Source organism: Streptomyces antnestii (assembly GCF_004005495.1).
GTDB lineage: Bacteria > Actinomycetota > Actinomycetes > Streptomycetales > Streptomycetaceae > Streptomyces > Streptomyces antnestii.
In genome coordinates this window covers 1-43152 of sequence record NZ_RZYA01000035.1, presented here as the reverse complement: position 1 = coordinate 43152, position 43152 = coordinate 1, and the positions used below count along the sequence as shown (strand labels likewise).

General features: G+C 68.4%; 34 protein-coding genes and 2 pseudogenes. 29 read left to right on the top strand and 7 right to left on the bottom strand.

The window, feature by feature from the left end; all coding sequences use genetic code 11:
• Positions 1–621 precede the first annotated feature (621 nt).
• The 26 genes from EOT10_RS39845 (at position 622) to cuyA (ending at position 28050) form a co-directional block, all read left to right on the top strand.
• Positions 622–1521, top strand: a complete 900-nt coding sequence (locus EOT10_RS39845) for a conjugal transfer protein (RefSeq protein ID WP_189492717.1) — start codon at positions 622–624, stop codon at positions 1519–1521.
• Positions 1518–1865, top strand: coding sequence for a hypothetical protein (locus EOT10_RS39840; RefSeq protein ID WP_189492714.1), 348 nt, complete (start codon positions 1518–1520; stop codon positions 1863–1865). Before EOT10_RS39845 ends, EOT10_RS39840 begins: the two co-directional genes overlap by 4 nt.
• Complete coding sequence (locus EOT10_RS39835; RefSeq protein ID WP_127833255.1) at positions 1862–2470, top strand: hypothetical protein; 609 nt, start codon at positions 1862–1864, stop codon at positions 2468–2470. The genes EOT10_RS39840 and EOT10_RS39835 overlap by 4 nt, the downstream gene beginning before the upstream one ends.
• Positions 2467–5139, top strand: a complete 2673-nt coding sequence (locus EOT10_RS39830; RefSeq protein WP_223281507.1) for an ATP-binding protein — start codon at positions 2467–2469, stop codon at positions 5137–5139. The genes EOT10_RS39835 and EOT10_RS39830 overlap by 4 nt, the downstream gene beginning before the upstream one ends.
• 187 nt (positions 5140–5326) lie before the next feature.
• Positions 5327–5683 carry a hypothetical protein gene (locus EOT10_RS39825; RefSeq protein WP_127833254.1) on the top strand — a complete coding sequence of 119 codons (357 nt, stop codon included), beginning with the start codon at positions 5327–5329 and terminating at the stop codon, positions 5681–5683.
• Positions 5680–7863, top strand: coding sequence for a hypothetical protein (locus tag EOT10_RS39820; protein ID WP_127833253.1), 2184 nt, complete (start codon positions 5680–5682; stop codon positions 7861–7863). The genes EOT10_RS39825 and EOT10_RS39820 overlap by 4 nt, the downstream gene beginning before the upstream one ends.
• A complete protein-coding gene (locus EOT10_RS39815; protein ID WP_223281506.1) occupies positions 7860–8948 on the top strand; it encodes a C40 family peptidase in 1089 nt (362 codons plus the stop codon). Before EOT10_RS39820 ends, EOT10_RS39815 begins: the two co-directional genes overlap by 4 nt.
• 317 nt (positions 8949–9265) lie before the next feature.
• The gene (locus EOT10_RS39810; RefSeq protein ID WP_127833252.1) at positions 9266–9556 is read left to right on the top strand and encodes a hypothetical protein; all 291 of its coding nucleotides are present in this window, start codon (positions 9266–9268) and stop codon (positions 9554–9556) included.
• 259 nt (positions 9557–9815) lie between these two features.
• Positions 9816–10439 carry a hypothetical protein gene (locus EOT10_RS39805; protein ID WP_223281505.1) on the top strand — a complete coding sequence of 208 codons (624 nt, stop codon included), beginning with the start codon at positions 9816–9818 and terminating at the stop codon, positions 10437–10439.
• Between the two features lie 101 nt (positions 10440–10540).
• Complete coding sequence (locus EOT10_RS39800; protein WP_223281504.1) at positions 10541–11290, top strand: ATP/GTP-binding protein; 750 nt, start codon at positions 10541–10543, stop codon at positions 11288–11290.
• A 21-nt stretch (positions 11291–11311) separates the two neighbouring features.
• Complete coding sequence (locus EOT10_RS39795; protein ID WP_223281503.1) at positions 11312–12013, top strand: SAF domain-containing protein; 702 nt, start codon at positions 11312–11314, stop codon at positions 12011–12013.
• The gene (locus EOT10_RS39790; RefSeq protein WP_127833249.1) at positions 12013–12843 is read left to right on the top strand and encodes a CpaE/TadZ family protein; all 831 of its coding nucleotides are present in this window, start codon (positions 12013–12015) and stop codon (positions 12841–12843) included. The genes EOT10_RS39795 and EOT10_RS39790 overlap by 1 nt, the downstream gene beginning before the upstream one ends.
• Positions 12833–14374: a TadA family conjugal transfer-associated ATPase gene (locus tag EOT10_RS39785; protein ID WP_127833248.1), complete on the top strand. Its 1542-nt coding sequence runs from the start codon at positions 12833–12835 to the stop codon at positions 14372–14374. Before EOT10_RS39790 ends, EOT10_RS39785 begins: the two co-directional genes overlap by 11 nt.
• On the top strand, positions 14371–15309 hold the full coding sequence (locus EOT10_RS39780; RefSeq protein ID WP_127833247.1) for a type II secretion system F family protein: 939 nt from the start codon (positions 14371–14373) through the stop codon (positions 15307–15309). Before EOT10_RS39785 ends, EOT10_RS39780 begins: the two co-directional genes overlap by 4 nt.
• Positions 15306–16190, top strand: coding sequence for a hypothetical protein (locus EOT10_RS39775; RefSeq protein ID WP_127833246.1), 885 nt, complete (start codon positions 15306–15308; stop codon positions 16188–16190). Before EOT10_RS39780 ends, EOT10_RS39775 begins: the two co-directional genes overlap by 4 nt.
• 20 nt (positions 16191–16210) lie before the next feature.
• The gene (locus tag EOT10_RS42785; RefSeq protein WP_262985480.1) at positions 16211–16345 is read left to right on the top strand and encodes a hypothetical protein; all 135 of its coding nucleotides are present in this window, start codon (positions 16211–16213) and stop codon (positions 16343–16345) included.
• Between the two features lie 5 nt (positions 16346–16350).
• A complete protein-coding gene (locus tag EOT10_RS39770; RefSeq protein WP_127833245.1) occupies positions 16351–16563 on the top strand; it encodes a hypothetical protein in 213 nt (70 codons plus the stop codon).
• Entirely contained in the window at positions 16563–16997 is a 435-nt protein-coding gene (locus EOT10_RS39765; RefSeq protein WP_431313372.1) for a TadE family protein, read from the top strand. Before EOT10_RS39770 ends, EOT10_RS39765 begins: the two co-directional genes overlap by 1 nt.
• Positions 16994–17446, top strand: a complete 453-nt coding sequence (locus EOT10_RS39760; RefSeq protein ID WP_223281502.1) for a TadE family protein — start codon at positions 16994–16996, stop codon at positions 17444–17446. The genes EOT10_RS39765 and EOT10_RS39760 overlap by 4 nt, the downstream gene beginning before the upstream one ends.
• A gap of 2 nt (positions 17447–17448) precedes the next feature.
• Complete coding sequence (locus tag EOT10_RS39755; RefSeq protein WP_127833243.1) at positions 17449–17904, top strand: pilus assembly protein TadG-related protein; 456 nt, start codon at positions 17449–17451, stop codon at positions 17902–17904.
• 1 nt (position 17905) lies between these two features.
• Positions 17906–21223 carry a LysM peptidoglycan-binding domain-containing protein gene (locus EOT10_RS39750; protein WP_127833242.1) on the top strand — a complete coding sequence of 1106 codons (3318 nt, stop codon included), beginning with the start codon at positions 17906–17908 and terminating at the stop codon, positions 21221–21223.
• 1166 nt (positions 21224–22389) lie between these two features.
• The gene (locus EOT10_RS39740) at positions 22390–23082 is read left to right on the top strand and encodes a helix-turn-helix transcriptional regulator (protein ID WP_127833241.1); all 693 of its coding nucleotides are present in this window, start codon (positions 22390–22392) and stop codon (positions 23080–23082) included.
• Positions 23079–24215 carry a PLP-dependent cysteine synthase family protein gene (locus EOT10_RS39735; RefSeq protein ID WP_127833240.1) on the top strand — a complete coding sequence of 379 codons (1137 nt, stop codon included), beginning with the start codon at positions 23079–23081 and terminating at the stop codon, positions 24213–24215. Before EOT10_RS39740 ends, EOT10_RS39735 begins: the two co-directional genes overlap by 4 nt.
• Before the next feature lie 112 nt (positions 24216–24327).
• On the top strand, positions 24328–24792 hold the full coding sequence (locus EOT10_RS39730; RefSeq protein ID WP_127833239.1) for a RidA family protein: 465 nt from the start codon (positions 24328–24330) through the stop codon (positions 24790–24792).
• Positions 24793–25346: 554 nt separating this feature from the next.
• On the top strand, positions 25347–26921 hold the full coding sequence (locus EOT10_RS39725) for an amino acid permease (RefSeq protein ID WP_223281501.1): 1575 nt from the start codon (positions 25347–25349) through the stop codon (positions 26919–26921).
• Between the two features lie 139 nt (positions 26922–27060).
• A complete protein-coding gene (gene cuyA, locus EOT10_RS39720; protein ID WP_127833238.1) occupies positions 27061–28050 on the top strand; it encodes a D-cysteate sulfo-lyase in 990 nt (329 codons plus the stop codon).
• A gap of 292 nt (positions 28051–28342) precedes the next feature.
• On the opposite strand, the gene EOT10_RS39715 is transcribed toward cuyA, so the two are convergent.
• Positions 28343–28654: a hypothetical protein gene (locus tag EOT10_RS39715; RefSeq protein WP_189492711.1), complete on the bottom strand. Its 312-nt coding sequence runs from the start codon at positions 28652–28654 to the stop codon at positions 28343–28345.
• Positions 28655–28747: 93 nt separating this feature from the next.
• On the opposite strand from EOT10_RS39715, the gene EOT10_RS39710 reads away from it, so the two are divergent.
• A complete protein-coding gene (locus EOT10_RS39710) occupies positions 28748–29275 on the top strand; it encodes a transposase (RefSeq protein WP_223281500.1) in 528 nt (175 codons plus the stop codon).
• Positions 29276–29550: 275 nt separating this feature from the next.
• Here the strand turns inward: EOT10_RS39710 and EOT10_RS39705 are convergent, their stop codons facing one another.
• On the bottom strand, positions 29551–29781 hold the full coding sequence (locus EOT10_RS39705; RefSeq protein WP_127833237.1) for a hypothetical protein: 231 nt from the start codon (positions 29779–29781) through the stop codon (positions 29551–29553).
• Positions 29782–30313: 532 nt separating this feature from the next.
• On the opposite strand from EOT10_RS39705, the gene EOT10_RS39700 reads away from it, so the two are divergent.
• Positions 30314–31027 carry a hypothetical protein gene (locus EOT10_RS39700; protein ID WP_127833236.1) on the top strand — a complete coding sequence of 238 codons (714 nt, stop codon included), beginning with the start codon at positions 30314–30316 and terminating at the stop codon, positions 31025–31027.
• On the opposite strand, the gene EOT10_RS39695 is transcribed toward EOT10_RS39700, so the two are convergent.
• From EOT10_RS39695 to EOT10_RS42780, 3 genes are all read right to left on the bottom strand, one after another.
• The gene (locus EOT10_RS39695; protein ID WP_223281499.1) at positions 30985–31431 is read right to left on the bottom strand and encodes an RHS repeat-associated core domain-containing protein; all 447 of its coding nucleotides are present in this window, start codon (positions 31429–31431) and stop codon (positions 30985–30987) included. The two genes, EOT10_RS39700 and EOT10_RS39695, sit on opposite strands and share 43 nt — an antisense overlap.
• 87 nt (positions 31432–31518) lie before the next feature.
• Entirely contained in the window at positions 31519–32079 is a 561-nt protein-coding gene (locus EOT10_RS39690) for a hypothetical protein (RefSeq protein WP_127833235.1), read from the bottom strand.
• A 52-nt stretch (positions 32080–32131) separates the two neighbouring features.
• Positions 32132–38359, bottom strand: coding sequence for an RHS repeat domain-containing protein (locus EOT10_RS42780; protein ID WP_127833234.1), 6228 nt, complete (start codon positions 38357–38359; stop codon positions 32132–32134).
• A gap of 422 nt (positions 38360–38781) precedes the next feature.
• On the opposite strand from EOT10_RS42780, the gene EOT10_RS39680 reads away from it, so the two are divergent.
• Complete coding sequence (locus tag EOT10_RS39680) at positions 38782–41859, top strand: FG-GAP-like repeat-containing protein (RefSeq protein WP_127833233.1); 3078 nt, start codon at positions 38782–38784, stop codon at positions 41857–41859.
• A 132-nt stretch (positions 41860–41991) separates the two neighbouring features.
• Here EOT10_RS39680 and EOT10_RS42470 read toward each other — a convergent pair.
• Positions 41992–42341: pseudogene (locus EOT10_RS42470) on the bottom strand (hypothetical protein); the annotation flags it as partial.
• Between the two features lie 116 nt (positions 42342–42457).
• Positions 42458–42835 (bottom strand): annotated as a pseudogene (locus EOT10_RS39670) (transposase); the annotation flags it as partial.
• Positions 42836–43152: the final 317 nt, after the last annotated feature.

The window sequence follows — 43152 nt, the reverse complement described above, 5'->3', positions numbered from 1 at the left end:
GACCGATTCAAGGGGCTCGGTCGCCGGCCACGGGAAGCCCGGTCACTGCTTGCTCGGCTCGAGGGTGCGTGATCTTCGAGCCCTCGGACTCTCGCCGGACCGGCCGCTGGCACTGACGCCTATGGCGGCCCGCCTGAGCGTCTGCCTACCCGGGGCGTCTAAGGGCGGAGCCGCCACTCGTGGCGGGGATCGCGGGCGGTCCCTCATCCGATGCTGGGGCCCTCGAAACCGGGTCTGACCTGGGGTGGTGAGTGTGCGCGGCTCGAACTCACCACGCCTGGGCCACTTACCACCACGCTTACCACCAGGCCCAGGGCCGCTCATCAGCCAAGGAGTTATGGCCTCGTGACGGCGTCGGGCCGGTGCTGGGAAGCGGGGCGGTGAGAGGGCGGGCGAAGAGTGACGGCACACCTCATTCCCCCTCTGGAGGAGCCGTCGATGTCCGCTTCCTTGCGCCGTGACCGGTGTGGCCCCACGAAAGATCAGCCCTTGGCGGGTTCGCCGCCGCGTGCCCGGTCATTGCCGGTGCGCCGGGCGGCAGTGTTGCGCACCGCGGTGTGGCTCGCGGTGGCTGCAGGTCCCCTCGCGTTGGTCTCCAGTTGCGCACGACCGGACACCGCGGTGCGCAACACTGCGGCACCGGTCACGCGGACTGCCGAGCTGCGCACCCCGTCGGTCACTCCGGCCGGATACGCAGAGCTGTTCCTCGGTCTGTGGCTGCGCGGCGGCAGTGAGGACGGTACGGCCGCTGACGAGTTGCACGCGATGGCTCCGTCCGTGCCGATGCCGACCTGGGGCGAGAAGGCTCCGGCCGTCGAGCGGCTGGCCACGGTGCGCACCGTCCGCCAGGCACGGGACGCGTGGTCGGTCATGCTCGCCGTCACGTTCAAGGAGCCGGTCCGTGACCGGTCCGAGCGCACGGGGGCAGCGCCGGGCGTGCGGTACTTCGCGTTGCCGGTGGTGGCCAAGGACGCGGGCACAACGCCGGCCTTCGCGGTGCCGGCCGCGCCGATGGAGGTCGCCGCCCCCAGCGTGATCGCCCAGAGCGCTACCCCCTACGGGGGCGAGGTGCCGGACGGCTCGGGCCTCGCGTCGACCGTGTCCGAGTTCCTGACTGCCTACCTTGGGGTCGAAGGCGGCGCGGAGCGGTATCTCGCCCCCGGCATCATGCTTCCCGCGCTGGCTGTGTCGTCGTTCGCCTCGGTTCAGGTCGACGAACTGCGGGCTGTCCAGGCCACGGACGGAAAGCCGGGCCGGGACGGCTTGGTCGTGCGCGTGCAGGCACAGGTCACCGCGACGGACGGGGCGGGCGGCCAGTGGCCGCTGTCGTACGCACTGGCCTTCACGGCGCGTGCCGGCCGGTGGGAAGTCACCGCGCTGCAGTCCGGCCTGGAGGGCAAGGACGCAAAGGTGAAGACAGCGAGCAGCCACACGGGCTCTGCGCTGAAGGGCACGGCCACGACGATGCAGATGGTCGCTGCGCGTCAGGGCGCTGTTGCGGTTGGGGGGATCACGCGATGAGCACCTTGCACTGCGTCGTCATGGCCGCCGAGTTCAAGGACATGGGAGACCACCTGCTGGGCCTGGGCAGCGGCTGGGCCGAGAAGACACTGAAGCTGTCCCTGATTGGGATCGTCGTCATCAAGGTCATCCAAAAGTTCAGCCTGAAGGCTGGCATCGGCGGGCTGCTCGGTCTGGTGGTCTGCCTCGGTATCTACTCCGCGCGGGGCGACTTGGCCGACTACTTCAAGAATGAACTGCTCAACAACGGCGCCCCGGCGTCTGTTGAGGCTCCGCTGGATCCCGGCCCCGGCTCGCACAAGGCGACGACGACGGTGCGCGGCGCGGGCGGTGAGCGCGTATGAGCACGCCCGCCTCGCTTCGTGTCGGCCGCTCGTACACGCGTGCCCGTCGGCACCCCTGGGTGTTGGGCAAGATCGGTGACTTCACCCTGCCGCTCGGGCCTTACACCCCGGCCCAGTTGGCCATTGCCGCTGCCGGGACCTTCTTGCTGATCAAGACGTTCTCCCTCTGGTCGCCCTTGGGACCCGTACCGGTGGTCGCCCTGGGCTTCGCCGTCTGGGCGGCGCGTGCCACCTCCATCGGCGGACGCTCCCCGCTGTGGGCCGCCTACGGCTGGGTGCAATTCGCCTTGCAGCCGCACGGCGGCCGGATCGGCGGGCGCACTGTACGCGATCCCAAGGTGAGTCGCTTGCACGGCAGTTTCCTCATCGAGGACACCACGGCGCCCGCCTCCCTCCCGGCCGCTGCGGCTCCGCTTGCGCGCCCCGCTCGGTCCTTCGCGCCCGGGCCGCGGCGCGGCCGGAACATCCGTGGTGCGCAGGGGTTGTCGACCCGGCCGCCCTGGGGGCGTCGCCGTTCGGGGACGCGTAGGCCCGCGCCGCGCCCGCGCCCGGCGCCCACGGCCCTGCAGCAGATGCTGCGTGAGCGGCAGGAGGCCCACCGGTGAAGCTCGCGATCCGGCACATCGTCGACAACGTGGTGTGGTCCACCTCCGGCGCCGTCTGGGCGATCTGGGCGGTGCCGGCCGAGGGATCGCGCTACATGGGCGAACGCACCCGCGAGGAACTCCTGAACCGCGTCACCTCGCTGGTCCGCTCGCTGCCCGGCGCCGCCCGCATCTACGGACTGTGCGCCCGGGTGGACCCGGGCGAGGTCGTGGCCCGCACCGTCGCCGGCGTCGACTACGTCAAGAACCCGCACTGGGCCGAGGTCGCTGACGCGCAGCTGCGCCTGCTCGCCGGCGACGACCTGGATGCACCGGTGGAGATGCACCGGCGCACCCTGTGGCTGGCCGTCCCGCTGGAGACGAGCGGTGCACGGGCCGAGCTGTCCGCCGCGTTCGCCACGGCGTGGGCCGAACTGTCGGCCACGCTCGGCCTGCCCCCGGCACCGGTGCCCGCCCATGAGGTGGCCGACGTCCAGCAGCGCGCCCGCCAGATGGCGGCGGAGTTCGGCGGCGGCCTGGAGCTGCACCCGGCCCGCCCGGCGGAGATCGTGTGGATGCACCAGCACGCCGTCGCCCGCGGCCTGGACGAGCCGCTGCTCGCTGAGTCCGAGCGGTCCGAGCTGCGCGGCAGCCGCCTCGTCAGCGGTGTCCTGCGTGCCCCCTCGCACGCCGACCTCGGGCACGTGCGGATCCTGGAGGGCGGCAGCGACGAACCCGAGCCCGAGCGCACAGCAGTCCGAGGCCGCAGCGCGCGCGGCAAGGGCAAGTCCGCGCAGCGGGTGGGGCGCCGGTGGCTGCAGGTCGAGTCCGAGGCGGGCAGCTCCTACCAGGCGCACCTGGCGCTGGCGGAGATGCCGCGCAAGTTCCTTGCCGCGGGCGGCGACTTCCTCGCCGATCTGGACCGTCTCCCCTTCGGCGTCGACTGGGTGAGCGACCTCAAGCTCGTGCCCACGCAGAAGGTCGCCGAGGAGATCAAGAGGAAGAAGCGGGATCTGGTCGACCAGGCCGAGCAGTACGCCGCGCAGCGTGAGACGGGCCTGCCCGAGGACATGCACGACGCCGCCGAGGACCTCGGCGACCTCGGAGCGCGGGCCGCCCGCAACAGCGTCGAGGTCGAAGTCCAGTCGGTCACTGTCATGACCGTGTGGGGCGAGAGCCCGGCCGAGTGCGAGCGACGGGCCGGCGCCCTGCACAGTCGGATGCGCGGCGCCAACTACCGCCTGGTGCGCCCGGTCGGCGGGCAGGAAGAGCTCTTTGCCCTCACGCTGCCTGCCACGGCGACACCGCCCGCGACCCGCCAGTACACCCAGCACCAGCTCGGTGAGGACTGGGCGATGCACGGCGCGTTCACCGGCCAGTCCTTCGGCGACCCGACCGGCGCGATGATCGGGTTCAGCCAGGACGTCGGCACGGTCACCCCCACCCTCCTCGACATCGCCAACGCCCCGATGCAGAACGCGTCCGCGTCCTTCGGGATCGCCGGCGACCTGGGCGGCGGCAAAAGCGTCCTGCTCAAGATGATCGCCTCCTCGATCGTCGACCGCGGCGGGCGCGTCATCGCGATCGACCGCACCAAGCGCCGCGAATGGGCAGCCTTCGCCCAGAGCGCCGCCCCCGGACGCTGCCAGGTCGTCGACGCGGCCAAGGCCGAACTGTCCATCGACCCCCTTCGCGTGTTCGCCGACCCGGCCGTGGGCGCGCGCTACGCACTCAGCTACCTGACGGTCCAGCTGGGGGTGGGCCCGATGACCGAGTACGGCGCCCTGCTCAAACGGGCCGTCGCGCAGGCCGGCACCACGTCGTTTCCCTGCATGGCCGAGGTCCTCGTCGCCCTGGAGGAGATGGCCACCGGCGAGGGAACCAGGGCCCACAACGCTGCCTCCCTGACGGAGTGGCTGAGGGTCGCCGCCGACGAGCCGCTCGCGGCCGCAGTGTTCGACCCCGAACTCCCGGTCCTCGATCTCGCCTGCGGCATGTCCAGCGACTTCGTCGTCATCACCACCGCCGGACTCACCCTCCCGCCCAGGGAGGCCGTCACCCATCCCGAACTGATGCGCAACCAGCCGCTCGAGGCGCTCATCGGCCGCGCCGTCCTCTACCTGATCGCCGCCATCGGCCGCGAAGTCGCCTTCGCCGACACCCGCTTCACCCTGATCCCCCTGGACGAGGCGTACTGGCTGACCTCCTCCGCCGAGGGCCAGGCCCTGGTCGACGAAATCGTCTACGACGGCCGCAAGCACGGCGCCGGCGTCGGCCTCGGCTGCCACGACGTCCGCGAACTCGGCTCCGACACCACACTCGGCCTGCTCGCCTACCGGTTCATCTCCCGTACCTGCGACCCGGTCCTGGCCGCCCGCGGCCTGGAATGGCTCGGCCTTCCCGGCGACGACCCGGACCTGCTGCGCACGGTCACCACCGACCTGTCGCCGTTCGGGAAGAAGGCACGCGCCGGTGAGATCCTCGGCCGCGATCCGCGGATGCAGATCGGCCGCTTCAAGGTCCTGGTGCCCGGCGTGGAGCGGCTCCTCGCGGACATCTTCACCCATCCCGAGGCCACCGCGTCCACTGACCAGATGGGCGACGGCGCATCGACCACCGGGGGCCTGTCCGCGGCGGTGAGCGCTTCGCTCACCTCGAGGGTTCCCGCTCACCAAGCACAGCAGGGCTGACTCACCACGCCTGGCTGAGGCAGGAGTTATGGCCCTGTGACGGCTGAGCCCCGCCGTCGGCAAGCGGGGCGGTGAGTGGCCGGGCCGACCGTAGCGGCACAGCCCCAAAGCCTCTCGTCGTGACGGCATCCGGGGCCCCACCCCTGCCCCCCTTTTTCCGTTTTCGCCGCCCCCATGGGAGTACGCGATGCGTGACACCTTTTCCCACCCGCACCCCGCACGCCGCGCCACCGTGACGCTGGTTGCAGTCCTGGTGCTCACCGCCGCCGTGCTGGCCGTGCTGTGGTTGGGCGTGCCGGACTGCTGGTGGCCGCAGACCGGAAAGGCCTTCGCCGCCGGGCACACCACGCTCCCGGCGCCGGCTTCCGCGGCGCCCGCGAACGATCCGTGCGACCTGATCGTGGGCCCCGCCAAGGCGTACTGCCTGCGCTCCTCCCACATCCCGCCCACCCAGGGCGCCTTGTGCAGGGCCGGCGCGCTCCTGGTCGCCCCTGCCCTGCTCGGCTTCGTCATCCTGCTGAACCGCCGGCGGAGGCAGTCATGAACCATGCCCGTCACTGCCGGTGGACGACCGTGACCACCGTCGCCGTCCTGACCGTGCTGATGATCGCCGCGAGCAGTGCCCCCTCGTTCGCCGCCGACGACGCATCCTCCGGCGGGCTGCTCGACCCGCTCAATGTGAAGACCCCCGAGGGCGTCCCGGTCAACCGCTACGAGCTGACCAGCAGCGACGACGGACCGATCGACATCGCGTTGCAGTTCTGCATGTCCGGGATCTTCACCCTGGCCCGCACCGTCGTCGGCTTCGCATGCTGGCTGATCGACTGGGCGTACCGGTTCCCGATCCTCGACAAGCTCGCCGGCCCCGCGCAGTCGATCTCCGACGCCTACCAGAACGACATCATCGGCCCGCTCGGGCTGGCCGGGATCTTCCTGGCGTGGGCGTTCGTCTTCGGTCTCGTCCTCGTCATACGGGGCCGGGTCGCCCGCGGCGCCGGTGAAATCCTCCTCACACTGCTGATCGCCGCGCTCGCCGCCACCACCTTCGTGCGCCCCGCCATGCTGCTCGGCTACGACGGGCCGATCCAGCAGACCCAGCGTGCCGCGCTGGAGGCCGCGTCCATCACCGCCAACGGCGGCAACAAGCACCCGAGCAACGACCCGTGCGACCTGATCACCGGGCCCGCCCAGAACACCTGCCGGCAGGAGGCCGCCACGACCCCCGCCGCCACGACAGACACCACCAACGACAAGAAGCACACGGCGAACTGCACTGCGGTCGCCGGGCCCGCCCACGATCCCTGCCTGAGCGGCGAGCGCCCGCTGGCCGCCTCTGACGTCTCCAGGCCGATCACCCGCACGCTCACCGACACACTCGTTGTGCAGCCCTACATGCTCCTGGAGTACGGACGGAGCATCGACAAGAACAGCCCGCTCTACAAAGTCCACAAGGAGATCATCGACCCGCAGCCCGCAAGTACGGACGGGCGCTGCACGAGCATTCACGGCCCGGCCAAGGACTACTGCCTGCGCCGCGGCGAGGACTTCCCTGCGAACAGATTCAACAAACTTGGGCCCGACGGCAAGGCCGCGGCCGCCTACATGGACCACGTCACCTGGGACCGCGTCATCGGAGCTCTGCTCGTCCTGATCGCCGTCCTCATCATCGCCATCGTCATTATGGCGATGGTTCTGGCGCTGATCGCCGCCCAGTTCGGCTGCGTCATCGCCGCCACCTGCGGCTGCTTCGTGTTCGCCTGGGCCATGCTGCCCGGCCCCAACCGGGCTGTGCTGTGGAAATGGGTCGGCCTCTTTGCCTCCGCCGTGGTCGTCCTGTTCACCGTCGCCGTGTTCATCCCGGCCTTCGGTGTGGCCGCCAAGGTCATGCTCGCCAACAACCAAACCCCCTTTATGGAGCGGCTGTTCCTCCTGGACGCGCTCGCCGTCACCGCGCTGGCCGGGCACCGCATCATGCTCCGCAAGGGCAACGCTCTGGGGCGCCGCTTCGCCGACCGCATGCGCTACGCCCGCATCGGCGGAAGCCACACCATGGGCGAAAACGCGGCCGCCACCGCGGCCGCCATGTCGTCCGTCGGCTACGGCCACTCGGGCAGCGGTGGTTCCTCGCCGGCGCACGTCTCGTTCATGGGGCGCCACGCGGGACTCACAGCCGGCTTGCGCGCCCTGGGCGATGCCGAGGGCATGGTCGGGCACCCCGGCGGCTTCCTCGCCGAGGCCCGCGCCGAAGGCCGCCGCGCCCTGGCCCCGCTCGCCCTCGGTGCGCGCGGCGCCCACGCCGCCCTGATCGGCCCACACCGTGAGCCGAGGCAGCTACAGCAGCTGGGCCCGGACGGACGTCCCTTGCCGGCGAAGGTCGTTGACGGCCGCACCGGAAAACTCATCAGCGGCGGCGAGCAGCAGGGCTACATTCCCGTCGGAGCCCGCCTCGAGGAACAGCTCAAGCGGACCCGGGGCGGCCGCATTCTGGTCGGCACCAGCAAGGTCGCCTTCCACACCACCGTCGGTCTGCCCGCCACCTGGACCCGGGTACGCCGGGCCAAGAGCGTCCTCACCCGCGACCTCACCCAGGAATTCGGCCGCCAGCGCCGGCACTACAGCAACGTCGCCGGCCAGTTCAACGCCGATACACGCTCCGGCCTGAACGACTGGCGGGGCACCTGGACCGACATGCACGGCCGGCCCGGCGCGCGGGAGGAGCAGTGAAGAAGCTCGGCTGCGCCACCGTCTTCGTCCTGGCCCTGCTGATGGCCGTGCCGGTTCTGTTCGTGGCGTTCGCCGCGGCCCGCGAGCCTGCCACCGCCCCGGCCATGGAAACCGTGGGCAAGGTCTCCGGCATCCCACAGCGCATGCTCGCCGCCTATCAGTCGGCCGCCGCCCAACTGCCCGGCCAGGTCCCCCAGTGCAAGGGGATGCGCTGGCCGATCCTCGCCGGAATCGCCAAGATCGAGTCCAACCATGCCGCCGGCCGGAAGATCGCCGACAACGGAGACATCACCCCCCACATCCTCGGCCCCCTCCTCGACGGCTCCGGCGTCGGCGGCAACACCACCGCCTACCCCGAAGGCAACAACCGCGCGATGGGCCCCTTCCAGTTCATGCCCTCCACCTGGACCGGCAGCGGCCGCGACGGCAACGGCGACGGCCGCAAGAACCCGCACAACGCGGACGACGCCGCGCTCGGCGCCGCCGTCTACCTGTGCGGCAACGGCCGCAACCTCACCGACCGCGCCCAACTCAAAGCCGCAATCTTCCAGTACAACCACAGCGACGCCTACGTCGCCGACGTCCTGTCCTGGATCGACCGCTACAGCCAGCTCGGCAACGGCACCATCCGCCTCGGCGCCCACGCGACCGGAGACGCCCGCACCGTCATCACCAGCGCCCTGGGCGAACAGGGCACCCCCTACTCCTGGGGCGGCGGCGGCCCGAAGGGCCCCACCAAAGGCACCTGCTGCTCCCCGAGCGGCAAATCAGGGGCGGGCATCGCCGGCTACGACTGCTCAGGCCTGACCACCTACGCCTACGCCCAGGTCGGCATCAGCCTCCCCCGCACCGCCGCCGCCCAGTCACAACACGGCAAACGCATCCCCGCCAGCCGTGGCGTCGGCGCCCTCAAGCCGGGCGACCTCGTCTTCTTCGCCTACGACCCCACCAGCGACACCACGATCTACCACGTCGGGATCTACCTCGGATACGGACAGATGATCAACGCCGCCAGGCCAGGCACCACAGTCCGCGCCGAAGCCATCTGGGATCACGGATTCGCCGGGGGTGCCCGCCTGCTATGAACACCAACACCCCGACCACACCGAGCCCTTCGGTGTTCAAGCCCCTCCTGGGCGCCGCCGTCTGCGTTCTGCTCGGCCTCCTCCTCCTGGTCCCTGTCGCACCCGACAGGCAGCAGCCAGCTGCTCGAGCTGCTGCACCCGCCACGACACACCCGGATCCGAGTTCCACACCCGCCTCCTCCCCCACGGCCACCAGCCGGCCCGAGCGGGCCTCGGCCAGGCTGTCCTCGACTGCGGCCGAGGTGCCAGTGGCGGGAGACGGCCCGGCCGGAGACCACGCCGTGCAACGCCTCATGGACAGCTCATCACCCGCGGACTTGCCCCGGGCTCAGGAGAAGCACCTCGTCGCGCTCGCCTCCCGCATCTGGAAGGCCGAAGTCACCGGCGCGGGCCGCCACGAGTGGCCCGCGTACTTCTCCGACCAGCAACTGCGCGCCGCCTACCGGGACATCCGGATCCAGGCCGGCACCGCTCGGACCGCCCCCAACCGCCGCGTCCGCGTTCGCCTCGTGTGGGCCGGCACTGATCCTGCAGGCAAGAACGAGGATGGCAGGACCGCCCAAATGCTCTTCACCCGGCACAACAACGCGTGGCATCCCCTCCATTGACCAGGCATCGCACGGGGAATTGCGCGAAGTCGCTTATGCAGAGAGCAACTTGTCGACTTCGAGTTTACCTTGTGACCAGATATGTACCGAGTTGTGAACGGTAACTTCCCCTTTCTGCTGAGAGTTTGACTGGCATATGCGTAACCTCATGACTACAGAAGCGAATCTCCGCAGCTCGACCGTGCTGCGCGCGAGGTCGCCCCACACGGCGCGACCGCAGCAGGAGCTCGATTCGCCGAACGCCGTACGGGGAGGAACAGTGGCTGACGCCGCACGACCGATGGGCCATTCCAGGCTTCGCAGGCGGAATCGAAACCGGATCCCTATTCTTTTTGTGGCGCTGGCTGTACTCGCTGCCGTATCGGGATGCAGTAGCGACGATGGGGCAAGCGGGGGTTCCAAGCAGCCGCCCTCCACGCCGGCATCGCACGCCAAGCCTGAACACTCGCCCAGCAGCGATCCCAACGCGTCACAGAAGAAGGCCGTCCTCGCGGTGTACGACGCGATGTCCGCCGAGCAGGCGAAGGCGTATCACCAAGCGTCCGCCAAGGGAACCGACCTGGAGAAGTACGCGAGCCTCGACGCGCTCAGCAAGATCGAGCTTGACCTGGGCAGGATGAAAGAGGCTGGGACTGTCGTCCGGGGCAAGCTCGGCCACGATCCGGACGTGAAGCTGGCCATGGATGCCAAGCCTCCAAAGGCCACCATCAAAGATTGCGTCGATCTGTCTGAGTACCGGATCTATGACACCAAGGCGAAGAAAGTAAAGCCGCTGCCACCCGAGCAGCCTGTGCGGTACGTCCTCACGGTGAAGGCGGAGCGCTGGGATGGCGGCCGCTGGATGGTGACCGACATCAACCCGCAGGGCGGGCCGGAATGCTGAGGCGCACGGCCTTAGCCGTGGCCGTCCTGGTAGCAGGGGCCGTCGCACCCGTCGCGTACGCCGACGGTAAGAAGGGCGGCGGACCGTGTGACGGGGCGTCGATGATGCTCAGTTTCTGTGCTGAAGACAGCCACCGAACACCTGGCGCGGTCAGTCGCCGCATGGGAAAGAGCGCGACGAAAGGCGGGACATCCGCCCCGAAGTGCACGTACGAGAAGGCCGTGCCGCAGCCCCCTGAGAGCAACCTGGCGATGAAGGACGGCAAGCGCAGAGGCGGCAAGGGTGCTGTCTATCGCGTGGTCTGCCCGGCCACGGGCCGCGTGGGCACCGTGTGGATTCCGACCGGTGGAACTCCGGCCGAGCCTGCCATGGACCCGGAAGTCGTAGCACAAAAGGCTGTCGACCAGATGAAACTTGCCGGTCCCGCCATCGCGAGTCCGCGGGCGGCCGGGAAATACACGGTGGGCGTACCGCTGTGGTTGTGGGTGAGCAAATCACCAACCACGTTCGGACCGAACACGGCGACGGCCACCGCAGGCGGCGTGACGGTCACGGCGACGGCGAAGGTGAAGCGGATCGTGTGGCGGGTGGGCGATGGCAGCACGGTGACGTGTGCCGGTGCTGGAACGCCGTACAAGGCCGCCTACGGGATGAAGGACTCTCCGAGCTGCGGGCACCGCTACACGAAGACCTCGGCTGATGAGCCGGGCGGGAAGTTTCGGCTGACCGCGACCTCGACGTGGACCGTCGACTGGCAGGTCGCGGGCGGCGGCGGGGAGGCAGGCCAGTTGAACGAGGTCCGGCAGACCCAGGCACAGGTGGCTGTCGGCGAAGTGCAGGTTGTCGGCTAGCCCCTTCCGAAAGGGATGAAAGTGAGCAAGACACAGCAGCGCGCCGTGCCTGTGGGCGGTATCCCTGCTCCGGGGCAGCCCTCCGGGCCGGTGGCTCCGCCGCGGGTCTCGGCGCGCCGGCGCCGGCCGGGGCTGATCGCCCTGTCTCTGGCGCTGATCGCCGCGGGAGGGGCCGGAGTTGTGGTGCTGGTCTTGCAGGCCGGGCATCGCACTCAGGTCGTCACCGTGACCCGCGACGTCCAGGTAGGTGACGTGGTCACGGAGGCCGATCTGGGGCGCGCCTCTGTCGCCCTGGATCCGGCGGTCAAGGCCGTGAGCGCGGACGACCTGGATTCGGTGGTCGGCAAGCGGGCCGCGGTGGAGCTGCGCCCGGGATCGCTGCTTGCCCCTTCGCAGGTGACGTCCCGCCAGCTGATCAGGCCCAACGAGCAGTTGGTTCCGGTCGGGCTCAAGCCCGAGCAGGTCCCGGCCACTGCCCTGGCTCCTGGGCAGAAGGTGCGCCTGGTGCATGTCCCCGCCCAGGGCGAGGACACGACTACGGGCGCTCGGGAGCAGACGCCGGAGTCGGTTGCGGCCCGGGTGGTGAAGGCTGGCGCTGCGGCCCCGGGAACGGGTGTGGTGGTGGTCGATGTCGCGACGGCGGCCTCCGACGGTCCTCGGGTGGCCTCATGGGTGTCGTCGGGCAATGTGCGGCTCGTGCTCGATGCGCCGGGTGGCAGCTGATGAGCGTGATTGCGCTGGCGGGCTGCAGTGGAGCGCCGGGAGTGACGACGAGCGCGCTCGCGCTGCTGCTGTCCTGGCCTTTGCAGCCTGGCCGGCGGATGGTGCTCGCGGAGTGCGATCCGGACGGCAGCGCCGTCCTGTACGGGTTGCTGCAGGGAAGTGTCGGGGATCGGTACGGGCTGCGGAATCTGTCGGTGGCCTCCCGTAAGGGCGAGCTGGTCGAGGCGTTCTGGCGTCAGTTGATCGATGTCAGCGGCGAGGAGGGCAAGGAGTCGCCGCACAACCGTCTTGTGCTGCCTGGCGTGACGGATCCGGCCCAGGCGGCCGGGCTCGGCCCGGCCTGGGACGCGATGTCGCAGTTGTTCACGGGGATCGGTGAGCAGCCGGTCGACGGTCACGACGTGCTGATCGACCTGGGCCGCAACGGCGCGTTCGGGTCGTCGGCGGTGCTGGCGCAGCGCGCGGACGCGCTGATCGTCGTCGTGCGCAACACGGTGCGGTCGCTTCAGGCGGCACAGGTGCGTATCGAGGCACTGGAGGAACGGATCGGCAACGTCGGGGTGTTGATGATCGACGAAGGCCCGTATCCGGCCGGGGAGGTGCAGCGGGTGCTGCGCGCCCCGGTCGTTGCGACCTTGCCGTTCGTTCCGCGTGAGGCGCGGGTCTTGTCGGACGGGGCGGAGCAGCCGCGTCACTTCACCAAGTCGCCGCTGATGAAGGCGGCCCGCTCGGCGTGCACGGTCTTGGAGCAGCGCGCCGCGATGCGCCGGGCACGGCTCGCTCCGCGCTCCGCCGGGCCGGCGGGTGGGGAGGTGGGTTATGCGGGGTAAGCCCGTCCACGCCGACCCGACGGTGCGCCCGGCGAGCGGGGGCGGCCCTTCCTTTGCGTCGCGTTGGCAGAACCAGGTGAACGGCACTGTCCCTACTCCCCCACCTGCACCCGCGTCCGTGTCGAGCGCATCGGCCCTGGGCGCCGAGCTGCCGCAGGTCACCGTCAATCACCAGGTGGCCCAGCACATCAAGTCCCAGGTCTCCAAGCGTCGCGAGGAGCTCCTGAAGTCCGAGCCGACCCTTGACCGGGCCAGCGAGGAACAGCGCTGCCTGGACTGGATCAACGAGGCCGTGGCCCTGTGGTCGAGCGCCGAAGCCGCCAACACCGGGGTGAGCCCCACCGCGGCCGAAGACGACGCTTTGCGTCGTGCGGTGTACGACCTGCTGTTCCGCGCCGGGCGCCTGCAGCCCTACCTGGACGATCCGCGAGTGGAGGACATCTTCATCAACGGGCCCGCCGACGTGTGGCTCGACTACGGCGACGGGCAGCGCCGCCGGGTCGGTCCGATCGCCGACTCGGAGGAGGAGCTCCTGGAGCTCCTGCGTGAGCTGGCCCGCGAGTCCGGGCACAGCGAGCGGACCATTTCCACGGCGAACCCGCTCCTCGCGCTGTCCATGGCCGACGGGTCCCGGCTGCAGGCGATCACGGCGGTGTCCCCGACCACGTATGCAGTGATCCGCCGGCACCGAGTCAAGAACGCGGACCTGGACGGCATGGTCGAGCTGGGCGCCATCGACCCGATCCTGGCCGAGTTCCTGCGCGCCTGTGTGAAGGCCGAGAAGAACGTGATCATCGCCGGGAAGCAGAAGGCCGGCAAGACGAGTCTGATGCGGGCGCTCCTCAAGGAATTCGGCCCCGACGAGCGGTTCGCCACCATCCAGACCGAGGACGAACTGTTCGCGCATTCCAACGGCTACCACACCCAGGCCCTGTCCCTGGTGGCCCGCGAGTCCAACGGTGAGACGGGCGCGAACGGGCGCGGGGCCGGCGAGGTCACCCTCCTCGACCTTCTACACCCCGCACTGCGCATGTCGCTGGAGCGGATGGTGGTCGGCGAGGTCCGCGGCTCCGAGGTCGTCGCGATGCTGCAGGCGATGTCGAACGGCGCCGGCGGCAACCTGTGCACCATCCACGCGCGTCGTCCCAACGTGGTCTTCGACCGGATCGCTGAGTTGTACGCGCTCGCGCAGAGCAACCTGTCCGAGGCCAACGCCTACCGGCAGATCGCCAACGGCCTCGACTTCATCGTGTTCGTCTCCATGATTGACGAGACGAAGATCGGTGGGCGGCGCCACCGGTTCGTCTCCCACATCGTGGAGATCACGGGTGTCGGCGAATCCGGCCGCCCCGCCACCAACGACATCTTCGCACCGGGGAAAGCCTTCGATGAGGAACGGGGCGTGCCCACGGGGACGCACCCGGAGTGCATCGACGACCTCCGCCGCGTCGGGTTCGACTCCGAGCTGCTCCTGCACACCTACGGCGCCTGGCAGCAGCCGCTGCCGCTGAAGGTGGTGAGCGGCACATGACGCTGCTGTGGGCGGTACTCAGCGGCATGGCCGTGATGGGCGGGCTGGCCGTCCTCACGGCCGGCATCGTCGGCACGACCGCGCCGAAGACAGCGCCGAAGCTGGCCGGCTGGCGACGGTGGCGGTCCGTACTCGGCGGACAGGCCGACTCCACCGAGCTGCGGATGCGGCGCCGTACCCGTGGCGCGGCCGCGGTGGTGCTGTGGCTGGGGATCTGGCTGGTCAGTGGAAACTTCGTGGCCGGTGGCCTGATCGGCGTGGCGGTGGTCGGGGTGCCCTGGCTGCTTTCGCCGGACGAGGCGACGAAGGTCCGCATCGGGCAGCTGGAGGCACTGAGCGAGTGGACCCAGCGCCTGGCCGGACTACTCAGGCTGGGCATGGGCCTGGAACAGGCAATGATCTCCAGCCGGAAGACGCCGCCGGAGGAAATCAGCGAGCAGGTCACGACGCTGTCCGACCGGCTGCGGATGGGCTGGCGGCCGGAAGAGGCGCTGCGCGCGTTCGGTGACGAACTCGACGATGTCACGGCCGACAAGATTGTCGCCGCGCTCATCCTGGCGGCCGCAGCCCGCGGCGACGGCCTGGCCGCAGCCCTCGAGGAACTCGCCGCGAGCGTGCGGGAAGAGGTCGCCAAGAAGCGCAACACCGAGGCCGACCGGGCCAAACCGCGCACCACCGTGCGCTGGATGACGCTCATCACCGTCGGCGTGATCGTGGCCGGGTTCTTCGTGCCGTCCTACACGGCCCCCTACGCGACGCTGGTCGGACAGCTGGTGCTGGCGCTGCTGACGGCCGGGTTCATCGCCACGCTCGTCCTGATGCGGCATCTGGCCCACTACCGGCGCATCCCGCGCTTCCTGGCTGTCAATCCCACCAGCACGGTCCGCCTGCCCTCCGTGGCTGCGGCACTCGAGCCCGAGAAGGCAATCCGGTGAACCTGACACCCATGGTCCTGGCCGGCGGCGCCGTCGGCGCGGGCGTCGCACTGCTGACCCGTGAACTGCTGCGCCCGCAGCCAGCCCTGGCGGCCGCCCTGCAGCGCACCGAGCCATTCGGTTTCACCGTCGCCGAGCCGGTCCTGGACCGCGAGGAAGTGTGGGGGCGATGGCTGCTGGCCCGCATCGGCCGCCTGCCGGGCGTGCGGATCCCCACACAGAACCTGGCACTGCTCGGCCAGGGCCCGGGCCGCTTCCTCCTGATCAAAACGCTGCTCGCCGCGCTGGGCCTGCTGTGTCCGGTCCTCGCGTCCGTCCCGTGGATCCTGGCCGGGATCTCCGTACCGTTCTACGTGCCCGCCGCCGTCGGCCTGGCCGCGGCCGCACTGCTGTGGATCACCCCAGACCTGTCGGTGCGTGACCAGGCCAAACGCGCACGCGAAGAGTTCGCCCACGCCATGTCTGCCTACCTCGACCTCGTGGCCCTCAAGCGGAAAGCCGACGCCGGCACCGCCACCGCGCTGGAAAAGGCCGCTGAGGTCGGCCGCGGCTGGCCCTTCGTCTACGTCCAGGGCGCCCTGATGCGCGCCCGCCTGGAGAAGATCCCGTCCTGGCAGGCCCTCACCGACCTCAAGGACGAGTACGACCTGCCCGTCCTGGGCGACATCGCGGACATCATGCGGGGTTCGGACACCGACGGCGCCGCCGTCTACAAAGCGCTGCGCGCCCGCAGCGCCGCCCTGAACTCCGAACTCCTTGCCGCACAGGCCGCCGAGGCGAACACCGCCAGCGAGAAGATGACCGCCCCCGGCGCGCTCCTCGCGGTGCAGGTGATGCTGCTGATGGCCTTCCCCGCAGTGATCCGCATGCTGTCCTCGTGACTCGCCGGAGTGAGATCCCCGTGAATGACAAGCAGCCTCAGGGCGGTTCCATCCCGCTCGAGTTCATCGTCGTGTGGGCCATCGTCATCGCCATCGCGGTGACCATCACCATCGTGGTCACGATCGCCGACCCCTTCCACCTCTCTGGAGCGTGAATACCGTGAAGCACACCGCCCGTTACTACTCCCGCCTCGCCGGCCGCCTCCAGTGGCTGCAGACCCGTCTGGAAGAGGCGGCCAAGCGCCCCGACCGCGGCGACATCAGCATCACCACCGTCATCATCTGGGTGGCCTCCATCACCGGCGCTCTGCTGATCGCCGGGACCATCGCCCTGGTCATCTCGAAGTACAACGGCAAGCTGGCCGGCATCTGATGATGCTTTCCCGGGCACGGCTGACAGCCTGGTGGAACGGGCGACGGTTCCAGGACGACCGGGGCGACACCAGCATTCAGATGGCCATCGTCTTTCCGTTCGTCCTGCTGCTCACCGTCGCGGTCATCCAGGCGTCGATGTGGTACTACGCCCGGGAAATCGCCCTCACCGCCGCCCGGGAGGGACTCAGCGCGGCCCGCTCCTATCAGGCAGGACCCGAAGAAGGCGCGGCACGCGCCCGTGACGTCCTGGATCGCACCGCCGGCGACAGCCTGATGTCGTCCAGCGTGTCCACCGCAGGCAGCGGCGCACAGCGTGTGCGTATCGAGGTGTCCGGGATAGCCCAGTCGATGCTGCCGGGCGTGCCCGGCCTGCGGATCACGCAGTCGGCGTCGGGAACGCGTGAGCGTTGGACGACGCCGGGGGCACCGTGAACTCACTGATTTCCAGGGTCCGGTCAGCGCCACGGGACCGGGGCAGCGCGGCCCTCGAGGCCGCCATCGTCCTGCCCTCCCTGCTCGTCTTCCTGTGCCTGGCCATCGCCGGCGGGCGGCTGGTCATGTCCGGCTCGAAGGTCGACGCCGCCGCGCAGGACGCGGCCCGTGAGGCATCCATTCACCGCACGGCCGCCGCCGCCCAAGAAGCCGCCCGAGCGGCTGCCACCGAGTCCCTCGCCGATCAGGGCATCACCTGTGCGAGCAGCAGCGTCACCATCAACACCTCGGGCCTGTCCGTGCCCATCGGACAGGTGGCCACGGTGTCCGCGACGGTGCGCTGCACCGTCGACCTGTCGGACCTGCTGCTGCCCGGCGCTCCCGGCTCGCGAACCATGGAGTCGACCGCCACGTCGGTTGTGGACCAGTACCGGCAGAAGGGCGACTGACGATGCGACACCAGCAGGTCCCCGCCCAGGTGGAGGCCCTCGACGACGAGCGGGGCGGTGTCACCGTGTTCGTGGCGGTCTGTGTGCTGGCGCTGCTGGGCATCATCGGCCTGGCCGTGGACGGCGGCGGCAAGCTGCGCGCCACCGAACGCGCCGACTTCATCGCCACCGAAGCCGCCCGGGCCGGCGGCCAGGCCATCGACCCCGCCGAGGCGGTGCCGGGCAAGGCCCTCTCCGTCGAACCCCAAGCCGCCCGGGCCGCCGCCCATGCCTACTTGCGCTCCGCCGGCACTACGGGCACCGCCACGGTGTCCGCCGACGGCAAGACCCTCACCGTCACCACCCACGACGCCTACGCCACGAAGTTCCTGTCCGTCGCCGGGATCGGCTCCATGGCCGTGACCGGGCACGGGCAGGCCACCCTCCTGCACGGCATCACCGCACCCGAAGGACCCTGACATGCCCCGCAACGCAGCCCCCGCCGGCGCCGGCCGCACCATCGCCGCGGTGCTGCGCGCCCTCGCCAGCCTCGTCGTCCTGGCCACCGCCATCGTGGGCCTGCCCCTCCTGCTGATCAAGGCCACCCCCGTCGTCTGGGCGACCAGCCATGACGACCTGGCCCACCTGATCGACCGACAGGACACCGGCGGCGCCTTCCTGTTGCTCCTGATCGCCGTCGCCTGGATCGGCTGGGCAACATTCACGGCTTGCACGGTGCGGGAGATCCCTGCCCAGCTTCGCGGCCGTACGTGGCATGCCCCGCGCGGGCTCGGCTCCTCCCAGCGCCTGGCCGCCGTGCTCGTGGGCAGCATCCTGGTCCTGCTGCCCACCGGAACCGCGCTGGCCACACCCGCGACCGCCACCCCGGCGGCCACCGCCACCCACGTGCCGGCACAGGCGCCGCACGCGCCCGAACCGCGGGCGCAGGCACAACCCGCCACGACGGTCGCGGCTGACGACGCTTCGCCGCATTACACGGTCCGGGAAGTCCGCCCCGCCGAGAGCCTGTGGAGCATCGCCGAGCGGGAACTCGGCGACGGCGAACGCTGGCGCGACATCGCCGCGTTGAACGACGGCCGCACCATGGCCGACGGAAGCGTCTTCCACGCCAGCACCTTCCTGCAGCCCGGCTGGCAACTGCGCATGCCCGACGATGCGAACGCCGCTGGGGCCAACGCGCCCGCCGCACAGGGCGAGGGCGCGCAGAGCGTCACCGTCCAGCCCGGCGGAACCCTGTGGGGCATTGCCGAGACGGAGATGGGCGACGGCGCGAAGTACCACGAGATTTTCGAGGCGAACAAGGGCGCCACACAGCCCGGCGGCACCACACTGACGGACCCCGATGACATCAGGCCCGGTCTGAAACTCGACATCCCCCAGCCCCCCACGCCACACGCGCCCGCCGAGAAGGCGAAGCCGCACCCCACAACGCCCGCCGGGCCGGACGAAAGCGCCGGCGCAGGCAGCGGGGCAGGTGAAGGTGCCGGGGCGGGTGAAGGTTCCGGGGCGGGTGAGACGAGGCCCGCGCCGCATGAGTCGGGGCAGAAGACCAAGGCGCCCTCGGCCCCCGCACAGACCCCGGAGCACAAGAAGCCGGAGGGGGAGGACCGGGGAGAGCAGCTTCCCGCTGCGCCGCACACGGCCGCACCGCAGAAGCCGACTGCCGTCCCGTCCGCGTCGGCTCAGCCGTCGAAGGACGCGCCCACAGCGCCCGCGAGCACTCCGCAGGACGACACCACCAGCTCCGAGGACACGGCCCCATCCCCCGTCGGCCTACGGGAGGGCGCTGGGATCGGGATGCTGCTCGCCGGCTCCCTCGTCGCCGCCGTGGGCATCAAGCGCCTGCTGCAGCGACGCCGCCGGCAGCCAGGGGAAACCATCGCAATGGCCGCACAGCCGACGCCCCTCGAGCAGGTCCTCGAGGCCAGCGCCGAGCCAGGCAGCGTCGAACTGCTCGACACCGCGCTGCGCACCCTGAACCACCACGCCCAGCAGGAAGGGCGCGCTCTGCCGGCGATCCGCGGCGCCCGCATCACCCACCGCACCCTCGAACTGCTCCTGGACGCCGATACGGAGGCCGAGGCCGGGCCGATCCGGCCCTTCGTGGAGCACAAGTACGCTCCCCATTGCTGGAGCCTGGACCGCACCCAGGAGCTCCTGGACCACGACCAGGCCCGCGCAACCGCCGCCCCCTATCCAGGACTGACCACCATCGGGACCGACCCCGACGGCAACCACCTCCTCCTCAACCTCCCCGCCGCCCAGGTACTTCTCCTGGACGGCGACATTGAGGCCGTACGCGACACCGCCCGTGCCCTCGCGCTGGAGGCCGCCACCAGCACGTGGAGCGACCGCGCCGACATCCTCACCATCGGCCTCGGCACCGAACTGCCCACCCAGCTCCCCCAGGGCCGTCTGCGCGCGGTGCCGCACCTGCGCGCCGCGCAACGAGACCTCGGCGAACTACTCCTGGAACACCACCAAAGCGCCGACGAAGACGGGACAGTGCCCCTTCCCTGGATGCTGATCTGCGCCGCTGAGGCCGCCGCGGGCGACGCACAGCACCTCGCGGACGCCCTGACCGCGGCCCGGCACCTGCCCCTCGCCCTGGTCCTTCCCGCCCACGACGCCCAGCAGGCCTTCCCCCACGCCGAACGCCTCGCCGTCGGATCGCCGGAACCCGTGCGCTCAGATCTGCTGGACACCGACGTCCTCGTCCAGTCGATGACCGACAGCGAATACGAGGACCTCGTGGGCGTGCTGGCCACTGCGGAAGAACCGGCCCGCCCTGCCGAAGGCCCCTGGCAGCTGGTCCCCGCCGTCACCCTCGACAAGAGGGGCCACTCCCCCGCCTCACCCAGTGCCGTGCCGGATGCCCCCTTCGCGGCGCTGACGGCCCCCACACCCTTGCGCGTCATGCCGCCCCCGCAGCCGGCCGACACCGCCACCCACGCCCCCGCCACCACGCGCAGTACGGAACCTGTACCCGCACTCGCCGAACCGGCGCTCGCGGAAGCAGACGATGACCAGGTCCCAGAGGCCGTCGAATTGCACGCCCCCGACATCCAGGTCCTCGGACCGGTTACCGTCGCCGGCATCGAGGCCTCGGGGCACGGCTTCAAACTGGCCCTGCTCGCCGCCCTGCTGTACTTCAAGCCCGGGATCAGCAGCGACACCGCCTGCGAGGCCATGGACCCACGCAAGCCATGGTCCAAGGCGACGCTCCAGTCCCGCATCTCCGAACTGCGCAATCGCCTGGGCACCGACGCCGACGGCAGTCCCTTCCTGCCCCGGGACCGCTCCGGCACCTACCGCCTCTCACCCAAGGCCCGCTGCGACTGGACACGGTTCACCCAGCTCGCCGAACGCGGACTCGCCAAGGGCCCGGAGGCCGGTATCGCGGACCTGGAGGCGGCCCTCGACCTCGTGCGTGGCCGCCCGTTCGGCGGCGCCGACCTGGCCTGGGCCGCCGCCCGCATCCAGGAAATGCTCGTCCGTATCACCGACGTCGCCCACACCCTGGCGACCTGGCACCGCACCGCACCACGCCCCGACCTCACCGCCGCCCGCCGCACCGTCACGCGCGGTCTCGACATCGACGACAGCGCAGAAATCCTGTACCAGGACTGGATGCTGATCGAAGACCAGGCAGGCAACCGCGCCGGCGTCAGCGCCGCGTACGAAACACTCCGCGGCATCAACCAACGCCTCGAGATCGGAATGGAAAGCGAAACCGAGAAAGTCTTCGACACCATCATGAGCAGGACCGCGTCCTGAGCGTGGTTGTCAGATCCGCAACTTCCTGACAGTGAAGGCGGACCAGTGACAGCTGCCACTGTGACGCTAGCGAGGGCCCGAACCCACCGGTTCGTGTGACGGCCGACGAGCGCGCTGTTACGGCGGATTCGGCCGCTGATCGGTTCTGTGAACTGCCGTTCTTGTGCAGCGAGCTCCCGTTCGGAGGGTGACGTATTTCTGCCCTGTGGCGCAGGCACGGGTGAGCTGACTGGTCGTGATGCAGACGCTGATGAGGATCTTTGAAAACGGCTCTGGCCGGAGTTCAGTGAAGCGCCAGGACGTCGGAGTGGAGGTAGTGGGGATCCAGCGGCCCACTTCGCAGGTCGCTACCCAGCAGCGACAACCGGGCCAGCCGTGACCTGAGGACGGTTGGGCAGCAGCGATGAGAGGCTATCCCGTACGAAGTCCGCCGCCCGGTTGATCGACTCTTCGGCCCCGGATTGGTCTTCAAAGACACTGGTAGAGACCATCACTCCGTCCCCGGCGTCCACCCAGTAGTAGGCCACGAAACCGGGGACTCGGCGGAGTAGAGGAACGAACCCCTCGTCCACTCGGCGTCCTGCCTCGGCGGAGTCAGTCACTCCTTCGTAACGCCGAATTACTGCGTACATAGCTGATCTCCTCATGGATCCCAAGGTCACCTTGCGCGAAACGAACTACCCCCACCGGGCATCTCTGACTCGGGGGGCGCCCGGACATGGCCCGGATAGGCGCACCGGTGATCCAACCCGGGGTCTGCTTTGGCTAGGGCTGGGCGAACCGGACTTCACGGAAGTCCGGTCAGAGCCTTGAAAACGTTCAGAGAGCGCCGTCAACGCCCCCAGGCATCAGTCGACCTGACCAATACGGCAATGCGAAGCGTGGTCGTGGCGGCAGTTACCACTGCACCGTGACGCGCCGGCATGGGGACAACTGGGCCCTTTCCGGTCGCCCATGCCGCGCCATCAGCCACTGTCATGACGGGCGCCCGGTCCGGCCGGGCGGGAGCCCGACCTCGCCCTGAACTGCCCGTTCGGCACGCCTCCCGGCCCCCTGGGGCGGTGACCTGGAGATTTTCTGCAACGCACCGTTGACCTACACCACCCCGAGTTGTAGCGTTCAACCACGGTTTGAATATCTCAACTCATCGTTGAAGGGTGATTGCGATGGCCTCTGCCCCCAGCGCGCAGGACCCGGCACTTTCCGTAACCGACGGCCTCTCGCAGGATCGGCGGGAGGGGTACCTGAAGGTGCTCGGGCAGATCGTCGAGCCCCTTGCGCAGGCACTGGGCTGCGAGGTTCTTGTGCACGACCTGCGGGACCTCGACGAGTCGCTCTATGCCATCGCCGGGTCGCTGACCAACCGGTCTCCGGGGGACCCCGCAACCGACCTGCTGGTCCAGCACGTGCACGGTGGTACAGGCGAGCACCTCATCGGGTACCGCACGCAGCTGGCCAACGGGCGCGAGGGCCGCTCGAGCACCATGATCCTCCGCGATCCGGAGACCAATGAGCCCATGGCGGCGATGTGCGTGAACATGGACATCACCGACCTGCAGGCTGCACACGGAAAGCTCGGCCAGCTCCTTGGGCTCAACGCCGAGCCGTCCGCAGCCGACGGCATCACCGAGACGTTTCCGACCAGCGTCGACGACCTGCTCGGAAACGCAGTCGACACCGCGATCACCGGGACCGGTGTGGCGGTCGATCTCATGAAGAAGCCGCACAAGATGCAGGTGGTCACGGAATTGCGCGACCGCGGCATGTTCCAGATCAAGGACGCCGTCGACTACGTCGCGGCGCGGCTCGAGGTATCCCGGTTCACTGTCTACAACTATCTGAACGAGATCGAGAGATGACCGACACCATCGCGCAGAGCGCCGGCGGCACTCTCGGCGACGCCCACATACTGGACGTCGACCGGTACGACGCGGACTACCGCCGATGGCTCACCGACGCCATCGGCAAGGTCCAGGCGGAGGGCACCCGGTCGGCCGACACCCACCTGCTCGCCGTCCCGTACCTGTCCCAACGCGGCGTCGACATCTACCTCAAGGACGAGTCGACCCACCACACCGGGTCGCTCAAGCACAGGCTGGCCCGCTCCCTGTTCCTGTACGCGCTGGTCAACGGCTGGATCCGTCCGGGACTGCCGATCATCGAGGCCTCCAGCGGCTCGACCGCCGTTTCTGAAGCCTTCTTTGCCAGCCTGATCGGCAACCCGTTCATCGCGGTGATGGCGCGCACCACCAGTGCCTCCAAGGTCGCGCTGATCGAATCCCACGGCGGGACCTGTCACTTCGTGGACCAGCCCAGCGAGGTCTACACCGTGGCCGCGGGCCTGGCAGCCGAGACCGGCGGCCACTACATGGACCAGTTCACCTACGCCGAGCGCGCCACGGACTGGCGGGGCAACAACAACATTGCCGAATCGATCTTCTCCCAGATGCGCAACGAGCGGTTCCCCGAGCCCGCCTGGGTGGTCGCGACCGCCGGCACCGGGGGTACCTCGGCAACGCTCGCCCGCTACATCCGCTACACCGGACGCCGCACCGGACTGTGCGTCGCCGACCCGGAGAACTCCGCGTTCTTCGACGGCTGGCGCCATCAGGACCCCACGGTCGCCACCGATACCGGATCACGGATTGAGGGGATCGGCCGTCAACGTCTCGAACCCAGCTTCATCCACAGCGCCGTCGACCGGATGATGCGGGTGCCCGACGCCGCATCCATCGCGGCCATTCGGTTCTACGAAGGACGCACCGGCCGCAAGGTCGGGGCATCCACCGGAACCGGCATGTGGGCGGCGTTCCGCCTGGCGCACCAGATGATCCACGAAAGGCGCACCGGCAGCATCGTGACCCTGCTGTGCGACAGCGGAGACCGCTACCTCGACAAGTACTACGACGACGGCTGGCTCGCCGCCGAGCACATCGACATCGAGCCCTACCGCGCGGAACTCACCGCCTTCTTGGGCGACTCCGCACGCTGAACAACCATTGCCCGGGCCGACACGACGCGTCTTCGGCCCCTTCCCGAACGGCCGCCGGACTTGGCGTCGGCGTTCGCTCTTTCACCCCCTTGCGCGAAAGGACTATGTCCTCATGTCTGTTGCCTCCCGCATCGCCGAACTCGGCCTCGACCTGCCCGAGGTTCCGGCGGCCATCGCAAACTACGCCCCGGCCACCCGTGTCGGCTCCTACGTGTACACCTCGGGCCAGCTCCCTCTGGCAGACGGCAAGCTCGTGGCCACCGGAGCCGTCGGCGACGAGACCAGTGTGGACAGCGCCCGGGAGGCCGCCCGGCAGTGCGCTCTGAATGCGGTCGCGGCGATCGCCTCGGTCGCCGGCGGCATCGAGCACATCACCCAGATCGTCAAGGTTGTCGGCTTCGTGTCGTCGGCGCCTGAATTCCACGAGCAGTCCACGGTGATCGATGCGGCCAGCGACCTGCTGGTCGAGCTGTTCGGCGCCGAGGTGGGCCGCCACTCTCGCAGCGCGGTCGGGGTGGCGGCACTGCCCCGTGACGCCAGCGTCGAGATCGAGATCATCGCCTGCATCAACGGCTGAGCAGGCCAAACCCGACCGGTCGCCCACGCCGTGAGTGTGGCGACGCGCTCGGGGCCCGGGCCCTGCTCACCGTCTTCACCGGCGGGTGTCCAAGGGGCCGGGCCAGCTTCACAGCAGCAGAGTTCAAAGTCTCCCAGGTGCCGATCGGCGTCGACCCCTCGCCGGTCTGCACCTGGGTTCCAGGCGGGATTCTCGGCACCCGGACATCTCGTCTCCGGCAGGCCATCGAGACGCTCGCCGAGTTCCGCGGCAGCGACCATGCGCCCCGTCGGCTCAGCGGCGATGCCGGGGAGCACTCGCGGACAAAAGTGCGACAGCGGATCTCTGCGCCCGGTCGCTGCCCGCGGACACACAGGGGCTTTGCCCGTAGCCAGGCGGCTCGGTGATGCCGACCACCTGATTGCACTGCCCCCTGCCGGACACCCCACATCCTGCTGCGGGCACCGCGCCCCCATCCAGATCCCAGTCCTCGCCCGCTCTACCCCGAGCCGGCGAGGACGTGAACGGCAGCACCCCCTCCTCAGACCCCCCTCTCCACAGCTACGGAGCCCACGATGTCAACGAAGACAGCGCCCCCCGAAGGAGACCGCGGCGGCTACCGCAAGGAGCTCGGCAGCCGGCAGGTCCAGATGATCGGACTCGGCGGCGCCATCGGCACCGGCCTCTTCCTCGGGTCCGCGACCCGTATGGCAAGCACCGGCCCCGCGCTGCTGATCAGCTTCGCCGTCGTCGGCTTCATCGCCTTCCTGATGATGCGCGCGCTCGGTGAACTCGTCCTGCACCGACCTACCTCGGGCGCTTTCGTCTCCTACATGCGCGAGTTCTACGGCGAGCGTGCCGCCTACATCACCGGCTGGTGCTACTGGGTCAACTGGGCCCTGACCGGAATCGCGGAACTCTCGGCGGTCGCCCTCTACGTCAGGTACTGGTGGCCCGACGTTCCCTCCTGGCTGACAGTCATCATCGGCGTCGCCGCCGTGGTGACCGTCAACCTGCTGTCGGTGAAGGTCTTCGGCGAGTTCGAGTTCTGGGCCTCGCTGCTCAAGGTCGGCGCCATCGTCCTGTTCCTCGTGGTCGGCATCGTGCTCGTGGTCTTCTCCGTGCACATCGGTGGCACCGGATACCAAGCATCCATCGCGAACCTGTGGCAGAACCCCGGAGGGTTCTGGCCCACCTCGGACCCCTACGTCTGGTACGGCCCGGTCCTGGTGATGTCCGGCGTGGTCTTCTCCTATGCCGCGATCGAGATGGTCGGCGTCGCGGCCGGCGAGATGAAGAACCCGGAACGTGAAGTCCCCCGCGCGGTCAACTCTGTGGTCGTACGCATCCTCGTCTTCTACATCGGCTCGATCTTCCTGCTGATGTGCACGCTGCCGACATCGGTGTACGGCACGACGGTCCACGGGGCGGCGGTCAGTCCGTTCGTCACCGTTTTCTCCATGCTGGGCGCCGGCTGGATCGGCAACGTCATCCAAGGCATCCTGATCATCGCCGCGATGTCCAGCCTCAACTCCGGCCTCTACGTCACCGGGCGGATCCTGCGCAGCCTCGGTCTGTCCAAGCAGGCACCCGCGTTCACCGCGAAGATGAGCAGTACCGGGGTGCCTTGGGCGGGCATCGCGATGACCGGCGCCGTGTTTCTGCTCGGCGCGGTCCTCAACGCGGCCTACCCGAACCAGGCGTTCGACATCGCGCTCGAAGTATCGGCGATCGGCACGCTCGCCACCTGGTTCTCGCTCTTCGTCTGCCAGCTGCGACTGCGCCGGCTGTCGAATGCCGGAATCATTCCGGCGAGCCCGTTCCGGATGCCGTTCTACCCCTATGGCAGTTACATCGGCCTGGTCTTCCTGGCCCTGGTCGTGGTGGGAATGGTCATCAGCGGATGGCAGTCCAGCCCCGACTTCTGGGGCAAGACCGACTTCATCACGATCGTCATCGGCGTCCCCGTCCTCGCGCTGTTGATGTGGCTCGGCTGGTTCCTCGTGAAGCGCAACGTCGCCGAACACACGGGAGGCAAACTCGATTCGCGCTGGCCCAAGCTCGACCGCAACGGGCGGCCGCTTCAGGACCTGGTCCCCGCAGCCGGCCCGGCCGACGAGCGCCACGACCTGACCGACGAACGCATCTGAGGCCAAGCACACGGCCACCGAAACAGAACAGGACCGCCAGCGCCGGGACGGCACGTCCCTGTCCCGGTTCCTGACCGCCCGAGAGCAATGGGTCCGGATGCCCCGGCCCGCAATGATCAAGAAGCGAGGATCTTTTCCCATGGCCCCCTTCCCCCGCAGCTCGCTGGGACATTTCCCGACCCCGCTCGAACCGATGGAGCGGCTCACCGCCACCCTGCGCCGCTCCGGCCCCGCCCCGAACCTGTGGATCAAGCGGGACGACTGCACCGGCCTCGCGACCGGCGGAAACAAGACCCGCAAGCTGGAGTACCTGGTGGCTGACGCCCTGCAGCGCGGCGCCGACACACTGATCACCAGCGGCGCCATCCAGTCCAACCACGTCCGGCAGACCGCGGCCGCAGCCGCGCGGACGGGCCTGGCATGCGCAGTGGTCCTGGAGCACGCCGTGGACCGGGACGACGACTACACGGGCTCGGGCAACATCCTGCTGGATGGCCTGTTCGGCGCCGAGATTGTCGACCGGCTGCCCGCCGGGTCCGACATGGAAATGGCCGCGCAGGAGGTCGCTGCCGTCTACCGGGCGCGCGGAAACACCCCCTACGTCATTCCGATCGGCGGCTCCAACGCGATCGGTTCACTCGGCTACGTGGACTGCGCTGCCGAGCTCGCCCAGCACGAGATCGACATCACCAGCGTCGTGCTGGGCACCGGGAGCGCGGGCACCCAGGCCGGACTGCTCGCCGGGCTCCGGTCGCTCGGCTCCGACACCGACGTCCTCGGTGTCTGCGTCAGCCGGACCGAGGAGGCGCAGCGCAAGCTCGTCCACGAACTGACCGTCGAGGTCCTTGAGCTGCTCGGCAGCACGGACGGGCTCCCGGCCGAACGGGTCCGGGCGGACGACCGGTTCGTCGGGGACGGCTACGGCATCCCGACCGCGGCCATGGTCGACGCGGTCACCCTCGTCGCACGCACCGAGGGCATCCTCCTCGACCCCGTCTACACCGGGAAGGCCATGGCCGGCCTGCTGGGGAACATCGCGGAGGGGAAGTTCGGCCCCGACGACAACGTGGTCTTCCTCCACACCGGGGGCTCGGCCGGCCTCTTCGGCTACCGGTCGGTGTTCGCCTGACGGGCGCCTTCACCGCGACGGGAGGCTGGCTGATCCCTGCTGAGGGCGGCTCGATGCGGCCCGGTCCTGCTCGTGCACAGATCACCGGGGAGGTCTGTGCGGAGCGGGACCGGGCCGCATCCGTGACGGCCGCCGGCCCGGGGGAAGCTGTGCCCGGGCCGGCGGCCGCATGCGCCGACGAACCACACGGTGCGTCAACCACCTGCACCGTCGGCTGGTTTGCCTCGTCACGGGCTGTCTCAGGGCTGGTGCCGAGCCTGGGAGCATCGGCGCCGGCCCTGAGGCGGTGGGTTCAGGCCCGTCCGCGCAGCATGAGGTTCCAGTAGAGGAACGGCAGTCCGTAGCGCTTGAGGTACCACATGTCCCGGCGCTCGTGCGTCGTGTCGATGCCGGGGAAGCTGGGGCGGTGTTGCATGGAGTAGTCGAACTCGGCCAGCAGCATGCGGTTCCGCGCGGTGGTGATCGGGCAGGAGGAGTACCCGTCGTACGAGGCGGGCAGCCGGTCGGCGCCCGTGAGGCTGGCGGTGACGTTGCGGGCGACGACAGGGGCCTGCTTGCGGATCGCGGCCCCGGTCTTGGGAGTTGGGGGAGGATCCGGCGTCACCGAGTGCGCACTCCGCCCCGCCGGTCCACGAGTCTCGACCCGTATCTGGAGTACTTGCGTCAACGTTGGGAGGAAGGCGAGCACACCGCGACGGTGCTTCACCAGGAGATCGTCGCCAAGGGCTATTGCGGCCACTACCAGAGAGTCAAGATGTCCATCGCGCCCCTGCGTCGCGGTCTGCCGATCGACACACCGTGCGAGCGGCCGCCCTCGCCCCGCCAAGTCGCCCGGTGGATCACCACCACACCGTCCCGGCGCGGCCTGCACGCCACCGAGGTACTCCGGCGGTTACTCGAACAGTGCCCGGAGCTGAACCACACACACGACCTGGTTCGACAGTTCGCGGCCATGCTCGACGCCCACGACGCCGCCCCGCTGCCCGACTGGCTCGAACACCTCGCAGCCTCCCGCCTCCCAGCCTTGGCCAGCCTGGCCAAGGCCATCCGTGAAGACCAACGCGCAGTCGTTGAGGGGATCACCACCCCGTTCAACTCCGGTGTCAACGAAGGCCGGATCACGGATCTGAAGCTCCAGAAAAGGATCATGGCCGGCCGTGCCGGGGTTCCACTCCTCCGCCACCGCGTCATCCTTATGGCCGGACTCCGGCGCCACCACCCTTGACGGAGCGTCACCGGCGCACGGTGGCACACCCCCGCTTCACGAAAATCTTGCCAGGGCCGTGAACGTGCACCACCACGTACGGATGAGAGTGCACCGTTGTTGATGCGTGGAGGGGCTGAAGCCGGGAGTTCTGCTGTCTGTTCGGGGTCGGCGGAGGGCGGCTGGCAGTGGTGTTGGACCCGCATCGGTGGCTGGAGCTGAGGCGGTTTCGCGGTCTGAACCAGGCATTTCAACCTTCTCCGGCGACCGGCAAAGGGCCAGCTACCGCCGGGACTTCAGAACATCCCGAACGCCCTCATCCCAGTGGCTGCAAGAAAGACGACACCGAGTACCCCAAAGGTGCCTCGCATGATGTCGGGCGAGAACCTTGCATCAACCCCGCCACCAGGTGACCGCTGGGCTATCAGGTCATACACGCGCAGCCCAACGTTCCGATAGTCGAGCGCGATAACCGTCGCGCCAGCACCCACGACGCCTCCCCAGACCAAGCTCAGCCAGTCACCCACGGATCGCTCCTCCCCCAGCGGACTGCCCCAGATGGAGCATCTCAGACGCCTGCCTCATTCATCCAGGATCAAGGGCCCATGGGGCGAAGACTGGTGCACTTATCTCCGTACTGTGTGGAGCACTGAGAGAAGTACGCCGACAACCGGCGTCCCAACGGGGTGCTGGAACCGTTCAAGCCGTATGTCAACGCCCGGTTCACCAACGGGATCACCAGCGGCACCCAGCTCTTCCAGGAGATCCGAGACCGCGGCTACCTGGGCAGCGTCCAGGTCGTCCGCAAGCACCTCGCCGCCCTCAAAGCCGGCATCGCCGAACCCGTCCGCGTTGCCATCCCCAGCCCCCGCAAGATCACAAGCTGGATCATGAGACCCCGGGAGAAGCTGACCGAGAACGAGGTCGAGCAGCTCGACCAGGTCCGTCTCGCCTGCCCTGACATCGCCCGGGCTTGCGACTTTGCCCGGGTCTTCCAGGAGCTGGTCCGCAACCAGCCGCGCCGACCGAACCGGGCCCAAAGTCCCGTGCGGTTATCGCTTGGCCCAGGCGCCGGTCATCCCGCTGCCCGGCACAGGACTTGTCCTGACCGCCCAGCGGCGCGTCACCGCACTTCTCACCGGGGACATGCACGCGCGCCCGGCAGCTCAGGCGGAACTCCAACAGCTCTATGCCCTGGCCTGGCGAATTCTGCTCGGCCTGCGCTCCCACGTGAACTGGGGACCCGACGTGGTGCACACCGTGCTCGCCGAGTGCGGCACGAGGCCGCCAGAGTTGCCCGAGACCGACATCGGACAGGATGCCCACAGCGCTGCGCTGGGGACGACCCTGGCCAGCATCGCGCTCCGGCCCGGTCATCGCGACCACGAAGCCCTCTACGCCTGGGCTTTCGGCACCGACCGCTCGTTGAAGACCAAGCCGAATGCCAAGATCGGCACCCTGGCCAAACGCTGGCTGCCCGGCGGACCCGAGTTGGCCGGACGTGCTCTGACCCGCCTGGATGCGGAGGCGTCCCTGCACGCCCGCCTCCGGTATTCCAGCGCCGCTCCACGCCCGCGATGGCCCAGCCTGCGGTCCGAGGCCATCGAGCGGCGGGCAGCGATGACGCCAGCGATGCTCTGGCCCAGCTGGACGATGCGGCTGTTGCCGCCAGCTCGCACGGAACGCAACCAGCGCGCAGACGCTTTCCGCCGCGGTTGCAGCACCTTCCTTCATGAACCCGAGAGTTGCGCCGACTCCCGACTGTCGCGGTAGCCCCACTTCTGGTAGGCGTGCTTCTGCGCCGTGGTGCCGTACCCCATGCCCGCGAGTTCGTCGAAGTACTGCCGGCCGTCGGGGTCCGAGGCGGTGATCGAGCGGTTGTTGGCGTAGGCGTTCATCTGCTGGGGGTCGTCGATGTCGATGACCGGGTCGACGGAGATGAAGAGGCCGAGGTTGGGGTCGTATTCGCGAGCGCCGAGATGGGTCAGGCCGGTCGGGTCGGTGGTGCCTCCGACGTAGCCACGGGTGCCGGGAATCGTGTCGGCTTGCTCGGCTCGGAGCTCGCCGAACGGGAGTTGCTTGCGGCGGGTGATCGCGAGGGTGGTCATGGCGACGGCAGCCATGGACGTGCCCTGGTGGTCGGAGAGGAGGAAGGAGAAGCCGTCACTGGTACGCACCGCGACGGTCTGACCCTCGTGGGTGTAGTAGCGAACGCCCTGATTGGTGCCGCCCTTGGCAATCCGCGCTGGATCCCGGCGCGGGCCTCATCCGCTGCTGAGGGCCATCCAGAGCGCACCGACTCCTGCTGTCACGACGCACAGCAGAAGGGAGAGATCTGCCAATATGCACCGCGACCACCGGACCTGGAGGTCGGTTCTCTCTATCGCGGGACTTGAATGCAGCCAGCTTCTAATATTCCGCTCAGCCTTGGGGCTCGTGCGATTTATCCGATCGATGAGGGAACCACCAAAGGCGAAAGACGCTATTTTTCTCTCCTCATCCAGATGAACTTCGAGCGTGCCATCATCACCCACCGAGACATTACGGATCATCGCTTTTGGGATAATGTAAGTGCGCAGTGGATTAACCAGCAAGAGAACGGCCCCCTGCATCACCACTTTACTGTTGGCGATCCTTCCGCAAACTGCCGCGACTGCCAGGAACACCGGTATGCCTTGCCATCCCTCCCGGAAGCCATGCATTGCGGTCACTTTAAACACGGCCGCAGTCACTCCAACCCCAAGACCCAGGATGGCAATCCCGAAGAATATCGGCCAGGAGCGCCGCCTCAATACTGTCGAACTTACCGTGTCCGCACCCATCATCTTCCAACCCCTGGCTCGTCTCAGATCATTTCAGCGCGCCTGAGATTCTACTTCAGCAAATATTTACGGTGCCGCCGGGGCTTGCGGCACCTGCGCCACAGAATGTCGTCGAAAGCCCCGCATTGAGACTGATGTTTCCATACGTCGCCCCCCAGTCGATTGTCTTGCGGTATCCGTAGATGGTGACGTTCTCCATTTGAGAAACAGTCTTGACGCGAACTCGGCCCACGAACGCTGACCCCCGCCACCCGCCTCCGAGGCTCTTAGCGATACGTCCTCCGATGAGCGTCCAAGCCAGCCCTCTGCCAGCCGCGGCATAGTTCCAGCTTCCTGTTGTCAATCCGTCACCGACGAAAGTCGCGGCTACCCCAAGAACTCCGATTCCTGTACACAATCCCACTGAGACCACCAAGCAGGCTCCGAACCCTATTGCTGGGATGACTCTATTTTTCCAACCCTCCCAGGTACCAAAGGTGTCGTGCAGGCCGGACTTGCTCTGACTCCATGCGGCGCCGAAGTTTCCCTTCCTAATATTTCCGAAGATGCCGTCTTTCTTGCGGCGTTCGGCCTGCGCCTTGAGTTGAGCCGCCCGGTCATTGGCCTTGCGGTCCTCCCGCAGTTGCTTCTTGTAGTAGCTGGAGTTGTAGTAGCTGTTCATGTGTCGGGTGTAGGTGGCGAGCCGTGTGCGGTACTTCTTGGTGGTGCGGCCGTTGCTGTCGCGGTAGCCCCACTTCTGGTAGGCGTGTTTCTGCGCCGTGGTGTTGCCGTACCCCATACCCGTGAATTCGTCGTAGTACTGCCGGCCGTCGGGGTCGGAGGCGGTGATCGGGCGGTTGTTGGCGTAGGCGTAGGCGTTCATCTGCTGGGGGTCGTCGATGTCGATGACCGGGTCGACGGAGATGAAGCGGCCGAAGTTGGGGTCGTATTCGCGGGCGCCGAGGTGGGTCAGGCCGGTCGGGTCGGTGGTGCCGCCGATGTAGCCGCGGGTGCCGGGGATCGCGTCGGTCTGTCCGGCTCGCAGCTCGCCGAAGGGGAGTTGCTTGCGGCGGGTGATGGCGAGGGTGGTCATGGCGACGGCGGCCATGGACGTGCCCTGGTGGTCGGCGAGGAGGAAGGAGAAGCCGTCACTGGTACGCACCGCGACGGTCTGGCCCTCGTGGGTGTAGTAGCGAACGCCTTGCTTGGTGCCGTCCTTGGCGATCTTGAGTTCGCTGTTGCCTGGGAGGGTGAGGGTCTGGCTGCCGTCAGCGTCGTTGGTGATCATGCGGTTGCCGTCGGCGTCGTACTGGTAGCTGGTGGTCTTTCCGGCTGCGGTGAGGGTGGCGAGGTGGCCTTCCTCGTCCCAGGTGAGATCCTGGGTGGTGGCGCCGATGGTGCGTGTTTTGGTGTTGCCAGCGGCATCGTAGGCGAAGGTGCTCTTCTGCCCGTCGAGTGCGCCGCCGCTGACGGTGGCTGCCTGAACGGCGTGCGGCAGTCCGGTTCCCGGGGCTTTCGGCATGTAGGTGGTGGTGGCGTCGGCGCCGGCCAGGGCGCCGGTGCCGTGGTCGGTGAGTTTGGTGCGGTTGCCGATGGCGTCGTAGCCGAAGGTCTGCCAGTAGGCGTCCGGGCCGCCGACGGTGGTGCTGGACGGCTTCGTCGTGCAGTCCGTCTTGGCTGTCCAGGCTTCGGTTAGCCGGCCCAGGGCGTCGTTGGTGAAGCATTGGGCGTCGACGGACTTGGCTGCGTCCTGGCCGCTGGCGGTGGTGATGCCGGTGATGTTGCCCGCGTCGTCATAGGCGTAGGTGGTGTCGTCGATGCGCTGGGGGGCGAGGTCTCGGTCGGTGGTCTGCCGGGTCGGGCGGCCGGTGACCTCGTCGTAGACCTGGGTCTTGTAGACCTTCTTGCCCAGGGTGCCGAACTCGGTGCGCACGGGACGGGAGAAGACGTCGTGTGCGGTGGAGTTGACCAGGGTGATGGATCCGGCGGTGGTCTTCTGCGGGAGGTTGCCTTCGCCGTAGACGGTGGTCTGGCGTTCGCTGGGCAGGTTCCCGACCGCGGGGTGCTTGATCCATTCCTGCTGGCCGGTGTAGGCGTTGTAGCCGAACGTCCAGGTGTAGGTGCCCGCCATGGCGCCGGCCTCGGTGGGGATGGTGACGGTGCTGGAGGTGGGCTGGTAGGCGTCGCTGTAGGAGTCGGTGGTGGAGGTGTACTCCTTGCCGCCGATGTAGCGGGTGCTGCTGGTCGGCTGGCCCTTGGCGACAGTGTCGTAGGTCCACTTGGCCAGCACCGTGCTGCCCTTCGCCAGGTCTGTCTGGCGGCCCAGGGCGTCGTAGCCGGTGGTCAGGGTGACGCCTCGGGCGTCTGTGGTGGTTACGGCGTGGCCGAGTTTGTCGTAGGTGGTGTCGGTGACGCCCTTGTCCGGGTCGTCGTCCTTGGTCTTCTGGCCGCGGGCGTCGAAGGTGTAGGACCAGGTGTTGCCTGCAGGGTCGGTGACCTTCGTGGGCTCGTCCCACTTGCCGTACGTGTACGTCGTCTTCTGCGAGGCGGTGCGGTCTGCGTTCGTGTACTGGATGAGGTCGGTGGTGCGGCCTTGCACGTCGGTGACCGTGGTGGTGGCGGTGCCGCCCTTGGGCGGGATCACCGTGGTGCGGTCGCCTCCGTAGACGGTCTGGGTGCGCCACTTCTCGTCGCCGTAGGAGCGGGTGATGGCGTCGGTGACCTGGCCCATGCCGTCGTAGAGGTTCTCGGTCATCGAGGGCACCGTGTTGTCGGCGGCCTTGACCAGAGTCGCTGAGGGGGCGCCGTCGGTGTAGTAGGCGGCGTAGGTCTTGGAGGTCAAGCCTCGGGTGTCGTACAGGGTCTCGGTGACGATGCGGTTCGCGGTGCCGATGGCGGGCGCCTGAGTCTCGCGCGGGCGCAGCAGGCCGTCGTAGAGCTGGTAGCCGGTGGCGTAGGAGCCGTCGTACTGCAGGGACTTGGTAGTCACGGCGTTGGTGGCGGTGCGGGAGATGGTGTAGCTGTATTCGGTTGAGGGCTGGGTGGCGTGGTCGGCTTTGGTCCAGCTGGGGTTCCACACCTTCAGCACGCGGCCGAGGCCGTCGATGACGGCGTCGGTGCGCTTGCCGTTGGCGTCCACGGTGCCGGTGGCGACGCTGCGCGCCGGGTCGTATTCGGTGGTGGTGGCGTGGCCGAGCGCGTTCGTCTCCGTCTTGGCGGCGGGCGACTCGATCGTCTTGGGTGTGTATTCGGTGGTGGTGGTGTTGCCGTCCACGTCGGTGTCGCTCAGTTCGCGGCCGTGGATGTCGTACGTGTGCGTGGCAGTCGTCAGGTAGCCGGTGCCCTTGTCGTCCTGCTCGTCCAGCCGTGTCACGTCCCCCTTGGTGGGGGCTATGTCCTGGCTGGTGGCGCCGTCGTAGTAGTAGCGGGCCACGGAGATCAGGTCGGCGGGGAGCAGGGGCGTCTTGTCGCAGGCGACGGCGACGTTGCGGACTTCCTTGAGGGACGTGAGCAGGTTGGTGCTGGTGTTGGCGGCGTAGGTGGTGGTGGTGCATTCCTCGTCGCCGGTCTTGGCGAGGTCGCCGAGGTCGGATTCGGTGAGGACCTGGCCGTTGGTATCGAAGGTGCGCAGGGTCTGGGTGGAGCGCCAGGAGGCGCCGACCGCGGTGCGGGTCTTTTCGGACTTGGTTCCGGTGGCGTAGGCATGAAGGGCTGAGAAGCCGGTGCGGGCCTGGGTGGAGGTGGCGGTGCCGTGCCAGGGCTCGTAGCTGGTGGTGGTCTGCAGGGCGCCGCCGTCGCCGTTGAAGGTTGCCTCTTCGCGGGGCATGCCGGCGAACGCCTCGTGGTCGGCTACCGCGATGCCTTCATGGTCCTTGACGTCGGCGTCGTCGATGCCGCGGAAGTAGCGGTACTCCTTCAGCGTCTGCTTGTCGGAGGCGGGGGCACCAGTGCGGACCTGAACGCGGCCAAATCCCTGGCGGTCGCCGTAGGTGAGGTACTTGGCCTTGGTGAACTCGTCCTCGTCCTTGCCCCAGGACATGCCGTCCAGGTAGGAGTAGTCCGTTTCCTTGACCGGGGCGCCGCTGGTGTTGTCAGCCTCGAGGACCTGGGTGGCGACGTAGGTGTGGAACCAGTCGAGGTACGGCTCATAGTTGGCGGCCGGAGCGTCCGGGGGTGACCACATCACCGGGTAACAGCGGCGGGTGTTCGTCGACGGGGTCGGCACGTCGCCAGCCTTGCAGTCGGCCGCCGAGTAGGTGACGCCGATGGTGCCGCCGGTTTCGGTGTTGACGCCGTAGACGCGGTAGCGGACCAGCGGGGGCACGGGGTCGGGAGCGCCGCCAGTCGTGGCGCCCTCAACGCGGTTGGCGAGCTGCTGGCCCTTGAAGGTCACCGCGGGCAAGGTGACGTCGCCGGTTCCGGTGTGGCCGGTCCGGGTGATGGAGGCCAGCCACAGGGCCGGATCTGTGCCGTCACCGGTGGAGGGGAACTGGTGCGTCAATGCCCAGGTGTCCACGGGCTTGTAGGCGCCGCCGGTCAGCACCGATGTGTCGATCTTCGTGAGGCGCTTGCGGGTCCAGAAGGACGGCGAGTAGCGGTCCTTGCACTCGTCGCCCTCTTTGCAATACCGGTCGAAGGGGACGTCAGGCCAGTTCTTTGCGTTGGTGGAGTCGAAGGTCGTGCAGGTGGTCAGGCAGCGCTCGGAGACGGTGAAGTCGACCCGACCAGCAGCCTTTTGGCTGTACATGGTGCTGGAGCGCAGCCCGTAGTCGATGTGGTCGAGGTAGCCGCCGCGGTCGTAGACCGTGGCAGTGGAGGCGCCTGTGTCCGGGTTGACGTTAAGACCGTAGTAGTTGGTCTCCGTGTTCCAGTAGTAGGCCATGGCGTCGGAGTGGGGGTCGACGACGTAGTCGAGGTTCCACCGCCAGGCCTGCTGGCACCACGAGTCCTTGAACGCGGTGGCGTGGCACGGCTCTCCCGACTGGTTGCCGAACACCGGCACGGTCCAGGTCGAGTTGGTCTCCGCCTTGCCGTCAACCCAGCCGGGCAGCCGGTTGTAGCCGAAGTAGTAGCGGGTGCCGTCCGGCGTGGTCACCCGCCAGTACTCGCCGTCATCGTCGCCGTTGCCCCGGTTGATGCTGGTGAGCTTGTCGATCTTGGTGCCGTCGTCGTCCTCGAGGCGCCACTCGCCGCTGGTGTCGTCCTTGATCAGGACGTTGGACTGGCCCCCCAGACTGAGGACGGCGTTGTCCTTCTTCCAGCACTGGTCGCCGCTTTTGTCGGTGCCGTTGCTGTCCTTGGTGTCGTCCGAGCACGAGACATAGCGGCGCTCGATGTAGCCCGGTTCCATGGACCAGCCGTCGCCGATCCAGTTGGCCTGGTTGTTGGTCGCCGCGGTGCGGCCGTCCACCGCCTGGGAGCTGTAGGACAGGCCCAGGTCCGGCTGTGCGCCGCCAGGAACATCGGAGGTGTCGATGTTGTAGGACCAGGTGAACGCGCCGCTGGAGCCGCCGGCCGACCATGAGGCGGAGGGGGCGAGTGAGCTGGCCTTGAAGTCGCCTCCGGCGCCGGAGGCTGCGGCGGTCGCGGCGAGCAAAACGGTGCCCTGGCTCGCCGAGAGGCCGCTCACCGAGTTGGCCGAGGGCGCCTTGGCCACGGGGACTGCCTGTGGTGTGGCTTCGTCGGTGATGGGCAGGGTGACCCGGGCGGATAGGGCTCCTGTCTCGGTGTTGTTGTCGCTCTTGAGGGTCCGGCCTGTGTCACAGGTCTTCTTCGCGGGGGTGGTGAGAGCGCAGTTCGGCAGCTGGCGCAGCGTCAGGCGGGAGGCCCAGTCGCCGCCGAAGGCGTGCCGGAATCCGGAGTAGTCGAGGCTGACATCGACCTTGCCCTTGGCGCCATCGAGTGAACGCACCGCCAGCAGCGCCCCGTTGATGCCCAGGGCCCTCGCCGTCTTCTGGTCGAGGACCTGCACACGGACGCCCTTAGGGGCGCGGGCTTGGTTCGGCGACTTCCCGCCGGCCCGGCCCACACGGACCGGGAGGCCGTCGGCGCCAGCCTTGCCGCGGGCGGGGACCTTGACAGTGGCGGTTCCCGGATGGGGCCACACAGCCTTCGGGGCCGCCTTCCAGCGATGCTTGGCCGTCTGGTCCGGCTTGTCGAGCTGGTGCTTCTTCACCGTGGACGTGGGGACCGGGTCCGGGTTCTTCAGCTTCGCCAGCGCCAGTTCCGCCGCAGCCGCCACCGGCGCCCCCAGCAGACCCACTACGAGATACGCCACCAAGGACAGCGCGACCCATCGCACCATCCGCGCGTATCTGCCGCCTCTGCGGCGGTACAACCCCTCGGCTCGCAAACCGGACACCATTCCCCCCACGGGAAGTTCACAACAATGAAGATCAAGCGAAGTTAACACCGTTTTACCAAGTAAAGAAGAGCCCAGATAAGCAATCTCTCAGGTTTAGATAACCGCAGTACATGCATGGGCCATTGATCCATCCATGCGATGCCTTGTACCAGAAACGCCCTATTAGCACGACCACTTGACCTTGCCGAACAGACCTTCACCAGGGAGTTAACGCCCGAATCCACCTTCCAGGGCGAATGCAGATCAGAGCGCCACTGGCAGACCTGCAGCACATTTCACAACGTCGAGAACGCACCCCTTCTGGGCCCGAAAGGCGCTGTATGGTGCGCTGAATGTCGTGCAGGAAATGAAAAGGACACGGAATGCATGAGTTGAAAAGACGCCCCAGGCTCGGCAGGTACTGGTGCAGATCGGTCGCTGCCGCGTTGTCCCTTGCTCTGGCGGTTCCGCTGACCACAAGCCTGAGCGCCGCCGCTCAGGACGCTCCACCGACTTCCGTGGCCGGGGGCCCGTACTCGGCCGAAGAGTCCACCGCACTGTCCGAGGCTGCCGATACCGGTGAGCAGGTCGAGGTGAAGTCGCAGCGCACCGAGGCCTCCCAGGTGTTCGCCAATCCCTCGGGCACGCTGACCGAGGACCGCTATGCCATGGCGCAGTGGGCGCGCAAGGGCAACAAGCTGGTCGACATCGACACCACTCTGCAGGCCGGCGCCGACGGCGTGATCAGTCCGAAGGCCACCGGGGTGGGCCTGAAGTTCTCCGGCGGGGGCGAGGGCCCGCTGGCCACCATCACCCGAGACGGCCGCAGCATCTCCCTGACATGGCCCACGGCTCTGCCCAAGCCGCAGATCGCTGACGACACCGTCACCTATGCCAATGTGCTGCCTGACGTCGACCTGAAGCTGCGGGCCGGCGCATCCGGGTTCGCCCAGCTCCTGGTCGTGAAGACGGCTGAGGCCGCGGCCAACCCGGACCTGAAGACTGTCGCCTATCAGATGTCCAGTGATGGCGTGGACGTCTCAGCCGACGGCTATGGCAACCTCAGCGCCACCAACCCCGGCGGACAGGAGCTGTTCACCGCACCCACGCCGCGCATGTGGGACAGCTCCACCTCCGCCTCAGGCGCCAGGACCGCTGCCGCTGCTGAACCGGCTGGGCCGGCCCAGCCCGGCAGCGAGTTCGAGCCCGGGCCTGGCGCTCAGCAAGTCGCGATGCCTGTCGACGTCACCGATGACGCCCTCAAACTCACCCCGGATCCCGAGCTGTTGAAAGGCTCAGACACCACGTACCCGGTCTACATCGACCCCTACGTCGAGGGCTCGCGGTACTCGTGGACCATCGCCTACAAGAAGTACCCCAACAGCTCCTTCTTCAACGGCGCGGGCTGGAGTGGCGGCACCACCACCACCGCGCGTGCCGGCTACGAGAACGAGACCAACGGCCTGGCTCGTTCCTACTTCCGCATGAACACCAAGAACTTGTGGAGTACCAACAAGCAGGTCATCAAGTCCACGTTCCGGATCAAGAACACGTGGTCCTGGTCGTGCACGTCCAAGCCCGTCGACCTGTACCGCACGGCAACCATAGGTTCCTCGACCACCTGGGCCAACCAGCCTGACAAGAGGGAGCAGCTGGACTCGGTCAACGACTCCAAGGGCTGGAGCGGCGACTGCCCGGCCGGAAACCTCGCCTTCGACGTCACCGCCGCGGCGAAGGACGCCGCAGCGAGCCAGTGGAACACCATCACCCTGCTGCTGCAGGCAGACAACGAGTCCGACGTCTACGGCTGGAAGAAGTTCGATGCCAAGTCCGCCGTGATGTCCACCGAGTACAACACCATCCCCAGCGCGCCAAGCAGCCTCGACACGATTCCCAGCACCAAGAACAGCGCGGGCTGCGGTGACAGCGCCCCCTACGGTCTCATCGGCAACACCGACGTCTACCTCACGGCCAAGATCAGCGACAAGGACGGCGGCACCGTCACCGGCCGCTTCCACCTGTGGGCCACCGGCCACCACGACGACGGCCCCGGCGTCTTCTTCAACCAGACCGTCTCCGTCACCTCCGGCACCGTCGCCAAGGTCAAGGTCCCCAAAGCCACACTCACCCAGTACCTCGCCACCGGCGGCGGCAACTTCTCCTGGAAGGCCCAGGCCGACGACGGCAAGGCCACCTCAGACTGGACCCCCACCCTGGGCGCGGCGGGCTGCCGGTTCGTCTTCGACCCCAACAGGCCCAGCACCCCGCCCACCATCGCCTCCACTCAGTTCCCCGACGGCAGCGACGGCTGGCCCAGCAACACCGGCACCGTGCGCACCGCAGGCACCTTCACCCTCGCCGCCGGCGGCGTCAGCGACGTGAGCAAGTACGAGTACTGGAACGACACCGACCCCACCGTACGCACCGCCACACCCAGCGCCTCCGGCGGCAGCGTCTCGGTGAAATTCACCCCGAGCGTCGCCGGTTCCAACCACCTGTACGCCCGCAGTCTCGACAAAGCCGGCAACAAGTCGGACACCGCCGACTACCTCTTCTACGCTAACGGCCCCAAGGAAGCCGACCACCCCGGCGATATCAACGGCGACGGCAACCCCGACATGTGGGCCACCGACAAGGACGGCACCCTGCACCGCTACTACGGAGCCGGCGACGGCACCGTAGCCGACAACCCCGCATCCGCCTCCGGCTTCAACTGGACCGGAGTAAAAATCACCCACCGCGGGGACTGGACCGGCGACGGCTACGAAGACCTCATCGCCCTGCGCCACGACACCACAGCTGGCACCGACAGGCTGTGGATCCACCCCAACAACGGCTACGGCTTCGCCTGCACCGACTGCTCCGGCGACACCAACGACAGCCAGGAACTCACCGTCTACGACAGCGCCAACAACCACTGGCAGAACGCCGACCAGATCCTCGCCATCGGCGACGTCGACGGCCCCCTCGACATCGACAACGACGGCACCCCCGACGCCCCCGGCTACCCCGACCTCCTCGTCAAGCAGGGCGACCTTCTCTGGCTCTACTTCGGAGCCCCCGACAACCGCCTCGACACCGACCGCGAACCGATCCTCATCGGCCCCGACGGGTGGCAGAACTCCGACCTCTTCGCTCCCGGCGACACCAACAACGACGGCCGAATCGACCTCGGCTCCCGCAACCGCTCCACCGGCGAGCTCTACGTCTACCGCGGCACCGGAGACAACGGCGACGGCCTCGCCGACCAGACCACGAAAATCGTCAGCGGCCTGAACTTCACGCCTACCGGAACCCCCCTGATCACCTCGCCCGGCGACGCCGACCACAGCAACCGCGGATTCGACCTCTGGTTCACCCGCTCGGACAACGCGCTGTGGCACTACCCCGATCTCGGCACCAATACCGGCACACTCACCAAGGTCAGCGACGGATGGGCTGGCTACCAAGCCCTCAGCTGACCTAAATTCGGCTAGATATCGTGCGGTGTGGGCCAGACAGGACCGGACCACACCGCACGACGGGGAGCGGGCTGTGGCGGCACACCAGGTTGGGGTAGGCACGGCGTCCCCAGTCGAAACCCTGCCGCTTGTCCTACTCAGGCACGGCATGCATGCCTCGCAGGCCATGTTGGGCCCGCAGGCTCCGTCGAGGCCACAGGAGGCACCGCCGCGCTTCTCATGAATCAGCCGGGTTCCGGGGATATCACAGGCACGATGACACTCGCCCCGAGCGTGCTGTCGGAAAGAGCGTAGACCGTCGCGTAGATGCTGCGTGCCTCCGCCTCGCCCGGATCGATCTCCCACCTCCGCCACGGCTCTCCCCAAGGGGCAGGGTCCACGGCAAACGTCCCGGACTGCATGAGCACCGGGAGCTGGGCCCGGTTCCTGTACTTCTGACGGGCATGGACTGGCAGTGAGACCGGGGACAGCGGGATGGTCAACTCGGCGCCGCATCCCGCACACACGAAAACGCCAGTGCGGAACGGCACCTGCCCGCGTCGTGGAGTATCAACGCAGGCGGGCAAGTGCTAGCCGCTGCCTCTGACTGCGGCACGCGATCCAGCGCGGCGACGAAGGAGTACGGCCAGCCCGGCACGAACTGATCCGGGGCGGAGCCAGTCGCTCACGTCCACGGCCAGCACGATCCTGCCGTCGGCCGCCTTCGGCAACGGCAGACCGGCCAGCCTACGGCGAAGTCGCGTCGGATCCGCCCAACCACGGTCCAATGCCGCGTACAGCGCACCGTGCCCGCGCCGGTGTTCGAGGGCCAACGACAGCTCGACCAGGGTCTTCACCGGCCCTCCGCACGCAACACCGCGTCTGTGCGCTCGAAGAGCGCGTCCTGGCGGGCGTAGAGGCATTCGTAGATCTCAACTCGAAAGCGGGACAAGATACCCAATGCGTCGCCCGCAGGCGCATCGACCGGGAGACCCATACACAGCGGCCGTTCTCTCGTGCTTCGACTCGGCGTCTGAAGTGTGGAGAACGGCCGCCCCTGCTGTCCCAGGAAAACCGCAGATCAGCAGGTCGGGTGACCTGCGAGGTTGAACGTCAAGCTGAGCGCTTCAGTTGTCGCGGTAAGCGTTGACCGGGCTGGCCATCACTGGAGTTGGGCGGGTGGGACTGCTTTGGGTGATTGCGCCCGCTTTGCAGCCGCCGGACGAACAGCACACCGGCCAGCATTCGGAGGGTGAACTCGTGTTGGGCGGTCTCCGGTCTGCTGGCAAGAAGGCGCGGATCCGGCCCAGCGGC

Bases quoted from the DNA above. Each gene is read 5' to 3' on its own strand.
- EOT10_RS39840 (WP_189492714.1), top strand. From the start codon at position 1,518: ATGAGCACCTTGCACTGCGTCGTCATGGCCGCCGAGTTCAAGGACATG.
- EOT10_RS39835 (WP_127833255.1), top strand. From the start codon at position 1,862: ATGAGCACGCCCGCCTCGCTTCGTGTCGGCCGCTCGTACACGCGTGCC.
- EOT10_RS39825 (WP_127833254.1), top strand. From the start codon at position 5,327: ATGCGTGACACCTTTTCCCACCCGCACCCCGCACGCCGCGCCACCGTG.
- EOT10_RS39820 (WP_127833253.1), top strand. From the start codon at position 5,680: ATGAACCATGCCCGTCACTGCCGGTGGACGACCGTGACCACCGTCGCC.
- EOT10_RS39800 (WP_223281504.1), top strand. From the start codon at position 10,541: ATGATGCTCAGTTTCTGTGCTGAAGACAGCCACCGAACACCTGGCGCG.
- EOT10_RS39790 (WP_127833249.1), top strand. From the start codon at position 12,013: ATGAGCGTGATTGCGCTGGCGGGCTGCAGTGGAGCGCCGGGAGTGACG.
- EOT10_RS39785 (WP_127833248.1), top strand. From the start codon at position 12,833: ATGCGGGGTAAGCCCGTCCACGCCGACCCGACGGTGCGCCCGGCGAGC.
- EOT10_RS39780 (WP_127833247.1), top strand. From the start codon at position 14,371: ATGACGCTGCTGTGGGCGGTACTCAGCGGCATGGCCGTGATGGGCGGG.
- EOT10_RS39765 (WP_431313372.1), top strand. From the start codon at position 16,563: ATGATGCTTTCCCGGGCACGGCTGACAGCCTGGTGGAACGGGCGACGG.
- EOT10_RS39755 (WP_127833243.1), top strand. From the start codon at position 17,449: ATGCGACACCAGCAGGTCCCCGCCCAGGTGGAGGCCCTCGACGACGAG.
- EOT10_RS39750 (WP_127833242.1), top strand. From the start codon at position 17,906: ATGCCCCGCAACGCAGCCCCCGCCGGCGCCGGCCGCACCATCGCCGCG.
- EOT10_RS39740 (WP_127833241.1), top strand. From the start codon at position 22,390: ATGGCCTCTGCCCCCAGCGCGCAGGACCCGGCACTTTCCGTAACCGAC.
- EOT10_RS39735 (WP_127833240.1), top strand. From the start codon at position 23,079: ATGACCGACACCATCGCGCAGAGCGCCGGCGGCACTCTCGGCGACGCC.
- EOT10_RS39730 (WP_127833239.1), top strand. From the start codon at position 24,328: ATGTCTGTTGCCTCCCGCATCGCCGAACTCGGCCTCGACCTGCCCGAG.
- EOT10_RS39725 (WP_223281501.1), top strand. From the start codon at position 25,347: ATGTCAACGAAGACAGCGCCCCCCGAAGGAGACCGCGGCGGCTACCGC.
- cuyA (WP_127833238.1), top strand. From the start codon at position 27,061: ATGGCCCCCTTCCCCCGCAGCTCGCTGGGACATTTCCCGACCCCGCTC.
- EOT10_RS39690 (WP_127833235.1), bottom strand. From the start codon at position 32,079: ATGATGGGTGCGGACACGGTAAGTTCGACAGTATTGAGGCGGCGCTCC.
- EOT10_RS42780 (WP_127833234.1), bottom strand. From the start codon at position 38,359: ATGGTGCGATGGGTCGCGCTGTCCTTGGTGGCGTATCTCGTAGTGGGT.
- EOT10_RS39680 (WP_127833233.1), top strand. From the start codon at position 38,782: ATGCATGAGTTGAAAAGACGCCCCAGGCTCGGCAGGTACTGGTGCAGA.